This is a genomic window from Streptomyces guryensis (assembly GCF_021261325.1).
Classification (GTDB): domain Bacteria; phylum Actinomycetota; class Actinomycetes; order Streptomycetales; family Streptomycetaceae; genus Streptomyces; species Streptomyces guryensis.
Window position 1 is genome coordinate 399,692 of record NZ_JAJSBI010000005.1, and the last position, 50,237, is coordinate 449,928.

37 protein-coding genes and 3 pseudogenes are annotated in these 50,237 nt (G+C 68.6%); 24 read left to right on the plus strand and 16 right to left on the minus strand.

Annotation, left to right across the window (positions count from 1 at the left end; genetic code table 11):
* Positions 1 to 134 precede the first annotated feature (134 nt).
* From LJ657_RS13675 to LJ657_RS13685, 3 genes are all read right to left on the minus strand, one after another.
* Positions 135 to 1,781 (minus strand): allantoin permease, encoded by a 1,647-nt coding sequence (locus tag LJ657_RS13675; protein WP_232648830.1) that lies wholly within the window; start codon positions 1,779 to 1,781, stop codon positions 135 to 137.
* 456 nt (positions 1,782 to 2,237) lie between these two features.
* On the minus strand, positions 2,238 to 3,143 hold the full coding sequence (locus LJ657_RS13680; protein ID WP_232648885.1) for an aminoglycoside phosphotransferase family protein: 906 nt from the start codon (positions 3,141 to 3,143) through the stop codon (positions 2,238 to 2,240).
* A gap of 206 nt (positions 3,144 to 3,349) precedes the next feature.
* Positions 3,350 to 4,801, minus strand: coding sequence for an amidase (locus LJ657_RS13685; protein ID WP_232648831.1), 1,452 nt, complete (start codon positions 4,799 to 4,801; stop codon positions 3,350 to 3,352).
* A gap of 497 nt (positions 4,802 to 5,298) precedes the next feature.
* Between LJ657_RS13685 and LJ657_RS13690 the strand changes: the two genes are divergently transcribed.
* Entirely contained in the window at positions 5,299 to 8,625 is a 3,327-nt protein-coding gene (locus LJ657_RS13690) for a lectin (RefSeq protein WP_232648832.1), read from the plus strand.
* A 79-nt stretch (positions 8,626 to 8,704) separates the two neighbouring features.
* Here LJ657_RS13690 and LJ657_RS13695 read toward each other — a convergent pair whose 3' ends face one another.
* Positions 8,705 to 12,775, minus strand: coding sequence for a beta-galactosidase (locus LJ657_RS13695; protein ID WP_232648833.1), 4,071 nt, complete (start codon positions 12,773 to 12,775; stop codon positions 8,705 to 8,707).
* Between the two features lie 402 nt (positions 12,776 to 13,177).
* On the minus strand, positions 13,178 to 13,549 hold the full coding sequence (locus LJ657_RS13700; protein WP_232648834.1) for a VOC family protein: 372 nt from the start codon (positions 13,547 to 13,549) through the stop codon (positions 13,178 to 13,180).
* A gap of 180 nt (positions 13,550 to 13,729) precedes the next feature.
* On the opposite strand from LJ657_RS13700, the gene LJ657_RS13705 reads away from it, so the two are divergent.
* Together LJ657_RS13705 and LJ657_RS13710 are read left to right on the plus strand one after the other, a co-directional pair.
* Positions 13,730 to 14,788, plus strand: a complete 1,059-nt coding sequence (locus LJ657_RS13705; protein ID WP_232648835.1) for a vWA domain-containing protein — start codon at positions 13,730 to 13,732, stop codon at positions 14,786 to 14,788.
* 313 nt (positions 14,789 to 15,101) lie between these two features.
* Positions 15,102 to 15,425 (plus strand): hypothetical protein, encoded by a 324-nt coding sequence (locus tag LJ657_RS13710; protein ID WP_232648836.1) that lies wholly within the window; start codon positions 15,102 to 15,104, stop codon positions 15,423 to 15,425.
* A gap of 447 nt (positions 15,426 to 15,872) precedes the next feature.
* Here the strand turns inward: LJ657_RS13710 and LJ657_RS13715 are convergent, their stop codons facing one another.
* On the minus strand, positions 15,873 to 16,778 hold the full coding sequence (locus tag LJ657_RS13715; protein WP_232648837.1) for a LysR family transcriptional regulator: 906 nt from the start codon (positions 16,776 to 16,778) through the stop codon (positions 15,873 to 15,875).
* 146 nt (positions 16,779 to 16,924) lie between these two features.
* Between LJ657_RS13715 and LJ657_RS13720 the strand changes: the two genes are divergently transcribed.
* From LJ657_RS13720 to LJ657_RS13740, 5 genes are all read left to right on the plus strand, one after another.
* The gene (locus tag LJ657_RS13720; protein WP_232648838.1) at positions 16,925 to 18,043 is read left to right on the plus strand and encodes a PrpF domain-containing protein; all 1,119 of its coding nucleotides are present in this window, start codon (positions 16,925 to 16,927) and stop codon (positions 18,041 to 18,043) included.
* Complete coding sequence (dctA, locus tag LJ657_RS13725; RefSeq protein ID WP_232648839.1) at positions 18,040 to 19,437, plus strand: C4-dicarboxylate transporter DctA; 1,398 nt, start codon at positions 18,040 to 18,042, stop codon at positions 19,435 to 19,437. Before LJ657_RS13720 ends, dctA begins: the two co-directional genes overlap by 4 nt.
* 308 nt (positions 19,438 to 19,745) lie before the next feature.
* Positions 19,746 to 20,852: an alpha/beta fold hydrolase gene (locus LJ657_RS13730; protein ID WP_232648840.1), complete on the plus strand. Its 1,107-nt coding sequence runs from the start codon at positions 19,746 to 19,748 to the stop codon at positions 20,850 to 20,852.
* Between the two features lie 393 nt (positions 20,853 to 21,245).
* Positions 21,246 to 21,395, plus strand: a complete 150-nt coding sequence (locus LJ657_RS13735) for a hypothetical protein (RefSeq protein WP_232648841.1) — start codon at positions 21,246 to 21,248, stop codon at positions 21,393 to 21,395.
* 179 nt (positions 21,396 to 21,574) lie between these two features.
* The gene (locus tag LJ657_RS13740) at positions 21,575 to 22,216 is read left to right on the plus strand and encodes a carbonic anhydrase (RefSeq protein ID WP_232648842.1); all 642 of its coding nucleotides are present in this window, start codon (positions 21,575 to 21,577) and stop codon (positions 22,214 to 22,216) included.
* Between the two features lie 123 nt (positions 22,217 to 22,339).
* Here the strand turns inward: LJ657_RS13740 and LJ657_RS13745 are convergent, their stop codons facing one another.
* Positions 22,340 to 23,317 carry an L-threonylcarbamoyladenylate synthase gene (locus LJ657_RS13745; protein WP_232648843.1) on the minus strand — a complete coding sequence of 326 codons (978 nt, stop codon included), beginning with the start codon at positions 23,315 to 23,317 and terminating at the stop codon, positions 22,340 to 22,342.
* A 479-nt stretch (positions 23,318 to 23,796) separates the two neighbouring features.
* Here LJ657_RS13745 and LJ657_RS13750 point away from each other — a divergent pair, with 479 nt between their 5' ends.
* The 3 genes from LJ657_RS13750 (at position 23,797) to LJ657_RS13760 (ending at position 27,336) form a co-directional block, all read left to right on the plus strand.
* On the plus strand, positions 23,797 to 24,576 hold the full coding sequence (locus LJ657_RS13750; protein ID WP_232648844.1) for a class I SAM-dependent methyltransferase: 780 nt from the start codon (positions 23,797 to 23,799) through the stop codon (positions 24,574 to 24,576).
* 1,050 nt (positions 24,577 to 25,626) lie between these two features.
* On the plus strand, positions 25,627 to 26,619 hold the full coding sequence (locus LJ657_RS13755; protein ID WP_505016517.1) for an AI-2E family transporter: 993 nt from the start codon (positions 25,627 to 25,629) through the stop codon (positions 26,617 to 26,619).
* A gap of 276 nt (positions 26,620 to 26,895) precedes the next feature.
* Positions 26,896 to 27,336 (plus strand): VOC family protein, encoded by a 441-nt coding sequence (locus LJ657_RS13760; protein WP_232648846.1) that lies wholly within the window; start codon positions 26,896 to 26,898, stop codon positions 27,334 to 27,336.
* Here LJ657_RS13760 and LJ657_RS13765 read toward each other — a convergent pair.
* Together LJ657_RS13765 and LJ657_RS13770 are read right to left on the minus strand one after the other, a co-directional pair.
* Positions 27,305 to 27,661, minus strand: coding sequence for a hypothetical protein (locus LJ657_RS13765; RefSeq protein ID WP_232648847.1), 357 nt, complete (start codon positions 27,659 to 27,661; stop codon positions 27,305 to 27,307). The genes LJ657_RS13760 and LJ657_RS13765 overlap by 32 nt on opposite strands.
* A 268-nt stretch (positions 27,662 to 27,929) precedes the next feature.
* Positions 27,930 to 30,380 (minus strand): SpoIIE family protein phosphatase, encoded by a 2,451-nt coding sequence (locus LJ657_RS13770; protein ID WP_232648848.1) that lies wholly within the window; start codon positions 30,378 to 30,380, stop codon positions 27,930 to 27,932.
* A 925-nt stretch (positions 30,381 to 31,305) separates the two neighbouring features.
* On the opposite strand from LJ657_RS13770, the gene LJ657_RS13775 reads away from it, so the two are divergent.
* Complete coding sequence (locus LJ657_RS13775; protein ID WP_232648849.1) at positions 31,306 to 32,730, plus strand: non-reducing end alpha-L-arabinofuranosidase family hydrolase; 1,425 nt, start codon at positions 31,306 to 31,308, stop codon at positions 32,728 to 32,730.
* Positions 32,731 to 33,247: 517 nt separating this feature from the next.
* Here the strand turns inward: LJ657_RS13775 and LJ657_RS13785 are convergent.
* The 3 genes from LJ657_RS13785 to LJ657_RS13795 all read right to left on the minus strand — a co-directional run bounded on the left by LJ657_RS13785 (position 33,248) and on the right by LJ657_RS13795 (position 36,564).
* Positions 33,248 to 33,814: a dihydrofolate reductase family protein gene (locus LJ657_RS13785; protein ID WP_232648850.1), complete on the minus strand. Its 567-nt coding sequence runs from the start codon at positions 33,812 to 33,814 to the stop codon at positions 33,248 to 33,250.
* A gap of 463 nt (positions 33,815 to 34,277) precedes the next feature.
* On the minus strand, positions 34,278 to 35,384 hold the full coding sequence (locus LJ657_RS13790) for a ricin-type beta-trefoil lectin domain protein (RefSeq protein WP_269786394.1): 1,107 nt from the start codon (positions 35,382 to 35,384) through the stop codon (positions 34,278 to 34,280).
* Between the two features lie 118 nt (positions 35,385 to 35,502).
* Positions 35,503 to 36,564, minus strand: a complete 1,062-nt coding sequence (locus LJ657_RS13795; protein ID WP_232648852.1) for a LacI family DNA-binding transcriptional regulator — start codon at positions 36,562 to 36,564, stop codon at positions 35,503 to 35,505.
* 177 nt (positions 36,565 to 36,741) lie between these two features.
* Between LJ657_RS13795 and LJ657_RS13800 the strand changes: the two genes are divergently transcribed.
* The 5 genes and pseudogenes from LJ657_RS13800 to LJ657_RS13825 all read left to right on the plus strand — a co-directional run.
* Positions 36,742 to 38,058 (plus strand): ferredoxin reductase family protein, encoded by a 1,317-nt coding sequence (locus LJ657_RS13800; protein ID WP_232648853.1) that lies wholly within the window; start codon positions 36,742 to 36,744, stop codon positions 38,056 to 38,058.
* A gap of 280 nt (positions 38,059 to 38,338) precedes the next feature.
* Entirely contained in the window at positions 38,339 to 39,124 is a 786-nt protein-coding gene (trpC, locus tag LJ657_RS13805) for an indole-3-glycerol phosphate synthase TrpC (protein ID WP_232648854.1), read from the plus strand.
* Positions 39,125 to 40,377: 1,253 nt separating this feature from the next.
* Entirely contained in the window at positions 40,378 to 40,836 is a 459-nt protein-coding gene (locus LJ657_RS13810) for an SRPBCC domain-containing protein (protein WP_232648855.1), read from the plus strand.
* Positions 40,833 to 41,177 carry an ArsR/SmtB family transcription factor gene (locus tag LJ657_RS13815; protein ID WP_232648856.1) on the plus strand — a complete coding sequence of 115 codons (345 nt, stop codon included), beginning with the start codon at positions 40,833 to 40,835 and terminating at the stop codon, positions 41,175 to 41,177. The genes LJ657_RS13810 and LJ657_RS13815 overlap by 4 nt, the downstream gene beginning before the upstream one ends.
* Before the next feature lie 183 nt (positions 41,178 to 41,360).
* A pseudogene (locus LJ657_RS13825) lies at positions 41,361 to 41,605 on the plus strand (IS5/IS1182 family transposase); the annotation flags it as partial.
* A gap of 17 nt (positions 41,606 to 41,622) precedes the next feature.
* Here LJ657_RS13825 and LJ657_RS13830 read toward each other — a convergent pair.
* Positions 41,623 to 42,033: a VOC family protein gene (locus LJ657_RS13830; RefSeq protein WP_232648857.1), complete on the minus strand. Its 411-nt coding sequence runs from the start codon at positions 42,031 to 42,033 to the stop codon at positions 41,623 to 41,625.
* Positions 42,034 to 42,466: 433 nt separating this feature from the next.
* A complete protein-coding gene (locus tag LJ657_RS13835) occupies positions 42,467 to 43,171 on the minus strand; it encodes a hypothetical protein (RefSeq protein ID WP_232648858.1) in 705 nt (234 codons plus the stop codon).
* Between the two features lie 83 nt (positions 43,172 to 43,254).
* Between LJ657_RS13835 and LJ657_RS13840 the strand changes: the two genes are divergently transcribed.
* On the plus strand, positions 43,255 to 43,776 hold the full coding sequence (locus LJ657_RS13840) for a hypothetical protein (protein WP_232648859.1): 522 nt from the start codon (positions 43,255 to 43,257) through the stop codon (positions 43,774 to 43,776).
* 215 nt (positions 43,777 to 43,991) lie between these two features.
* Here LJ657_RS13840 and LJ657_RS13845 read toward each other — a convergent pair whose 3' ends face one another.
* Complete coding sequence (locus tag LJ657_RS13845; protein WP_232648860.1) at positions 43,992 to 44,528, minus strand: hypothetical protein; 537 nt, start codon at positions 44,526 to 44,528, stop codon at positions 43,992 to 43,994.
* Positions 44,529 to 44,621: 93 nt separating this feature from the next.
* Positions 44,622 to 46,046, minus strand: coding sequence for a transposase (locus tag LJ657_RS13850; RefSeq protein WP_232648861.1), 1,425 nt, complete (start codon positions 46,044 to 46,046; stop codon positions 44,622 to 44,624).
* A 333-nt stretch (positions 46,047 to 46,379) separates the two neighbouring features.
* Here LJ657_RS13850 and LJ657_RS13855 point away from each other — a divergent pair, with 333 nt between their 5' ends.
* From LJ657_RS13855 to LJ657_RS13875, 6 genes and pseudogenes are all read left to right on the plus strand, one after another.
* Positions 46,380 to 47,333: an aminoglycoside phosphotransferase family protein gene (locus LJ657_RS13855; RefSeq protein ID WP_232648862.1), complete on the plus strand. Its 954-nt coding sequence runs from the start codon at positions 46,380 to 46,382 to the stop codon at positions 47,331 to 47,333.
* A 584-nt stretch (positions 47,334 to 47,917) separates the two neighbouring features.
* Positions 47,918 to 48,043, plus strand: a pseudogene (locus tag LJ657_RS13860) (SDR family oxidoreductase); the annotation flags it as partial.
* Positions 48,044 to 48,228: 185 nt separating this feature from the next.
* Positions 48,229 to 48,891, plus strand: coding sequence for a ScbR family autoregulator-binding transcription factor (locus LJ657_RS13865; protein WP_232648863.1), 663 nt, complete (start codon positions 48,229 to 48,231; stop codon positions 48,889 to 48,891).
* Positions 48,892 to 49,375: 484 nt separating this feature from the next.
* Positions 49,376 to 49,753 (plus strand): hypothetical protein, encoded by a 378-nt coding sequence (locus tag LJ657_RS13870; protein WP_232648864.1) that lies wholly within the window; start codon positions 49,376 to 49,378, stop codon positions 49,751 to 49,753.
* 217 nt (positions 49,754 to 49,970) lie between these two features.
* Positions 49,971 to 50,114: pseudogene (locus LJ657_RS49490) on the plus strand (AfsR/SARP family transcriptional regulator); the annotation flags it as partial.
* 37 nt (positions 50,115 to 50,151) lie between these two features.
* On the plus strand, positions 50,152 to 50,237 hold an 86-nt coding region (locus LJ657_RS13875), incomplete at its 3' end, for a hypothetical protein (protein WP_232648886.1).

Consider the following 50,237-nt stretch of genomic DNA (forward strand, 5'->3'; position numbering starts at 1 on the left):
GGGTCCCTTACCGCCGCGGTCGTGCATCGGTGGACCGAGGCGGTCTCCTCGCCGGACGTCTCGGAGACGGGTGGCGGCTTGGGCCCGACGGAGCCTTGAGCCACCACCTGTCGCACTTTGAGGAAGGACCTCCCTCAGGCGGTCGCCGGCAGCACGTGATCGCCGACCTTGTCCGTGCTCAGGCACAGAGAGCAGACGACCGCGTCGTGGGTGACGCAGGCGGTGAGGTCGGGGCGCTCGTAGGGCTGGTGGCAGACGTGGCAGTCGAGGGTGACCGCGCTCGGGTTGCCGTCGGTGTCCAGCAGCGGCTCGCTGATGCCGTCGTCGGTGCGGCGCAGGTAGCACCGGCCCTTGGTGACGACGGCCATGAGCGGGGTGAGGACGAGGGCGATGACGGCCGCGGCGACGGGGGAGTACGGCTGGAGGGTGTCGCCGAGGGCGTGGAAGTACATGGCGATGGAGAGACCGGAAGCCGCGACGAAGGCGACGACGCCGACCGGATTGAACGCGTGGAGCATGCCGCGACGGAACTCCGGCTGGAGCGGCGAGAGCTTCAGCAGGTACTTGTTGATGCCGATGTCGGTGGCCACGGTGACGACCCAGGCGATCGCGCAGTTGGAGTAGAAGCCCAGGATGCTGTTGAGGAAGCTGAACATGTCGGCTTCCATCAGGGCGAGCGCGAAACCGAGGTTGACCAGTACGAAGACCAGGCGGCCGGGGTAGTGCCCGGTGACGCGGGTGAAGGAGTTGGTCCAGGCGAGCGACCCGGAGTAGGCGTTGGTCACGTTGATCTTGATCTGGCTGATGACGACCAGGACGACGGCGAGTGGGACCACCATCCAGGACGGCATCATCGCGTCGAAGGCACCACGGAACTGCTGGATCGGCTCGGTTGCGGCGGCCGGTCCGACCCTGGCGAGGATGTACACGGCGAGGAAGACGCCGATGGCCTGCTTCAGCGCGCCCAGCACCACCCAGCCGGGGCCGGCCATGACGACCGCCGTCCACCAAGTGCGCTTGTTGGCCTCGGTCTTGGGCGGCATGAAGCGCAGGTAGTCGATCTGCTCACCGATCTGCGCGATGAGCGAGAGACACACGCCCGCGCCCAGCAGCACGGAGGCTGTGTTGACGCCGCCGTCGCCGTCGGTGCCCGCGTAGGCGAGGAAGCGGTCGACCGTGCCGGGGTCGGCGGCGATCAGGTACACCAGTGGGCCGACCATGAGCAGCAGCCAGATCGGCGTCGTCCACACCTGGAGCTTGCTCAGCGCCTTCATGCCGTAGATCACCAGCGGGATCACCATGAAGGTGGAGACCAAGTAGCCCAGCCACAAAGGCAGTCCGAGCCCGAGCTTCAGCCCCTGGGCCATGATCGAGCCTTCGAGGGCGAAGAAGATGAAGGTGAAGCTGGCGAAGATGACGCTGGTGAGAACCGAGCCGTAGCAGCCGAAGCCGGAGCCGCGCGTGATCAGGTCGAGGTCGATGTTGTAGCGCGCGCCGTAGTACGCCAGCGGGAAGCCGGTGATGAAGATGACGACGGCGGCGACCGCGATCGCTACGAGCGCGTTTCCGGTGCCGTGCGCCAGGCCGATGCCGGCGCCGATGGAGAAGTCGGCCATGTAGGCGATGCCGCCGAGTGCCGTGGTGGCCACGACCATGGGGGTCCAGCGCCGGTAACTGCGAGGCGCGAAGCGGAGGGTGTAGTCCTCCAGCGTCTCCTTCACGGCCTGGTCGGGGGCCTTCGCTGTTTCTGGCGTTGTCTGGTGTGACTCGGTGGTACTCATGCCACGTCTCCCGGTGGGGCTGGGTGCGGGTGCTGCGATGCCGTGGATGGCCCCCCATGGCGCTATCGGCAGAGCGGGCCGGGCGAGCCGTCATGAGTCGTCTCCGGCGGTCTGTATACGACTCTGATCCCACGGCCAGTCAGGCCAGAAAGCGGTTGTTACCGGCAATTCCCGTTGACGTGAACACGACGTTTCCGCAGGTGCGGTGGCCAGAGAGACGGGACGGCGCATGCGTACGCCGGTTGGCCGGTCCGCCCCTGCCGGCGGTGGAAGCCGACGACGCGCGGGCACCCCGACTCCGATTTCGACAACGCCCCGGAGACGGATGCCCGGGTTCCCGGACTGGCCGGCCTCTTCCTGGACCACGGAAGCGACTGACTTCGCGGAACCTGCGCACCGCCAAGTCCATGTTCGAGACCGGAGATTTCCTCACCCGCGACCATCAGCTTCTTCACGTCACGATCGCGACTTGTCCGCCAGGATACGTTCCAGACATCGTCGACCCGTCCGGCTCATGGTCGGGTTGCTTTTGACGTAGTACCAGACCAGCCCCATCGCTTGAACGAAAGCCCACGCCTTGCCTCGCTCCCATTCGAGGTCGCCGCCGGCCAGGCGATCACGGAGCACCTGCCGCGGCCCGGCCTCGAGCAAATGCCACGCACTCACAAGATCCAGCGAAGGGTCGGCCGGCCCGAAGCCGCCGACGTCGAGAATCCCCGTAAGCCGACCGGCGGACACGAGCACATTGCCGGGAATCAGATCGCAATGGGCCATGGCGTCCTCAGCTGCACCTCGCGGCAGATCACGCAAGGTTTCCCAGATACGGCGCAGCCGAGGCACATCCAGGAGCTGCTCACTGTGTCTGAAACAGGTCTCCATCCATGCGTCATGGGACTGCAGGTCGCCCCCTCGGCCTGTGCCGCTGAAGGTGCGGCCATGCGTGTCGATCGCGCGCAGGTCGCCTATGAGATCGGCCAAGTCACAGGCAAACGCGGATGATTCGCCAGGGTCCTCGTCGGCGGCCACGACGCCCGGCAGCCACGTCTGCACCGACCACGGAAGCGGGTAACCTGCCCCAGGTTCACCGAGCGCCACCGGCTCGGGCGTGGGGAAACGCGTGTGACCTGCCAGTTCGCGAGCCGCTTCCGCCTCGGCCTCCAGCCGGCGCCGCGTCGACTCGACGTCTGCGGACTCAAGAGGGAACCGGGCTGTGAACCGATCGCCAATACGGAAGACGGCGTTGACCGTACCCTGCGCCGCGATGCTCCTGACCGGCAGGCTCCGCCAGTCAGGAAACTGCTGCTCTACCAACACGCGCACCGTCTCAAGTGACACCGTCAGTTGGTTGGCGTGCATCTTCATGGTGGAAGCATCCGCAGCACGATCTTCGACTTCAACCCATTTCTGTCGCGCAACTGCCTGCTGCAGGTACGGCACGTGGTGCGGTGCCCCTGACGGCCACAGCTGGTCCTGCCATGGCGGTCACCGAGACCGGACGGACGGCCCCGCAGCGGTGGATCCAGTCGGGAATCCAACCTCGGCCTCAACAGATTCTGTCGGAGTAGGCCCTACTTCGGTGCCTGGAAACCGCCGAGTTCCTCCTCGAGCAGTTCGGCCAGCCGCAGCGGGGTGCGATCCTCGAACATCGGACCGATGAGCTGTACTCCCACCGGCAGACCCTCGGGGGACCGGCCCGTGGGTACGGCAGTGGCGGGCAGACCGGGCATGGTGGCCACACCGGCCCAGACGAGCTGGTCCCAGTACGGGTACTCGACGCCGTCGATGTCGATCCGACGTTCCATCGAATCGGGGTTGTGGTCGTGCGGAAAGGCGGGAGTGGGCGTGATGGGGCACACCACGGCGTCGAATTCGGCGAAGACCTTCCGCCAGCCGTGACGATGGAGCTCGCGACCGCCGTTCGCCTCGATCCACTCGCGGTGGCTGGACACCGTGCCGCGCAGCCGCGCCGCGTCGAGACTCTTGTCGTCCGCGCCCAGTCCGGCGGCGTGACTCCGCAGCTGCTCGTACACTTCGACGGGAAGACGTGCAGCGGCGCTCGAAAAGTGCAACTGCGTGTACAGCATGGCGCCTTCGGTGAGATCGGGCACCAGCGGACTGTGCCGTTCGACGCGGGCGCCGCCCTCGACAAGCACGTCGGCCACCCGGTTCAGGGCCGCCCGCACGGCGGACCCGGTCGCAATGAGCGGATGCTCCTCCAGGATCAGGACCCGGAAGTCGCGGAGCCGCTCATGGCGCGCGGGCGGCAGCGTCACGCGGTGCGCCACACCGAGCGTCAGCGGGTCCGGTCCGGCCATGACGTCGAGCAGGAGCGTGAGGTCGCGCGCACTGCGCGCCATCGGACCGACGACGGCGAGGTCGGGTTCGGCCGGCAGTGGCGGTGCGAGCGGCGGGACCATACCGCGGGGCGCCGCCAGCCCGAGTGTCGGCTTGTGCGCGAAGACACCGCAGAAATGTGCCGGGGTCCGCAACGAGCCCGCGATGTCCGAGCCGATGGACAGCGCGCCGAATCCGGACGCCAGAGCCGCCGCCGATCCGCCGGAGGAGCCACCCGGCGTGCGGCTGTGATCCCACGGGTTGTTGGTGGTGCCGTAGATCTCGTTGAAGCTCTGCACATCCTGCAGCCGCAAGGGCACATTGGTCTTGCCGAGCACGACCGCGCCCGCGGCCTTGAGCCGCGACACCTGTACGGCGTCCTCGGCAGGTATGTAGTTCCGGTGCGGCGGTATGCCCCAGGTCGTGGGCAGCCCGGCGATGTTGTAGGACTCCTTGACCGTCACCGGAATGCCGAGCAGCGGCCGGTCCTCCCCGCGGGCGCGGGCCTGGTCGGCACCGCGTGCGGCGGCCCGTGCACGGTCGAAGTCCGGCACGCAGATCGCGTTGATCGCCTCGTCCTCCCGCTCGATACGGGCGATCGCCTCGTCGGTCAGTTCCACCGAGGTCACTTCTCCGGCACGCAGGGCAGCCGCGAGTATTTCGGCTGTCGCAAGATTCCACTCCATGCGGGGGACCGTACCGGCCTCTGGGAGAGGCCATGAAATGCCGTTGCGCGCAACGAGGTTGATGTTCCGACACCACTCCTCCCACGGCCTCGTCGGCGAGGGGTTGCGCGCAGGCACCGGGCACTGCCATCGACCACCGCCGGCGCCTCCACCGCCGCACCCCGCAGGCGAAAGCACAGGTCCGGGTGTACTCCGGTCCCGGCCGTCTGTCCCCCTGTGGACTCCTCCCTCAGAAAGTCGTGTTGGCCTCGTTGACATCCCATCAGCGCAGGCGTTTCACTCGACACTCGTGGATGGCAACGTTGTCAGGCCGCGCCGCGAGGAGCGACCGGCAGCGTCGCCTGTCGTCGGCGTCGCCCGGTTACCGGAGCGCCGACACCTGATGTGCGAAGCACGAACTGCTGCGGAGGCAACCGATGGTGAGACCCCGACGTTCAGCTGCGCCACGTGACCGAAAGAGAACCCGTCAACGCCTGGCGGCAGTCTGCGTGTTGGGCATGGCAGCCCTGCCGCTCACGGCCCTGGGCAGCGCCAATGCCGCGAGCACCGCGACGCCGACCCTCGTGAAGGATCCCGCGTCCCTGGTCAACCCCTTCATCGGCACGTCCGGTGCCGTGGACACCTTCCCCGGTCCCGACATGCCGGCCGGCATGGTTCAGTGGGGTCCCGACACGACGCCCCACCGTCCCGACGGCGGCGGCTACGAATACAACGACAACAAGATCTCCGGCTTCAGCGTCACCCACGTCTCGGGCCCCGGCTGCCCCGTCGCGGGCGACCTGCCCATCCTGCCGGTGACCGGCGCGCTCTCAGGCAGCCTGGGCGCTTCGTCCGTCGGCTTCAGCCACGACGACGAGCAGGCGGGCATCGGCCGCTACCAGGTCACCGACGCGAACGGCGTCAAGACCGAGTTGACCGACACCACCCGCGCCGGTCTGGGCCGCTTCACCTTCCCGGCGGGCCCGCAGGCGAACTTGCTGTTCAAGCTCAGTGGCGGTGCCACGCAGGTGGACTCGACCCGGGTTCAGGTCGTGAATGATCACGAGATCAGCGGCGCGATCGACAGCGGTCACTTCTGTGGCGCGAGCAACAGGTACACGCTGCACTTCGACGTCAAGTTCGACCAGCCGTTCACCGCGAGCGGTACCTGGGTCGGCAGCACCATCAACCCGGACGCGAGGTCGCTGAAGGCGGGCAAGGTCCGGCAGACCCCGCAGGCGCCCAAGTCGGCGCCGTTGAAGGAGAAGCACTTCACCGTCCCGGTGAGGCCTGCCCCGACGATCCACGGCAGGGGTGACAAGTCCTCCGGCACGCCGTCACCTGCCGCGAGCGCCGGTGCCGCACCCCAGTCGTCCGCCGCGACCCGGACCGCCCAGCCGCCCACGACGGGCGCCAACGGCATGTATCTGACCTTCGACACCTCCTCCAACCCCACGGTGAGCGCGAAGGTCGGCATCTCGTACACCAATGACGCAGGCGCGGCCGCCAACCTCGCCGCCGAGATCCAGACGTGGAACCTCGACACCGTCGAGCGGGCCAACCACCGGGCTTGGAACGCGGTGCTGAACAGGCTTCAGGTCGGCGGTGGCACCTCGGACCAGCAGGTGCAGTTCTACACCGCGCTCTATCACGCACTGCTGCACCCGAACGTCTTCTCCGACGGCGACGGCCAGTACATGGGTATGGACAACCAGGTCCACAGGCTGGCCAAGGGGCAGCGGGCCCAGTACGCCAACTACTCCGGCTGGGACACCTACCGCTCCCAGACCCAGCTGATGGCGATGGTCGAGCCCAAGGTCGCCAGTGACGTCGTCACCTCGATGCTCAACGGCTACGACCAGACGGGCCTGCTGCCCAAGTGGGCCTCGAACAACGGCGAGAGCTACGTGATGGTCGGTGATCCGGCCGCCGGCATCATCGCGGACGCGTACGCCTTCGGCGCGACGAACTTCGACACGACCAAAGCGCTCGCCGCTCTGCAGCACGAGGGCACCGCCCCCAACAACGACCGCCCGGGGGAGGCGGTACGGGACGCGAAGGGCTATCTCCCGCTGGACGAGAACGACTACGGCTGCTGCAATTTCTACGGCCCGGTCTCCACGCAACTGGAGTACGACTCCGCGGACTACGCGCTGGCCGCCCTCGCGAAGTCACTGGGCAGTACGGACGTCTACGAGAAGTTCGCCACCCGAGCCCAGGACTGGATGAACGTCTTCAACCCGCAGACCGGCTACCTGCAGGCCAAGAACAAGGACGGCCAGTTCGCGGGCGGCTTCACCCCCGGCACGTCAAACGGCTTCGTGGAGGGCACCTCCGCCCAGTACACGCCGATGGTCCCCTTCAACCTGCGGCAGCTCATCCAGGCACGCGGCGGCGCCAGGGCGTACTCCTCCTTCCTGGACAGCCTCCTCGACAACATCACCAGCCCCGGCAACACCAACGCCGACCTCAGCAACGAGCCGAGCGTGGAGATCCCCTGGGAGTACGACTACACGGGGCAGCCGTGGAAGACCCAGGCGGCCGTCCGCCAGGCACAGCAGGACCTGTACTTCAACGCTCCCGTCGGCTCCTTCGGCAACGATGACCTCGGCGCCATGAGCTCCTGGTACGTCTGGTCCGAACTCGGCATGTACCCCGAGACCCCCGGCACGGACACTCTGGCGCTCGGCAGCCCGGCCTTCCCGGTCGCCCAGGCGACCCTCCCCGGCGGCAGGACGGTACGGATCAACGCACCGCAGGCCGCCCCGAACGCCCCCTACGTGCAGTCGCTCAACGTCAAGGGCAAGGAATGGGACACCTCCTGGCTGACGTACGGGCAGTTCAAGGGCGCGGGCAGCATCGACTTCACGCTCGGCACCCAGCCCAACACCTCCTGGGCGTCCGGCCCGTCGGCGGCACCGCCGTCGGACACCACGGGCGGCAGCCGGGTGCTGGCCGCGACCGGCCCCTCCAGCGACGGCCTGGTGCTCCAGCCGGGCGCGTCCGGTGACGGCACCCTCGACCTGACCAACCTCGGCAGCAGTGACGTCGCGGTCGACTGGAATGCCACGGCGCCCTCCGGTGTCACTCTGGATGCGTCGTCCGGCTCGCTCACCGTGCCCGCCGCGGGCAGCGCCGAGGCGAGGATCCACGTGACGGCAGGCACGAGCGAGGGAACCTACCCGGTCACCTTCGCGCTGACCGACCACAGCACAGGTGCGGCGCTGAGCGGGGCGACCCTGCGCGTCGCCGTGGCCAAGGCCGGTGCGCTGTGGCCGTACAACACCAACGAGGGCATCTACCCCGACGGCGCCACCTTCTCGGGCGGCTTCGACAACGACGGCTGGGCGTTCTCGCAGAACGCGCTGTCGGCGGCGGGCGCCACGAGCGGCTCGAGAGTCACCGTCGACGGCATCTTGTACACCTGGCCGGCGGTGACGTCCGGTCAGCTGGACAACCTGGAGATGGCCGGCCAGACCATCCCGATGCCGGCGGGCACCTCGGGCGCGTCGCTGGGCCTGCTGGGCGCGGCGACCAACGCGCCGACCGACGGCGTCTCGGGTGCGGTGACCGTCACGTACACCGACGGCACCACCTCGAAGGGGACGGTCGGCTTCTCGGACTGGACACTGAACGGTGGGTCGAGCAAGCCGATCGCGGGGGACGCGACGGCCGTCGCAACGGCCTACCGCAACACCGGCAGCGGAGGCCGGGACAACGTCAAGACCTACGTCTTCGCCACCAAGGTCCCGCTGGATGCATCCAAGCAGGTGGCGTCGATCACGCTGCCGGTGACGGGTTCGACGGGATCCGTCCACCTGTTCGCCTACGGCTTCGGACAGTAAGGCTCGGACAGTAAAGCGCTGGGCGGCACTGATGCTGCCGGGCCGCTTCCCGGGCAACCGCCCGGGAAGCGGCCCGAGGCTAGTCGCACGTCAGTGTGGGCATCGCCCAGTCGCCGTGGTCGCTGCCGTTTCCGTCACCGGCGTCACCGACCCTGAGGTCGATCACTTGGGCGCCGCTGACGTCGACGTCGATCGGCACCGCGGCCTGTTTGCCGTGGATCGTCGGCGTGGTGACCAAGGTCTTGCCGTCGGCGATCACGGAGAACGTGACCGTACCCGCACCTCCTGTCTCGTCGTCGACGCCGACATCCGCCGTCAACCGGGAGCAGTTGCCGGCCAGGTAGAGCTCGACGTCGCTGACCGAGTTGGTCCCCAGGCCCTTGGTATAGCCGATCCCGTTGACAGTGATCGCACGGCCGTCCCCGGCCGCCTGCTCGCCGACACTGCTGTCGCGCTCCACGGGGCCCCAGCCGTTGGTGGACGACAAGAACGTCAGGTCGCTCACCGCGCTCTTCCCGGACGGAGGCGCGGGCGGGATTCCACCGACGATGCGCGCGTCATCGCCTACGGCCTCTCGTCCGTCCTGCCGGTAGTGCACCGTCGCGGTGATCGCAGTGGCGGACGGCAGCGTCCCGGTCGGCGGCTGGACCTTCCAGGCGAAGGTGGCCGATCCGCCGGGTTGTACGCGCTTGACCGAGGTGGGGCTCGTGGCGCTGACGCTCCAGCCGTCGGGCGCGGAGAGCGCGGCCGTCAGCCGGGAGGCCGACGTTCGGTCCTTCGGTACCCGTACCGTGGCCTGTGCGGTGAAGGCCTGGCCCGGCTGAGCGGTGTCGGGCACGTCCAGGGCGACATCCGCTCCCGGACGCTTCGGCATCGCGTACCTGCGGTGGTCGTAGCGGGGGCTGTCGTTCTGCGCGACGCGCAGGGACGAGGCGTAGCTGCCGTAATCGGTGAGCGAGACCTTGCCCAGACCGCCGGTGCTGCCGTCCAGGTTCCACACGGCGATGGCGATGCTGTTGCGGCCGTTCGGCTTGAGGATCCCGTTGGGCACAGGGAAGGTGTGCTGCGGGCCGAGGTAGTTGACGTAGTTGCCGACCTGCCAGCCGTTCACGAAGATCGTGGCACGGTATTTGCGGGACGGGTCGTCGGTGAACGTCAGCCCGAGCGAGGTGTCCTGGCCGTGCGGCAGGTCCAGGGCGGCGTCGGTCCGGTACCAGGAGACCCCGGGCCGGGTGTCGGTCGCCGGCAGGGAGACCTGGTTCCATTTGCCGTCCGGGTAGCCCGGCAGTGACCAGCCGGCGCGCTCGCCGTACAGGCCGCCCGTCGAGAGCGGGCCGCGCACCGTGTCCTGCAGGTCCTCGCCGCCCCGTACGCCCTGCAGCCGCCAGGTGACCGAGGTCAGCGGCGCCCCGACGAGGGAGGCACTGGTCAGGCCGCGTGCCGTCTTGTTGCCGTTGGTGGAGTTGTAGTCCTCCTCGTGCCCCATGTTCACGGTGAGTACGGAGATGACGTTGTCACCCTTGGCCTTCACCGAACCGGCCGGGAAGGTGAAGTCGGCGCTCCCTGTGGTGGAACTGCCCAGGAAGGTGCCGTTGAGCCAGGCGGAGAAGGCCTGCGCGTCTCCGCCGGAGTCCGACACCAGGTGGATGCCGGTCTCCTTGCCGGTGGCGTGGAAGCGGCCGCGGTACCAGGTGTTGCCGGTGTGGAAGCCGTAGTCGTCCGCGTAGAGGACGGGGAGTGAGTTGACGCCGGAGACGCTGTTGGTGGTGGTCTTGTCGGCCACCTGCCAGCTGGTGTCGTCGAAGGCGGGGGCCGCCTCGGGGGACTCCTCGGCGTGCTTCCAGTTCGTCAGGGCCGGCAGGTGTACCGGGGCGGCCACGGGGATCGTCCCGGTGAGGCTGTCGGTGTCGGTGGCCTGGGTCTTGAGTGTCCTGCCGTTCCAGGTGACGTGGCCGGCGGAGGTGAACACCTCGATGTTCTTGTCGTCGGCGTTGTCGCCGGTGAGCGCCACGGTGCGGCCGCCGTCCAGGCTGGTCGCCGTCCGCAGCAGGTGGGTGCCGCGTACGAGTACCGGGCCGGTCGAGGTGTCCTGGCGCCAGAAGGTCTTGGCCGTGGCCTTGTCGCCGACGAGCAGGAGCAGCGGGGGCTTTCCGCCGCCGCTGACGCTGATGCGGATCAGGCCCTTGTGGGTGTAGTTCAGCCGCAGGTCACCGGTGGCCTCGTCCCAGGTGGTCGTGGCCGTGCCGCCGCTGGTGGTGATGGTGGGCTTGGAGGCGTAGCGCAGCACGGTCTCTCCGTCGCTGCCCGGATCGCCGTACAGCACGGCGACCTCCCGGTTCCCGATGGCCGCACTGGTCATGATCTCGGAGGTCGAGTACTGCAACTGCGCCTCACCGAGGCGGTAGTCGGCCGTGATCACGTGCGAGTCGCGTCCGTCGAGGGTGATCGCGGTGCCCGGCTGCTGAGGCACGACGGGGTAGGTCGGCTCCGAGGCGGCGGTCCCGGTCGGCACGTCGATGGCGTCGATGGACACGTAGTTGTCCGTGGATCCCGAGCTGTGGTTCCCGGCGACGACGATCTTCAAGGTGTGTGCGCCAGACGTCAGTCCGGTCTTCTGGAAGACCACCGCCTGGTTCTCGCCGCCGGAGTCGTCGACCGTCGCCACCTTGGTGCCGTCGAGGTAGACGTCGGCGTTGCCGTGGTTGTTGGTCTTCGACCCGATCCAGCGGATCGCGGTGCCGTCGAAGGGGACGGTGAGCGAGTCGCCGGCCTTGTTGGAGAACGACTCGGTGTGCTTGTAGTCGCCTCCGGTGTAGCTCTGGTCGGCCACGTGCGACCACGAACCGGTGTACTGCAGCGCGGAGTCGGGGTCGTCCCAGGTGTAGGTCGTGTCCGCGGACGGCTGGGCGTTGAAGTCCAGCGAGATGTGGGTCTTGTCGACCGCCGTGGACGTGGAGTTGCCGTGCCGCAGGACGTGGAACTGCGTCCTGGTGTCCGGGTTCATCCGGGCGGTGTCGACGACCGCGGAGTCGTCCGGCGGTGTGGCCCTGATCGACTCGGTCTTGGTCAGCGGGGCGACCGACTGCGTGAAGTACCCGATGAGCTTGTCCTCGTCGTACTTCGGATCGAGCTGGCGGGTCTCGCGGATCGCGGCTCCGTAGTCGTACGACGTGTAGTTCTGGGGCATGCCCAGCCAGCCCCAGTTGGTGCCGCCGTAGGTCATGTAGAAGCTCTGCGCGGTCGCACCGACGGCTATGTTCTGCTTGTAGAACACGTTGGCGAACTGGTCGTTGATCAGCTGGGCACACTTGTCGTAGCCCGGGCCGCCCCAGGGGTCGAAGGCGCCGCCCTGGAACTCCGGCGAATACAGCGGCTTGCCGTCCGGGTGGTCGTAGCTGATGTCGGGGACGCCGTTCCACCTGGACGGGTTCGAGCAGTTGAAGCCCTGCGGGTACGAGTCCGGGCCGTCGACGTCCAGGGCGCCGGTGCCGGCGTTGAAGGTGCCGTTGTTGTTGCCGGTCAGCGGGACGGTGATGCCGTCGGCGCGGGCCTTGTCCTCCAGGTGCTTCATATAGGAGCGGCCGGCGGCCGAGCCGTTGTAGTACTCGTTCTCGACCTGGTAGGCGATGACCGAGCCGGTGCCGTTGGTCAGTTGGTGACGGGCGATGATGCGGTCGATCTGCGTCAGCCACTCGTCGGCGTACTTCAGGAACTTCGGGTCGTCACTGCGGTTGTTCCCGGCCTTGGTGGTCAGCCAGCCGGGCAGACCACCGCTGTCGACCTCCGCGTTGATGTACGGCGCCGGCCGGGCGATGACGTAGAGCCCGGCCTCCTGGGCCATGTCGAGCAGCTTGTCGACGTCACGTACGCCACTGAAGTCGTACACACCCGGTTTCGGCGAGTGGTAGCCCCAGTCGAAGTACAGCGAGGTGGAGTTGAATCCGGCGGCCTTCATCTTCTGGAAGATGTCGCGCCACAGGTCCGGACTCGGGAGCCGGAAGTAGTGGAACTCGCCGGACCAGAGGTAGGTGCGCTTGCCGTCGACGAGGAACGAATAGCCGTCGAGCTTCACCGTGTGCGTCGGCGGACTTGCGGCAGACGCGGCGGGGGCCTGCCCGCCACTGTCCTGCGCCGCAGCGGGCGCGGTCATGCCCGCGGCCAGGGCGATGGTCGCGGCTGTCGCAAGGACCGCCCTCCACCACCGACCGCGGCCGGGTCTCGCAGCCTCTGAACCGAACCGATCACTTAGCACTGCGGCCTCCATACCGCCTGAGTAATCAGCATCAAACAGACTCAGGCAAAGTCGAACAGTAAGGCCACGCAAGACGCAACACAATGGGGCGGGAGTACACGGTTGCGGTAGCAGTGCCGACGGGAAATCCGTAGCCGTGCCCGCTGCTGACGGCTCGTCAGGGGAGGGGGTCATGGAACGGTCGGGACGGGCGCGAAGGGCACGTCACCCGTGCTGACCGCAAGGCTGACGGCCCATGAACTCACGGAGAAGCAGGAGTTGACGCATGCCCGGGAGAGAGGCGGGCGCAGGGGCCGGTCGTCACGCCTCCTGGTAGAGGTTGACGATGTTGCCGTCCGGATCGCGCAGCCACACCGAGCGGCGTCCCCACGGTTGGGTCGTCGGCGGCTTGAGGACCTCGACGCCCTGAGCCAGCAGTCGTTCGTGGCGTGCATCCACGTCGGCGACCTGGAACTCCAGAGTGAAGCCCCCGTTCCCATCGCCGGCCATCGATCCGGGCACCATCGACTCCATGCCCTGTGCGGAGAAGAACGACAGGACGGCGCCGGAGACCGTCACGCGAGCGAAGGGGCCGCTCCCCTCGACATCCGCGTCGAGTACCGCGGCGTAGAAGGCGGCGAGGGCCGGCACATCGTCGGTGATGAGCGCGGTGCCGGTGAACTGTGGCTGCATCCGGGCATCGTAGGCCGACGTCGGGTTGCTGACGTCGTGCGTGTCGCAGCCGCCGTCGACGCGACCACGGTTCCCGGGAACGGCGGCTGCCGGGGCCCCGGCCTGCGTGAAACACCGTTGTCAGTGCCTCCCCATAGAGTGAAAACATCATTCGGGGCAGCTCGGAGGGGGAGCAGAAGCATGTCCGCAAAAAGGATCCAGCACAAGGTGAACCACGTCGCGCTGGTGGTGGACTGTTCGGGTTCCATGCGTCCGCACGAGAGTCAACTCATCCGCGTCGTGGACGAGTTCGTGGCGGGGCTGAAAGCCGAATCGGACAGCCTCGGCCACGAGACCCGGATCAGCCTCTACTCCTTCGACCACCAGGTGGAGAACCTGGTGTGGGACATGGACGTGAAGCATCTGCCGTCCATGCGGGGCCTGTACCAGGTCAACAATGGCGCTACGGCCCTCATTGAGGCTTCGCTCAAATCCCTGGACGACCTGGGTCATATCTGGGAGGAATACGGCGAACACAGCTTCCTCCAGATCGTGGTGACGGACGGCGAGGAGAACGCCTCCGGGGGCGACAGGCGCCACGATGGCGACATGACCATCCTTGGCCCCTGGCTCGACAAAATCACGGCCAAGATGGGCGGGCTCCCGGGCCACTGGACGTCCGCGATCCTCGTTCCGAACTCCCTGGCCAAGCGGACCGCCCAGAACTACGGTTTCCCGGCGGGGAACATCGCCATCTGGGACGCGGATTCCCAGAAGGGAGTCGAGGAGGCGATCGGCACCGTGCGCGCTGCCGCCACCAGCTTCCTCCGCGGGCGAGAGCAAGGGGTGCGCGGCACGAAGAACCTGTTCGCCGTGGGTCAGGACATATCACTTGACGAGATTCGGGCGAACCTCGAACCGATTCCGGCGAACAAATACCGGCTCCTGAAGGTCGACCAAGAAGTCGAGATCCGTCCCTTCGTCAACTCGCATCCAGGCGTGACATACGAACGCGGTTCGTGTTACTACCAGCTGGGCGCCCGGGCTCAAGTCCAGCTGAACAAGGAAGTCATCGTGGTCGAGAAGGACACCGACCGCGCCTATACGGGCGACGCTGCGCGCAGCCTGTTGTTCGGCACGGATATCCAGGGAACCGTCTCCGTGAAGGCGGGGAACAACCCCAAGCTGGAGGTATACGTACAGAGCCGATCGGTGAACAGGAAGCTCAAGCCGAAGACACGTCTGCTCATCATGCTCTGAAGCCACGCGGGTAAGAAGGCTGGGTCCGAGGGCGAGTTCGCCTTCGGACCCAGATTCTTGGACGGAGTGCGGCTGACACCGATGCCGGTAGTGCTTTGGGGAATGGGCAGAGACGACACCCTCATACATGAGCTCAGTGAAATGACCGGCATGAGGCAGTGGCCTCATCGACGGTCGCCGGTGCAACCTGCCGTGGGTGCGTTGCGGCATCAGCGCCGGATGTTCGGATGATTGCGGTGTGTTTGACGGAATTAGTGACTACTGGCTGTAAAAATTCCCGTGTCGAGTGTGCGAGTTAAGAAGAGGAGGAGTTATGTCTGTGATCATGACTTTGGCGGTCGCCGGCGATCCAAAGGGGGCGGAGCAGTACGCCTCGGCCAACGCGGAGAAAATGCGGGCTGTCCTCGAAGTGGCGAAGCGGCATGGCCTCATTGCGCATCGCTTCTACGGCTCCGATGACGGCGGCAGCTTGATGGTGCTCGACGAGTGGCCCGACCGGCAGAGCTTCGAGTCGTTTTTCCAGAAGCAGGGGGCCGAGATCAGGCCGATGTTCGAAGCCGCAGGGGTATCAGCGCAAATCGAGCCGACGTTCTGGCGGGAGCTCACGACACACGACGCCTACGGTTGGGGCGTCTGATCTCGACAGCACCACGCAGGGGAGGCTCGTCGACAGCACCTGTACGCGATCGTCGACGGCGAGGCAATACCTGAGGAAGGCGAGCTTGAAGCCGTCTCATGCCTCGATGAGTTCGCCCCGCTCGGTCTCCGGCCCCATCCAGGTCGGCAATGGGCCGAGTGGGGGAAGCACAGGGACTCTGACCGAGAGCGGGCTCTGCGGTCACATCAAACCGAAGAAGAACCGGTTCGGCCGGGCCCGTCCCGGAGCATGCAGGGGCAGCCGGACCGCGGCTCCGGACGCCTGGCGCCGTATCCCAGCAGTCATGAGTTCCCGCCGGGTGCGGTCGTGGCCGGCTGACGGCGAGAGCCCTGCCCGCCACGGCTCCGGCACCCTGCGCTACCTCGACCCCGGCGCCGAACCCGTCGGGGCCGGATTGACGCCATGGCTGGTGGGCGCTGTTCGGGGTCAGAGAGTTCGGGCCGCAGCGGCGTCGCGGAGGAGTTGGGCGAAGGTCTGGGCGGCGGGGGTGGGCGAGTGGTCGGCCATGCGCACCAGGAGGATGCGGCGGATGGGGGCCGGCCGCTGGAGGGGAAGGACGCTGACGCCGGGTCGGATGCCCTCCAGGGCCAGGGTGGGGGCGAGGGCTACGCCGATGCCGGCGGCGACCATGGCCTGGGCTTCCTGGTAGTCGTGGGCCTCGTAGGCGATGTGGGGCTCGAAGCCGACGGCGCGGCAGCCGCGGACGAGGGCTTCGGCCACCGGGTGATGGTCGGCGCGGGTGATCCAGGGGTCGTCTGCGAAGTCGGCGAGCGAGGCTGCGTCGCGGCCGGCGAGCGGATGCTGGTCGCTGACGAGGAGGGCCGGCGGGTCGTCGAGGAGCGGGGTGACGACGATGTCCTCCCGGTCGATTCGGCTCCAGTCGTAGTCCCACATCAGCGACATTTCGATCTCCCGGTTCTCCAGCATCGTCCAGAGCCCGGCGATGCGGGCGCTTCGGACGGTCAGCCGCACGTCGGGATGGGCGTCCCGGAAGGCGATCACGGCCTGCGGGAGGAGCGAGGCTCCCACGGTGGGGAAGGTGCCGATGCGCAGTGTGCCCGCGCGCAGGCCGGCGTGGTCGGCGAGTTCGTTCTCCGCGGCCCGCAGTTCCCTTTCGATGCGGTGCCCTCGTTCGGCCAGTGCCCGTCCGGCGTCGGTGAGGGTGACTCCGCGGGCGTGCCGTTCCAGCAGTGGCTGTCCCGCCTCCGATTCCAGACGGCTGATCTGCTGCGACACCGCTGACGGGGTGTAGTTGAGGGCGCGGGCTGTCGCGGTCACCGAGCCGCGCCGGGCGACCTCCGTGAACAGCAGGATGCGCCGGACGTCGAGCATGTCGTCACCTTCAGCGTTCACTTCAGCTTAATGGCCATGCAGATTTCCGAGATTGTACTTCACGCTGCCGTAACCCACCGTGGAGGACACCACGCACGGCGAGGCCGTCGGTGGACTTCCCTTTCCACGTCTGTGAGGAGTCGGTTGTGCTGTGTCTGCAGGGCGAGATGATCCGCGGAGGAACCAGCAAGTGCTGGATCTTCGCCCACCGCGATGTGGCCGCCACGGGCGTGGACGTCGATGCCCTGCTGCTCGCCGCCTTCAACGCCGCCGACCCCCGCCAGATCGACGGCGTCGGCGGCGCTTCCTCCACCACCTCCAAGGCCGCCGTCGTACAGGCGTCAGCCCGACCCGGCGTGGACGTCGAGTACGCCTTCGCACAGATCGGCATCGGCGACGAGCGCGTGGAATGGGCCAGCAACTGCGGCAATTGCGCAACCGCCGTGGCCCTGTACGCCGTCCACCACCATCTCGTGCCGATCGCGCCGGACACCACCACCGTCCGCATGCTCAACGTCAACACCGGGGCCCGTCTCACAGGCACGATCCCCACCCCCGCCGGCGTGGCCCCGGACGAGGGCGCGGCCGTGGTGGCGGGTACCTCGGCACGCGGCGTACCGGTCCTGCTCGGGTTCCTCGACCCGGCGGGCTCGACGACCGGACGCTCTCTGCCGACCGGCCGGACACTGGACGAACTGACAGGACCGGCCGGCCCCGTCGAGGCATCCCTGGTGGACGCCGGTGCGCCGGCCGCGCTGTTCGAGGCCAAGGCGGTCGGCCTCGACGGCACCGAATCCCTCACCGCGTTCGCCACCGCAGTGCCCGCACTGACACTGCTGCGCCGCCAGGCAGCGCTGGCCATGGGCCTGGCCCGTGAGGGCGACCCGGTCAGCCATGCGGTGCCGAAGGTGGGCATCGTCGCCCGACCCGCCGCATATCGCACCACACAGGGAATACCCGTCAACCAGGACGAGTACGACCTGGCCGTGCGCATGGTCTCCATGCACGCGCCACACCCGGCGATCGGCCTGACCTCCGCCGTCGCCCTGGCCACGGCAGCCGCCACCCCCGGCACCCTCGCACACCGCGTCGCCCGGCAGACCGCCGACGGCACGCTGCGCCTGGGCACTCCCGCCGGCGTGGTCACCACCCGAGCCGTCCCCGCACCGGACGGCGCGTCCCCCACGGTGCTGCTGCACCGCGCCGCCCGGCGTATCGCCCGAGCCGAACTCCTCGTTCCCGTCCTGGAAGGACGCCCCGCATGAGCCGCAACGACGCCGCCCCGGGTACCGTCACCGCACCACCTGGCCGCACCCGCCGCATGCTGTCCCACCTCTACATCCAGTGCCTGACAGCCGTCTTCCTCGGCGCCGCCGTGGGCTGGCTGTGGCCGTCCGTCGGTGCTGACCTCAAGCCGCTCGGCGACGGCTTCATCGCGCTGGTGAAGATGTTCATCGCGCCGATCATCTTCTGTACGGTCGTCCACGGCATCGCCTCAATGGGCAACGCCCGCGCGGTCGGCCGCGTGAGCCTGAAGGCCCTGGTCTACTTCGAGGTGCTGACCACCGTGGCCATGGTGATCGGCCTGGTCGTCGTCAACGTCGTCAAGCCGGGCAGCGGTCTGCACGTCGATGTCTCGACCCTGTCCGCCAAGGGCCTGCCACCCGAGGCGACCACGGCCCACGAGGGCTTCGCCGAGTTCGTCCTCGCCATCGTCCCGGCCACCCTGGTCAGCGCGCTGACCGGCAACGAGATCCTGCCGGTGCTGCTGGTGTCGGTGCTGTTCGGCTTCGGCCTGCACGCCGCCGGAGAGGCGGGCCTGGGCATCGCCCGGGGCATCGAGAAGTTCTCCACGGTTCTGTTCACGCTCATCCGCTGGATCATGCGGCTGGCCCCCATCGGCGCGTTCGGCTCCATGGCCTTCACCATCGGGAACTACGGACTGGGCACCCTGCGCCATCTGGCCCTGCTCGTCGGTTCGTTCTGGCTGACCGCCCTCTTCTTCGTCCTGGTCGTCCTCGGGACCGTGATGCGCCTCAACGGACTGCGGCTGCTGCCCTTCCTGCACTACATCAAGGAAGAGCTGCTGATCGTCCTGGGCACCTCCTCCACCGAGCCCGTTCTGCCGCGCATGATGGCCAAGCTCCAGCATGTGGGCGCCTCGAAACCGGTCGTCGGCATCACGCTGCCCGCCGGGTACTCCTTCAATCTCGACGGCACCGCCATCTACCTGACCATGGGCTCGGTCTTCCTCGCCCAGGCCCTCGGCATCGACCTCAGCCTCACCCAGCAGCTGACCATGCTCGCCGTCATGCTGCTCACCTCGAAGGGCGCCGCAGGCGTCACGGGCTCCGGCTTCATCGCCCTGGCGGCCACACTCAGCGCCGTCCCGCACGTCCCCGTCGCCGCCCTGGCTCTGATCTTCGGCATCGACCGGTTCATGTCCGAAGCCCGCGCCCTGACCAGCCTGGTCGGCAACGGCGTCGCCACCCTGGCCGTCGCCCGCTGGGAGGGCGAGCTCGACCAGGACCGCGCCAAGGCCGTCCTGCGCGGCGAGATCCCGTATGCCCCTGTCCCCGCTCCTGCCGCGGTGACGGCCGAGCCCGGTACGAAGGAGACGCCCGCCCCGACCCGCGACCCCGTCCCAGCCGCAAGCTGACGTCGCGTGAGAGGGCCGGCCCGGACAGAAGTCCCGGGCCGGCCCTCCTCAAGGGCGCCCGGTCCTGCGTGGCACCAGTGACACGCGACCTTGGAGGTGCCCCAGGGCTGGGGCACTCGGCTTCGCCCGGGAGGGCACTTACGCCCACGGGAGTACGCGCGATGACGACTCTCGGTGGATGATCCCGGTTCTGGACAGGGAGATGCTGTGGGGCAGGGCGATGGGCGTTTGCCTGCTCTGCGTGTCCGCATCGCCTGTGACCGTGTCGGCCGTCGGGGCTGCCGGCCTGAAACAGAATGGGAACTCGCGTGGATGCCGACTCTCTGGCCGGACGGACCGAACTCCCGCGGTCGGATTCCGACGCGGCGCAGCGCACGCCCGCGCAGCGCACGCCCGCGCAGCGCCGTTCGCGGCTCAGGCGGTGGTCGAGACGCGTGGCGCTCGCCTGCGCCGTTCTGCTCGCAGTCGTCACCACGGCCTCTTTGGCCTACAACGCCTTCACTGCGGGACGTGCCGCGCCTCCGAGAGGGCTGCGATACGTTCAGGCGGCCGACGTCCGTACCCGCTACCAGACGTGGGGCACGACCGGTTCGCCTGTCGTCCTCGTCCACGGGGCCTTCGAGCAGGTCGACACCTGGTCGCGATTGGCACCGCTCCTCGCCCGCGATCACCGGGTCTACGCACTGGACCTGACCGGAGACGGCTACAGCGAACGCCGCGGCCCGTACACCGTCAACCACTTCACTCGGCAGCTGCTCGGCTTCCTCAGCGCCATGCACCTCGGTGGGCCGGGGGAGCACCCCCTGCTGGTGGGCCACTCCAGCGGAGCCGCAGTCGTCGCGGAGGCGGCACTGCGCGCACCGGGGCGGATCGGGAGCGTGATGCTGCTCGACGGTGATGCGCTGGACACCGGTGCCGGTCCACCGCCAGCCCTCAAATACGTGCTGATCGATCCCTACCGCACCAGCCTCTTGCGCCTTGGTCTGAGCGCCGATTGGCTGATCCGCTCCTTCTACGACGCCCAGTGCGGGCCGGCCTGCCCGCCTCTCAACGCCGTCGGACTGGAACAGTGGCGTCGGCCGCTGCGGGTCCGGGGCGCCGAAGCCGCACTGTGGAGCATGCTCCGCGAGGGCGTGCCCGGCCTCCCCGCCGGCCAGGTGGCGCGACTCGCGGCCGTCGGCATCCCCAAGTCGGTCGTGTTCGGTGCCGAGGACGACGTATTCAGCAGGCAGAGCCCGCAGCAGACCGCCCGGCGCATCGGTGCACCGCACCCCACCCTCATTCCCGGAGCCCGCCACCTGACCATGATCTCCAGTCCCCGTGAGGTCGCGGCAGCCGTGGAAGCCCTGGCCGGCGCGCACCCCGCTGTGCCACGGCGAAGTGCCGGTACGGAGCAAGGCGGAAGTCCCCAGTGACACGCGGTGCTTGGGCACCACACCACCTCCGTGGTCATCCGCTCTCGGTCGCCTGGGGTGACTCCCGGGAAGGTGTGGAGACGGGGCGCCGCCTGGTGGTCCGCAACGGCTGTCACCGGCCCGGTGGGGCATCGGCGCGGTCGGCGTGGTCGATGCTTCGAACGCGGTCGGCACGTCAGCGGTAGCGACGTGAGTGCCCTCGCGGTCCATGCCATCGGCACCAGGCTCCTGAACCCGCCGCCGCTGCACGTTGCGCATGTCGAGGAGATGGTCGCGGTGCTGTCCGGCCGGGCCATGAGGAGTCCATGAGGTCGTCAGTCGGCCTCCGGTCCTCCGATCAGTACATCGAGCGCCGTGCCACAGAAAGGCTTCGCGGGCCGTCACCCTGGCCCGGTGCTGTTCAAGCTGACCGGATCCAGGGGCGCGGGCAGGACCACGCTCGCCTCCGCCGTCACCGCCCGGCTGGACACGGTGGCGGTGCACGACTTCGACGAAGTCGGCGTCCCGACCCGCCGATCCCTCCCCACTGACGCAATCGCATGACCGAGGTGGGAGTGCGACGCGCACTGGAGTACCACCATCGCGGCATGGACCTGCTGCCGACCGGGACCTCGCGCCTGGGCGAAGTACTGGCCGTCCCTCGGCCCCGTCGCCGAACGGGATCTCAGTCTGGGCGAAGACCGCGCGCCGCGGTGAGTGGTGTCGCCTCGTAGGCTGCGGTCATGAACGAGATCAAGACTCCGACGCCTCGTGATGCTTTCGAGCTGCTGTTGGCCGGTAACCTGCGTTTCGTCGCCGGTGCTCCCGAGCACCCGAACCAGGACGCCACCCGCCGAGCCGAGATTGCTCCGTCCCAGCAGCCCTTCGCCGTGCTGTTCGGGTGTTCCGACTCCCGGCTTGCCGCTGAAATCATCTTCGACCGCGGCCTGGGCGACCTGTTCGTGGTGCGGACCGCGGGCCACGTCGTGGGTGCGGAGGTGCTGGGCAGCATCGAATACGGGGTGGACCTCCTGGACTGCCCGCTGGTGGTGGTGCTTGGTCACGACTCGTGCGGCGCGGTGGGCGCGGCGTGCGCCGCGCTGGAGGACGGCATGACACCGGCCGGGTACGTCCGTGACGTCGTCGAGCGGGTGACCTCCAGCGTGCTGGCGGCGCGGGCCGCCGGAAGGGTGGAGCCGGAGGAGATCCTCGCGGAGCACATAAGGCACACCGTCGATCTGCTGCTGGACCGTTCCCGGGTGCTGGCTGAGAAGGTCGCCGCCGGCCAGGCCGCCGTGGTGGGCCTGTGCTACCGGCTGGCTGACGGCAGCGCGCAGCTCGTCGCGGCCCGCGGATTGGATGTTGCGGTCCCCGCCGCGTCCTGAGCCCCTGCAAGCTCCAATGATCACTGTCGGGCCTGGTCAGGACCGTTCACTCAGGGCGGGGCGCGACCAGGCCCGATCGGCGTCGACGCCGGTGCTGGGCACGGGCGTCGACGCCGGTGCTGGTCACGCCGTGGTCCGGGGCCCTGCGGCGCGGCGGAGCCGGTTGGCGATCGCCAGGCCCAGCCCCTCCTCCACCGGCAAGGACGCGACGATGAGGTCGCATCCCCGCTGGTCGAGTTCGCGTAGGAACCCGTACAGGCCGCGTGCGTAGGCGACCATCGAGCCGGGGACCGGCGCCACGGCGTGTGCCTTCACCGGAGTGTCGGTGAAGGAGGGGGGAAGGAGGACGCCCACGCGGTGCCCCAGCTCCTGCGCGAGTTCCGCCTCCGCGACGACCTTCTCGGGCTCCACGAGGACGACCCGGGCCCGCGGCGCGTAGTGGGACGGATGCTGGCCCGGCACCCGGACGACGCTCGTCGACTGCACCGCCGGCGGGCGCCCCAGCACCGCTTCGAGGTCCTCTCGGGTCACCCCGCCGGGCCGCAGGATACTCGGCGTCTCGCCGGTGACGTCCACGATGGTCGACTCGACGCCGACCTCGCAGGGGCCGCCGTCCAGCACGAAGTCGACGGCATCACCGAGCTCCATATGGACGTCGTGCGCAGTGGTGGGGCTGACCTGGCCGAAGCGGTTCGCGGACGGGGCCGTGACACCGCCGCCGAAGGCCGACAGCAGTGCGAGTGCGACGGGGTGGTCGGGCACGCGCACGGCCACCGTTTCCAGGCCACCGGTCGCTTCAAGGGGCACTCTGGGACCGCGCCGCAGGACCAGCGTGAGGGGCCCCGGCCAGAAGTGTTCGGCCAGCAGGCGCCCCGTCTCGGGCACGTCCTGGACCCAGTCGGCCAGGTGCTCCGCGCTGCCGAGGTGGACGATCAGCGGGTGAGAGGGCGGGCGCCCCTTGGCCTGGAAGATGCGCGCGACGGCGGCGGAGTCCTCGGCGTTGGCGCCCAGACCGTAGACGGTCTCGGTCGGGAAGGCCACGAGCCCTCCGGCGCGCAGCACACCGGCCGCCTTCTCGATGTCACGGGGTTTGGCCGTCACCGCGGCAATCCTTTCATTGTTCGGATCTCCCACACCGCACGGTCGCCTCGGCGTACGACGATGTCCTCGGCTGACGGCATCGCATGAGCCGGTGCGCACCAAGGCCGTCACGGCGGTACTGGGGAAGACCACCAGGACGGCCCGGTTCCAACGTAGAACCGACGAGGCCCTACGCGGCCATCGGGGCTGCGCCGGGCGTCGCGAGACAGGAGCAGACCGGGAACCGTGCAACGTATCCAACGACTCGGCATCGTCAACGTTCCGAGCAACCGGATCTCCGACTCTTCTGGTGCCGCACCCGAGAACTGCGCCCGGCATACCGACCGGCCCAACTCCTGTCGTTCTGGTGTGGGTTGCTGCTGGGTTGCTGCCGCGCGGCTGTGGGTAATGCGGTGGCGTCGTGAAGGGCGGGCATCGTAGGTTGTGCACTCGTGACTGAGGACCCGAAGACGCGCCCGGATCCCTACGGCCTCGGCCGGGTGTTCAACGAGGTGGCGGAGCTCTACGACCGGGTCCGGCCGGGGTATCCGGACGAATTGTTCGCAGACCTGGTCGCCATCACCGGCATGGGCGAAAGGTCGTCGGTGCTGGAGGTGGGCTGCGGCAGTGGTCAGGCCACGCCATCGCTGGCAGCGCTGGGATGCTCGGTGACCGCCGTCGAGGCGGGCGCGGACATGGCAGCACTCGCTCGACGCCGGGTCGCCTCTTTTCCCAATGTCGAGGTCGAGACATCGCGGTTTGAGGAGTGGGACGACCGTGGCCGACGCTTCGACGCCCTGGTCGCTGCGTCGTCGTGGCACTGGGTCGACCCATCGGTTGGCTGGCGGCGGGCGCACGAGGTGGTCTCGCCCGGAGGCTGGATGGCGCTGCTGGGCCACGTGGTGGTCCGCCGGCCGGGAGAGCCCGAGGTGTATGCCGAGAGCGCCGATCTGCACGAGCGGTTCTCTCCGGGGAACCCCGGCTGGGGCCATCCGCCGCTGGAGGACGAGGTGCGCACCACCGACGAAGGGTGGGGGCTGGTCGAGGATCCCGGAGGACTGTTCGGCCCGACGATGGTGCGCTGGTACCCAACCGTTCAGTGGTTCACCGGGGACGGATTCGCGGACCTCCTTCGCTCGACGTCGCTGTATCGCAGGCTCGACCGGGAGGTCCGTGAGCCCCTGCTGGACGCTGTCGCCGAGCGCATCCGCACTCGGATGGGGGATCGGGCACCACGCCGTTATCTGAGCGTCCTGCGGGTGGGACGGCGCGTCGGGTGAGCCAAGGGACCGATGTCTGAACCACACGACCAGCCGTCGCGGGAGAGGCATGGCCGCGGCGGCCCTCCAAGTCGACTTCGGCGCAGTGATCCCATCAGACGGCTGGGGGACGGCGTTCGGCATGTCAGCAGGCGCGTTTCGGCGTGCAGGCGTGGCCGGACTTGCCGCGGCCGCCCGGGTGCCTGACCGGCGACGCGCTGGAGCACACCGGGACGACAGGCTGCCGGACATGCTCGCGCGGGCACGGTTGTCGTGTGTGCCGCTCGGACGCCGCTCGGGCGACGAGTGGGCGTAGAGGGGAGTTGCGCCCTCGTCCTTGATCCGACCGGAAGGCGGCGATGGCCCTCTCCGTCGGCGAGAAGACCGGGATCGCCGTCGTGCACGTCGACCGACTACGGGCGTCACGGCCCGGTCGCCCGCGTCGCCGCTCTCGACGTGCATGCCGGCGAGGTCTTCGCTGAGGTGATCGCGTGCAACAACATGGCGAATTTCAGCGCCTTCCTGGACCAGCTCGACGGGGAGATCGGTGCCGGCCAGGAGCGCCCCGTTGTGCGACACGACAAGACCACCGAGCGGCCCGGGGCGGGACCGTTGCTGCGGTCGGCGGTGTCAGCTCCCACTCCCGGCGCCTCACCCATGACCGCCCGGTCAGTGTTCTGTGCTGGATTTGGCGGAATGAGCGGCGGCATCCCCTCCCCGCGGTGGTGGTTTACAACCTGCGCGGGCTGGTCCGTGAGAGCACCGGCGATTTAGAAGGCGGCCTCAGGGGGGACACATGGCTGCGTGGTTTTGGCGAGGTGAGGTGGTGATGTTCGGGTGGGTGGTGCCGTGCGCTGGTTGCGTCGGTATCCGGGTGGCGGTGGTGGCGCCCGTCGTAACGGGGGGCGGTTGCGGTTTGTGGTGCTGGGCAGTCGGCCGGCGCGGGGGGTGGGGTCGGTTGCGCGTGCGCGCAGGGCGGGGGCGGCAGAGCGGAGGGCGGGGCAGGGCGTGGTGGTGGCCCGAGGATTGAGGGTCGGGGCTGCGTATGGATGGCGACTGTTGGTGTTGGGAGTGGTCGCCTATGCGGTTTTTGTGATGTTGGGGCGTTTGCAGCTGGTTGCCGTGGCGCTGTTTCTTGCTCTGGTGGTGACGTCGGTCCTGCGTCCGCTTGTGGATCTACTGGCGCGATGGCTGCCAAGGGCGCTGGCGGTGGTGGTGGGTGTCGCGGGAAGCTTGCTGGCGGTCCTTGGACTGCTGGCGCTGGTGGGCGAGCTGGTGGCGAGTGAGTGGGGTCGGCTGGGGCGGGAGTTCGGCGGGGGAGTGGGGCGCATCGAGCGGTGGCTGCAGGGGCCTCCTTTCCATGTGAGTCCCACCGTCATGTCGGATCTTCAGGGCAAGGTGGGCTCTTTTGTGTCCGCGCACCGCTCGGCTTTCGTCAGCGGTGCGGTGAGCGGAGCCGGGCGGCTGGTCGAGGCGCTGACGGTGTTGGTGCTTGCGCTGTTCTGTTCGATTTTCTTCATTCATTCCGGTGACCGGTTGTGGTCCTGGTTTCAGGAGGGGCTGCCACGGCGGGCCCGGGACGCGTTCGGCCGTGCGGGCGGTGCGGCGTGGCGGACCTTCGCCGGGTACACGCGGGGCATCGTGATCGTGGCGGCCACCAATGCGGTGCTGGTCGGTACCGCCCTGTTCGTGCTGGGGGTTCCGTTGGCCCTGCCGCTGACGTTGCTGGAGTTCTTCGCCGCGTTCGTCCCGCTGTTGGGGTCACCGATTGCGCTGGGGGTGGCCACGGTGGTGGCCCTGGCGTCGCGCGGCCCGGTCATCGCGATCGTGGTGCTGGCGCTGATCGTCGTCGTGGGCCAGATCGAGGGCCATGTGCTGCATCCGCTGGTGATGAGCTGGGCAGTGCGGCTGCACCCAGTGGTGGTGGCCGTTTCGGTGATTTCCGGCGGCGTCCTGGCGGGGGTGGTCGGTGCGGTCGTGGCGGTGCCGATGGTGTCGGTGGCGTGGGCGGTGGGCAGTGAACTGCGCGGCCCCTGGGCGGGGCGAAGAGGGATGGGTGCCTGAGGGGCTCGCAGAGAATCAGCAGTGTGACCTGAGCGTCTCCGACGAGGCCCGTGGTCAACTCGCGCCGAAGTCTGAGGTGTTGTTCGCGGGAGCGGCCAGGACGACGCACCTCCCCCGTGGCCGCGCCTGACTCGCGGCTCTGCTGCCGCGGTGCTGAGGCGTGATCCAGATTCTTCGGAGTTCAGCGGTCAGCGGATGTCGAGAGCGTGTCACCGGCTTCGTCCCAGGGATATCAGCACACATCACCGGCCGTACGAGGAAGAGGGAGGCCACACCATGGCGATTCAGCGGATGGACAACGTCGGCATCGTCGTCGAGGACCTGGACGCCGCCATCGCGTTCTTCGTGGAACTCGGTATGGAGCTGGAGGGCAGGGCGCAGGTCGAGGGCCCCTTCGCCGACCAGTGCACCGGACTCGACGGCGTCCGCTGCGACATCGCGATGGTGCGGACCCCGGACGGTCACAGCCGGCTCGAACTGGCGAAGTACCGCAGCCCCGCAGTGATCAGCGCCGGGCCCCGCAACCCACCGCACAACACCCTGGGCACGCATCGCGTCATGTTCGCCGTCGACGACATCGAGGACACCGTTGCGCGCCTGCGCCCTCACGGCGCTGAACTCGTCGGCGAGATCGCCCGGTTCGAGGACAGCCATCTGCTCTGCTACCTCCGCGGTCCGGAGGGCATCATCGTCGGAATCGCCGAGCAACTGCGCTGAGCAGGGGAAACCGAACCATGCCGGCGATAAGGATCATCGAGGTTCTGAACCGCCCGATCGGCGAGGAGCTGCCGGCCCGTGACCGGTCCAGCGAGACGTCGAAGGCGCGCTCGGCGCTCTCCTGGCCGTAGTCCTGGATCCACAGCATGGCTCGCTCGTCGCGAACGGCCTGCGCACAGGTGTCCCCGGACAGCATCGCGCACGTCTCCTCCGCCGGAACTACGGCGTCGGCGGCGACCTGGAACAGCATGTCCATGTCGAACGCGTTGACCTGGCCGGCGAAGGAGCCGCGCCGCAGTGTGCTACACGCCAGGGGTACCGGCATCGCTTGTTCCAGCATGCCGCTCAGCCGCCCAACGACCGTGGCGGGCAGGGCGGTCGCGCAGACGTACAGGAGATGGCTTTCCGGTCATTGTCGAACCCGGAAGCAATCCCGGCACCGCGCTCCGGACCTATTCAGCGGAGCGGTCGCGGAGGTCACCGGCACACGGGCTGTGGGGCAGCCCTCGCGAAGCGGCGGGCTCCCGCACCCGACATGCGGTGCCGTCGTTGTACCGGGTCGCGCGGGCGGCGGCGGTCCGTGTGCTCGGGTCTCAGTGCGGTTCGGGACAGGGGAGGGTCTGTGCGCACCAGATGGTCTTGCCGTTGGTGGTGTGCCGGGTGCCCCACCCCTGGGTGAGCTGGGCGACGAGCAACAGACCACGGCCCCCCTCGTCGAAGGCGCGGGCCCGGCGCAGGTGCGGAGCGGTGTTGCTGGCGTCGGAGACCTCGCAGATCAGGGAGGTATCGCGAATCAGCCGCAGCTTGATCGGTGGCTCGCCGTATCTGATGGCGTTGGTGACCAGCTCGCTGACGACCAGTTCGGTGACGAAGGCCGCCTCTTCCAGGCCCCAGGCGTCCACCTGGGCGACGGCGAACTTCCTGGCGCGCGGCACCTGTGCGGGGTCGGGCTCGACGTCCCAGTCGGCGACGTGCTGGGGATCCAGCGCCCGCGTGCGAGCGAGGAGCAGGGCGGCGTCGTCGGTGCGGTGCGCGGGGAGCATGGCGTCGATCACCGTGTCGCACAGGGACTCCAGAGAGGTGGCCGAGTGGTCCAGGACCCCATGCAGCTCGGCGATCCGCTGGTCGACAGCGCGCTGGCGGCTTTCCAGTAGTCCGTCGGTGTAGAGGGTCAGCAGGCTGCCTTCGGGCAGCTCGAGTTCGGTGGCCTCGAACGGCAGCCCGCCGATGCCGAGCGGCGGTCCGGGAAGGGCGGGTACCGGGGTCCCGGTGCCGTCCGGGGAGATGACCAGCGGCAGGGGATGGCCGGCGCTGGCCAGCGTGAGGCGCCGGGAGACTGGGTCGTAGACGGTGTACAGGCAGGTGGCCCCCGACTCGCCGATCGGCTGGAAACGGCCGGTGGCCTGGAGGTCGCTGGCGAGGTGGAGGACCAGGTCGTCCAGATGGGTCAGCAGCTCGTCCGGCGGCAGGTCGACGTCGGCGAGAGTGCGGACCGCCGTGCGCAGCCGCCCCATGCTGGCCGAGGCGTGCAGTCCATGACCGACGACATCGCCCACGACCAGGGCTACCCGCGCGCCGGACAGCGGAATGACGTCGAACCAGTCACCTCCCACTTCCGCGCCGGTCCCGGCAGGCAGGTAGCGGGATGCCACCTCGACCGCCTCCTGGTTGGGCAGCCCCTGCGGCAGGAGGCTGCGCTGCAGGGTCAGCGCCGTCGTGCGCTCGCGGTGGTACCGGCGGGCGTTGTCGATGGCGACGGCTGCCTTGGCGGTCAGTTCTTCGGCGAGGATCAGGTCGTCGGCGGTGAAGGCCTCGGGCCGGTCGAGGCGGGAGAAGGCGACGACGCCGAGCAGCGCGCCGCGGGCCCGGAGCGGCACGGTGATCCGGCCGGTCAGCCCATCCGCGGCAAGGGACTTGTCGATCAACGGGTTGCCCGGCGGCCAGTGGGCCGGATCTGCGGCGAGTCCGGGCCCGAAGGCCCATTCGCCGCCCTCACCGGGCTCAGCGGCGAGCTCGACCCTGGACCTGCCGGTGGCCATGCAGCGGGCGGCGACGGAATCGGCAGTGTGGCTCACGGGTGTCGTGGGCCCGGGGGCGCCGTCCGAGCCCTTCGCGCTGTGCTGGGCGGCACGGCTGAGCAGGATCGTCTGGCCGGGGGGCAACGTGGGCGCGGAGGGTGGTTCCTCTCCACGCAGCACCTCGTCGAAGAGATCCACGGTGACGAGGTCGGCGAATCCCGGCACGGGGGTGCCGGCCAGTTCCTGGGCGGTGCCGATCACGTCGAGTGTCCGGCCGATGCCGCCGCTGGCCTTGTTGAGGATGAGCAGGCGTTGCCGAGCCCAGTACTCGGCGCTCATGTCGAATCCCCAGTTGGCGACCGCGCGGACCCGGCCCTCGGCGTCCCGGACGGGCCAGATGCTGGTGGCCCAGGCGTTGGCGTAGTTACTGCCGAGCGGACGGAAGACGGTGATGAGACGGGTGGGCTCGCCCGTCCTCGCCACTTCGGCGAGCGCGTCGGTATAGGGCTTGTCGTCCCGTTCGGGAAACAGCGTGCGGTCGAACTCGGGAAACAGATCGCGGTACTTCTTGCCGAGTACTTGCTCCTCCGAGTGCGCGATCACCCGGCCCGAGGATGCGTTGATCCACAGGAACCGCAGCTCAGTGTCGTAAACACCCAGAGCGAAGGGAGACTGCTCGAAGGCCCGGTCCGCGATCACCGGACGGCGTCCCCAGCGCTGGATGGTCACCACGTAACCCTGTGCCTGACTGTCCAGCCCGGACAGCGGGTGTACGACCAGCATGGCGTCCACCGTGGAACCGTCCCGGTGGCGCAGGGGGATGAACCCTGTGGAGTCGGGTCCGGCGCCATACCCCTCGGGGAAGCCGGGTGGCGGGGAATCGACCAGCAGATCGGTCACGGGGCGGCCGACGGTGTCCTCCGCAGTCCAGCCCAGCAGCAGCCGGGCCCCCTCGCTCCAGCCGCTCACCACGCCGTCCGGGCTCACCACGGCAACGGCCGTGGGGGCGTCCTGCTTGCCGGCCATCTCCACGCGCCATGCCTCCGTCCGGACATCCGTGCACGTCAGGGCTGGTTTCCAGCGGCTGGTTCCAGACTAGGTCGTCCCCCGCTCCACGGCGCTTCGGCCAGTGCGTTGGGGGCGACGCACCACGAAGGAGAGGCACGGCTCGTCCGCGGGCGGATGTCGCACGGCTCGACGAGGCTCAGCCCACCCGGCGGCTCCCAGAGCAAGCTCCGCTGTTCGTCGTCCCTCGTGCGGGCCCGAGGCCCCAGGAGGCGTCGTTGGTGTACCACGTCGAGGCGTTGCCGCCGGTCGTGTGGAGGCTGGGGCGGGTTTGCGACAGATCGCATGCCATGACGTTCGTGAGTTGCTGCCCTCGACCGTGTTCTGACCATCGCCGGAGACTCGCACGCGGCGGTGGTTGCCGGCACCGGACGGCACCTCGGTCAGCCGGGTGTCGACGACCGGCGTGGTGCCGGGCGGGTCGATGTGGACCTGCGGGTGGTGATGGCGCGGAAGTTCGTGGAGCGGGCGTAGTCGGCGCGGTACTTGAACAGGCCTGCGGGGAAGGCTCGGCCGGCCGGGGCGTGGTCGTGAACGATGTTCAGCTGGCCTGAGCTCGTACTCGCACCCCACGCGCTACTTCTGTGACATCCAATGTTTGGCAGAGCTGCTGAGGCGTCAGTCGGACGCTAATCCAAACGTAGTAAAGGAACTTGTGTCACGAGGCTAGACACAGGCAACGTTCATATCCGTTAATCCATCCCATGTCCCAGTGGAGGCGACGGATGGGGCCGAGCTCTCTATGGATCCCGGAACTCTTTGTCGAGCCGCGCTGCGTCCTTGCCCAAGTCGCCGAGTCCGCCGTTCTCCGCTCTCCAGCTTGCCCGACACTTCGACCGATGTTCGGTATAGCGAACCGAATCTACTCAAGGATGAAGAGGTACTCATGCGCACAATGCGTTTCAGCCGCAGACATCTGTCTGTGGTGCTCGCGGCCGCCGTTGCGGTCCTGGTCTCGTTGGCGGCGATGCTCGTCGCCGGCCCGGCTCAGGCGGCCACCAGCGGCGCCTTACGCGGCGTCGGTTCCGGCCGGTGTCTCGATGTGCCGGGCGCCAGCCAGGCCGATGGCGCCCTCCTGCAGATCTGGGACTGCACGGGCGGGACCAACCAGCAGTGGACGCTGACGGACAGCAACCAGCTGACCGTGTACGGGAACAAGTGCCTGGACGTCCCGGGCCATGCCACCGCGGCCGGGACCAAGGTGGAGATCTGGGCCTGTAACGGCGGCACGAACCAGCAGTGGCGGGTGAACCCCGACGGTACCGTCGTCGGCGTGGAGTCCGGGCTGTGCCTGGACGTCAGCGGCGGCGCCACGGCCAACAGCACGGGGGTGCAGCTCTGGTCGTGCAGCGGCGCCGACAACCAGAAGTGGACCGGTCTTTCCGGGACGGGCAGCACGTGTTCTCTTCCGTCGACGTACCGGTGGAGCTCGACCGGTCCGTTGGCGCAGCCGTCGAACGGGTGGGCCTCGCTGAAGGACTTCACCACCGTGACGTACAACGGCAAGCACCTGGTCTACGCGACCTACTCAGACGGAACGTCGTGGAATTCGATGGGGTTCGCTCCCTTCACGAACTGGTCGGACATGGCCTCGGCCACCCAGATCGGCATGCCCTCGTCCGCGGTGGCGCCCACCCTTTTCTACTTCGCGCCCAAGAACATCTGGGTTCTGACCTCAAACGGGTGGGGTACCGCCTGGCCCTTCGTCTACCGCACCTCCAGCGACCCCACCAACCCCAACAGCTGGTCCGCGCCGCAGCCACTGTTCACCGGCAGTGTCCCCAATGGCAGCGCGATCGACCCGACCCTGATCGCGGACGACCAGAACATGTACTTGTTCTTCGCCGGTGACAACGGTGAGATCTACAAGTCGACCATGCCGATCGGGAACTTCCCGGGCAACTTCGGCTCGTCGTACACGACGGTCATGAGCGACACGGTGAAGAACCTGTTCGAGGCGCCGCAGGTCTACAAGGTTCAAGGCCAGAACCAGTACCTCATGATCGTCGAGGCGCGGGGGGCGACTGAGCAACGCTACTTCCGCTCGTTCACGGCCTCCAGCCTGAACGGTCCCTGGACCCCGCAGGCCGCCACCGAGTCCAACCCCTTCGCGGGCAAGGCCAACAGCGGTGCCACCTGGACCAACGACATCAGCCACGGTGACCTGGTCCGCAACAACCCCGACCAGACCATGACCATCGACCCCTGCAACCTGCAGCTCCTCTACCAGGGCCTGTCCCCCAACACGCCGTCGGGCACCCCCTACCAGCAACTGCCGTACCGGCCGGGTCTTCTCACCCTGCAGCGCTGACTCGCCCGATCCACGGTGATCGCGGTGCCGTGCGGACCGCCGACGCGTAGACGACGGTTCACGCCGTGGGTGACTGGCTCAACATCGCCACCGTGCAGGGTGAGGCCGGCGGTTCCGTCGACGACGTGGCGAAACTGATCTTGCTACGTCGTCGACTGGACTGCCGACAACTTGTCCCCGCTCCTGGAAGGCATCTGCCGGGCGGCCGCGAAACGGGGGGTCACTCCGGTGCCGTCGAAAGCCATCGTGGTCCCAGACCGTGGTCAGCGACAGGTGGGCCGTTGACGGCATCCGCGCGGCGTGGGCCCCAAGGCAGCTGAGTGCCGTAGCCGGCCGCTACGGCACTCAGGCGTCGGCCATCGGCGGTTTGGGGGCGTGGCCGAGCACCTGGGGCGCGGGAACCGCTCGGCCAGCCGCGTCGCCTGGTCGGGACGGGGATGCGGACGAGTACGTCCTGGCAGGGTCCGCGGTCGCGCCCGGCCTCAACCCCTCTTCAGCGTCGGGGCGTTGTCGCCGCTCAGCGCCTTGTCTCGTATCTGGTCAGGGCCACGCCGCCGGGAAACGTCCGCGTCTCCACCAGGTTCAGGTTCACCCAGCTGTCCAGCGCGGTGAAGAACGGGGTGCCGCCGCCCACCAGGACCGGATGGGTGGCGATCGCGTACTCGTCGATCAGCCCGGCGCGCATGGCCGCCCCGGCGAGCGTTGCGCCACCGATGTCCATCGGGCCGCCGTCCTCGGCCTTGAGCCGGGTGATCTCGGCGATCGCGTCGCCGGTGACCAGGCGGGTGTTCCAGTCGACCTTCTCGATCGTCGAGGAGAACACCACCTTCGGCGTGTCCCGCCAGTTCCGCGCGAACTCGATCTCCGCCGGGGTGGCACCCGGCTGCTGGTCGCCGGTCGGCCAGTAGGAACTCATCGTCTCCCACAGCTTGCGCCCGTACAGCGACAGGCCACTGGCCTGCTCGTGGTCGAGCCACCACTGGAACAGCTCGGGGCTCGGCGGTCCGCTCCAGCCGATGTCGTCGCCGGCCGCCGCGACGTAGCCGTCCAGGGTCAGGTTCATGCCGTAGATCAGTTTCCGCATGGCCCAGCCTTCCGTCCGTGGGTGTCCGGCGTATGGACCAGCGCGGCGCGGGAAACTCATCGGTGCGCGATCAGGCCTCGCCGGCATTCCTCGTGCTCGGAGCTCAGCGTGGTGTACTCGGCCGACACTGGCAAGCCGCCTGATCTCTCCCTCGCCCTCGCCCTCGCCCTCGCGAAGAAATGCCACGGGCTTGAGACTGATCATGGGTGACACGGGCTGCGGGACAGCCAAGGATGCCCAGGTCACGCACGATGGACATGTCACGAGTGGCGAGACCGCACAACTACCGGGTTGCGGACCCGTGCGGGTTCGCCAGCGTGTTCACGCCCCTCCGTGAGGGTGTGATTGCAGGCGACCGGAGGGACTGGCCACAGCCACGGCGGCCCACGCACCCGGCGGTGGCCGCCACCGATGGTCTCCCGGGACCTGACCTCGGAGAGGGGCCAGCCCCCGGGAGAGGACGTCATCCGGCGGTCAGAGTGGTCCACTTCTGGTTGGAGCCGCCGTTGCAGTCCCACAGCTGGAGCTGGGTGCCGTCGGTCGTGGAGAAGCCCGGAACGTCGAGGCACCGGCCGGAGGCGGGGTTACGGTAGCCGCCGTTGTACGGCTGCCACACCTGGTTGGCGCCGCTGTGGCAGGCCCAAAGCTGCACTTTGGTGCCGTTGTCGGTGGCCCCGCCTGCGGCGTCGAGGCACTTGCCCATGGAACGCAGGGTGCCGTCGGTGTAGGCGGACCAGAGCTGGTTTGCACTGTCACCGCAGCTCCAGATCTGGATGGCGGTCCCATCGGCGGTGTTGGCGCCGTTGACGTCCAGGCACTTGCCGGCGATGCCGGACTGCACACGCGCCGGGGCAGGAGCGGGGTTCCTCAGCCAACCGGCGCCGTCCGCGGCCTGGATGCCGCGGTGGAAGGCGTCGGCCATCTTCTGGTAGCCCGAGTCGTTGGGGTGCAGGGGGTCGGACAGGTCGGCCGTGGTCAGACTGCTCATGTCGACGAACGCGACGTGCTTGCCCGCGGCCTGGGCGTCGCTGACGATTTGCCGGGTGGCCTGGTTGTATGCGCCCCGGAACTGCTCCTCAGAGCTGCTGGTGGACACGACCAGGGAGGCGACGAGGACGGTTGCGTCGGGGACGTCGGCGGTGATCTGGTTGACCAGCGACTTCAGCCGGGCGATGGCGGTGTTGACCTCGGAAGCCCCTTGGAGGTCGTTGGTGCCGATATGCAACGTCACGACATTGGGCCGGTAGCGGGTCAGCGTGGCGTCGGCGAGTGCGGCGATCTGGTCGATGCGGTATCCGGAGTGGCCTTCGTTGTCGGGGTCGGACATCGAACCGTTCCGCCCCGTGCCCACGAAGTCGAGCGGATGGCCGTCCGCCGTGAGCTCGTTCCACAACGGTCCGCGGTAGCCGTTGCCCGTACTGCTTCCCACGCCCCAGGTTATCGAGTCGCCCAACGGCATGACCCGTAAAGGCGTGTTGGTTGCGGCGGAGGCGGGGGCCGCGCCTGCCGACGTCACCCCGAGTGCGACGGCGACAAGCGCGATCAGCGGTAGTAACCAAGGTCTTCTCATGCAGCGTCCCCTTCTGCGAGTGCGAAGCGCACCCGTATGGATACCACGACCCCGGCTGTTACATCCCATGAATAGTCAGAAATCTGGGACCCATGGCGAGGAGAGGCCGCATTCTGTCTTATTCTCCCCGTTTACATCCCATGTCTTGCCGCGTGGGGCGCCGGGTGGAGCGGCGAGGGGTCAGTATCGGCTGGACGAGTCTGCGCCGGTCCACGTCGGTGCGGGCGTTGATGACAGCGATCAGCAGGTCGACTGCTTCGGCGCCCACCTGGTCCGGGCAGAGGCTGACGGTGGTGAGGGGTGGGGTGGTCGTCGCGTAGTCGGGATCCTCGCTGACGCACGCCACCAGCAGGTCCCGCGGCACCCGCAACCCGTGGTGCCGGGCGGCGGCGAGGATGTTGTGGCCGGAGTCGGAGTAGACGCCGATGACGGCGTCGGGTCGTGGATCGTGACGGAGCAGGCGGCTGACCGCCTTCTGTTCGGTGGTGAAGTAGTCGGGAAGTGAGGCGTATTCCTCGACGAGGACGGGCATGCGGTGTTCGTCGCACCAGGACCGGTAGGCGTCCGAGATCAGGTGCGGATACGCGTCGTCGTGAATGGGCAGGGAGAGGCCGATCCGCCGGGCGCCGGAGTGCGCGAGGTGGTCGAGCAGCAGGCGCAGGCCCGCTCCGTGGTCGGCGTCCACCCATGCGTCGCGCCAGCTGGATTCGGGCGGGCGGCCTTCGCTGATCATCGGTATGCCGCGTTCGCGCAGGATGGCACGCACCGGGTCCTCGGCACGTGGTCCGACGTGGATGATGCCGTCCATCGGCGTGTTGAGCCACATCCACGGGGACATCGAACTCGGCATCACCGTGAGCAGGTAGCCGCGTTCGTGGGCCGCCGCCATGGCGCCCAGGGCCAGCTGTGCGTAGTACGGGATCTCGGTGTACGGGACGGGCAGGTCTCCGTACGTCGTCATGGTCAGGCCGAGCACTCCGGTGCTGCCGCGGGCCAGAGCACGAGCCGTACTGGCCGGGGCGTAACCGAGTTCACGGGCCGCCACGAGCACGCGCTGCCTGGTCTGCTCGGACAGGCGCCCGGTGCCGTTGAGCGCGTTCGACACCGTGGCGGTGGAGACCCCGGCTCGTGCGGCCACGGCGCCGAGCGTGGGACGCCGCCAGACACGCGAGCCCGTCATGTGTACCTCAACAGCCCTGTGACGGCTTGTGGTTAAGCCCTTAATCACTCAGCGTACCGAGCGACGGCGGCCGGGACGGCCGCCGGGTGAGGACGCTGGGGTCCTCGAGACCTGCGTGCCCGGCGCGAGTGCGCCACACGGACAAGAGGGGAAGCGGTGGAGGCGACGATTTCACAGGTGCGGCAAGGCACCATACCTCCGGTCGTTGCGGCGCGGTGGGCGCTGCGGACGTTCGTCATCGTCAACTTGCTGATCGTCGAGGTCTTGTTCCTCACCGCCGGCACCGGCCAGAACGGGGTGCTCACCGTTGCCAAGTTCTTCGGCCTGCACGCCGCCGTACTGTTGTTGTTCCAACTGCTGCTGCTGGCCCGGCTGCCGTGGTTCGACCGCCGTATCGGCATGGACCGGTTGACCGTGTGGCACCGATGGCTCGGCTTCACCCTGCTCTGGACCATCCTCGCCCACGCCGCGCTGATCGTGCTGGGCTTCGCGAGGCTCGGTGACACGTCGATGACGAAGACGTTCCTCTCGCTGGCCGGAGTGCCGGCCTCCCTGCTCGGGATGGGGGCCGCGGCGATCGTCGTCGTGGTCGCCGCGGTCTCCGCCCGGTATGTGAGGCAACGGCTGAGGTACGAGGTCTGGCACGGCCTGCACCTGCTGCTGTACGTGGCGTTGGGTCTGGCGTTCGTCCACCAGCTGCAGGAGACCACGACCTTCACCTCTTCCGCGTTCGCGAAGATCTACTGGTGGGCCCTGTGGCTGTTCGCGCTGGGTGCCCTGGTTGCGGGGCGGATCGTCATGCCTGTGTGGCGCAACGCCTATCACCGTTTCGAGGTCGCGGCGGTGGTGCCGGAGTCGGACAACGTCGTGTCGGTGCATGTCACCGGCCGCCACCTCGACCAGCTGCCGGCCCGGGCCGGCCAGTTCTGCATCTGGCGGTTCCCCGGGCACAACCACTGGTGGCTGGCGAACCCGTTCTCGCTCTCCGCGGCACCCGACGGCCGTACGTTGCGACTGACCGCCAAGGCGGTCGGCAGCACCAGCGCCGGTCTGCGGCACCTCGCCGTCGGGAGCCGCGCGTTCGTCGAGGGGCCGTACGGGGCATTCACCTCGCTGCACCGAACACGGCCCGGCGCACTGCTGATCGCCGGAGGGGTGGGGATCACGCCGGTTCGGGCCCTGCTGGAGGAGGAATCGTCCGGCGATGTCGTTGTGCTCTACCGGGTGCGCAGCGAGAACGACGCGGTGCTGGTCGATGAGGTACGAGGCCTGGTCGCCGACGGGGGTGGGCAGTTGCACGTGCTCACCGGCCGCACGGGGGAGGGGAGTTCGCCGTTCGAGCCGGACGGTCTCCGTTCCCTGGTTCCGGACATAGCCGAACGCGATGTGTACGTCTGCGGTCCGCCCGCGATGACCACGGCCGTGCTCAGCGCCCTGCGCACGCTGAACGTTCCCCGTCAGCAAGTGCACGCCGAGCGGTTCGGTCTGGGCTGAGTCGTCTGCGGCGGTTGTCCGGCTGAACACACCGAAGGCTGCGTGCAGGCGCCGAGCGCTTGCATGCAGCCTTGAGGTCGCCAGTTCCGGGATCATGGCACTTCATGGATCACCCGCGAGAAGTTCAACTTCCGCACCCCGCGGCCGGCCGGTGCGCACACCATGATCGATCGAATGAGACCTTCTTCTGAGCACGACTTGGACGTGGGTGACGCACGACCTCGCGTCGGCCGGGGGACGACGTCCACAGCGGCAGACGATTCGATACAGGGAGAAAATGATGAGCGTTCTTGATGGCATCCTCGCGGGAGTTCGCGAAGACCTGGAGGAGCGTAAGCGTGCGACGCCGCTGGCGGAGCTGCGCTCCCGGGTGGCGGACGCGGCACCCGCGCTGGACCCGCTGCCCGCTTTCCGCGCGCCTGGGGTGTCCATCATCGCCGAGGTGAAGCGGAAGAGCCCCAGCAAGGGTGCGCTTGCAGACATCCCCGACCCTGCGTCCCTCGCGGCCCAGTACGCGGCCGGTGGTGCCGCCGCGATCAGCGTGCTGACCGAGCGCAGGCGTTTCGGCGGCTCTCTCGCCGATCTCGACGCCGTACGCGCCCGGGTCGACGTACCGGTGCTGCGCAAGGACTTCATCGTCGACCCCTACCAGCTGTGGGAGGCCCGCGCCCACGGCGCCGACCTTGCGCTTCTCATGGTCGTGTCGCTGGAGGACAGCCAACTGGCCGATCTGATGGGGCTGTGCAGGGAGTTGGGTCTTACGCCGCTCGTGGAGGCGCACACGGCCGAGGAAGTACGGCGTGCAGTTGCCGCCGGGGCCGAGCTCCTCGGCATCAACGCGCGGGATCTGACGACCCTGGACGTGGACCGCAAGGTGTTCGCCGACCTCGTGACAGGCATCCCCGAAGGGACGGTCAGGGTCGCGGAATCGGGAGTGACGGGCCCGGAGGACGTCGCGGAGTACCGCGGTTGGGGAGCCGACGTGGTCCTGGTCGGCGAGGCACTGGTCCGCTCGGGGAACCCGGGCACCGCCGTACGCGAGTTCATCGAGACGGCCGGGGCGTAACGGCGACCGGCTCGGTCAGCCCACGGCCGCGAATGCCGAGCCGAGGCACCGAACTGATCCGGCTCCTGCTCCTGTTCCCACTCGGGCTGCGGCTCTGCGGCTGCGGGAGCCGGTGGCTGTCTTCAGCCAGTTTCGCGGGGAGAGGTCATCGGGGGAGGGACCGGCCACGGAGCATCTCGCCCGGCACACTCGTCCGAGTCGGCGGACGGCCGACTGCCTCCCTTGCGCATCCGAGAGTCGGTGGAGTATCTCTCCTCTCCAGCGGCATCGGTCGCCGACGATCACCGATCACCGATCACCGATCAACGGCCGGTCGGTGGACTGTCCGTACAAGGCCTGACTAGGCGATGCTCTCGCCGACCCCGCCCGTGCGGAAATGGCCGGCGTCCGACTGGGCTCGGGTCATGCTGGATCGGCGCAAGTACCGACGGGCAAAGCTTGGTCGCAAAAGGCTGCGAGCTGTCACATCAGCGCAAAAGCCCCGGCTGGACGGGGGGAGGCCAGCCGGGGCCGTAGTGCGGTGACGTGCGGAAGGCGGTCGCCTCTCGGCGGAGGGCTCCATGGGGCTTCAGCCGGACGATCGTCCCCATGGGCTGTGGGTGAGGCCCGGGGACACTGTCCCCTCCGCAAGCCACGTATAGGTGAACGGTCAACTGTCTCGGGTTGTTCCCGCACGGTCTCAACTGCCGGTGTGAGCCAAGGGCTGTCCCGTAACCCCTGGTCAGGACCCGCGAGGTACCGCTTAGTTCTGGATCGGCGTTGGGTGGGAGGCGGAGGAACGGCGCACCGAGGAGGCTTCGCTCACTCGGCGCCGGTCTCGTGGCTGCGCCTGCCCCAGACCTCTACGATCTGGACTCCCCGTCCGTTTCCGCCGACATCCCGCTCACGCTGGACCCGCGCAGCAGCACCGTCCTCCACTTCCGGCTCTCCGATTCACGGCCGACGCCCGGGGGCCGCTTCGAGGATGTCGTCGGCTACACCGTCGAGGTCAACCTGCTGGCCACCAAGGACATCCGAGGCCACCAGCTCCACTTCGACCACCCCGGACTCGGCAACCGGCCCGACTTCGAGCTCCGCATCCCCCTCCTGAGACGGGACAGCCCTTGGAATTCCTATCGGAATGAGTACGTAGACGGTGCTCGAAGCTTGGCGGGACCCAAGCGGCCACCTACTCCACGTGCAACCAGTAGGTTGCGCATGGAGTCCTGGATGTGTAACCGTTGGGTAGCGCATCCGGATGAGACGAGGTTGCAGTGATCCCCAACACGATCGAACGCGCCATCCTGATCAATGCCTCCAGAGAACGGGTCTGGTCCGTGCTGAGCGAGCCCGCTTTCCTCGGCCGCTGGTTCGGCAATGGAGAGCCGGTGAAGATCGACCTACGCCCCGATGGCCTCTTGGTGTTCGACCACGGCGTCCACGGCGTCATTCCCGCTCGTATCCAGACAGTCGAGCCTCCGCGCCTCCTTTCCTGGCGGTGGTCTCAAGGCGCCGCAGGCGAGGAACCGGACGACTCCAACGCCACTCGGGTCGAGTTCACCCTGACCGAGGACGACTCCACAGGAGGCACCTGGCTCACTATGGTCGAAAGCGGCTTCGCGCACCTCGGGCTGCCCACCGAGGATGCCACCGACCGGCACCGCGCCAACAGCCAGAACTGGCCCGGCAAGCTCGACCAACTGCGCGCGGACTGCGAACAGACCGCGGCGTGACCCGCACTGACGAGGGTGAACAGACTCCCGAGGACGTCCTGGTGGCCCTGGCCGACCCGATCCGCCGAGAGGTCCTGACCATCCTTGCCCGCGAAGGCGGCGCGACCTCGACATCCCTGGCGGCAAGCCTCCCCATCACCCGCCAGGCGGTGGCCAAACACCTGGCCGTCCTCGACCGCGCCGGACTGGTACGCGCCCACCGGGCCGGACGCGAGGTCCGCTACGAAGCCGACCTGCAACCACTGAGGCGGACAACGCGATGGATGGACACCCTCGCCGCTCAGTGGGAGCACCGCCTCAACGCGATCAAGGATCTGGCGGAGGAGGCCACTGAGCCCTGAACTCCCGCAGCGCCACCTCAAAGGCCCATCGCAGCGCGGAGTCTTCTCCAGCAGATCAGCGGGCGTCCCAGGGTGAGGAAGGCTTCGTGGATGTCGTCGCGGATCTCCCAGCGGATCCGCATGCGGCGGGACCAGCGCAAATGGGCGAACACCCGCTCAGCGACCCGACGTTGGTTCCAAGTCTCCGTCATCCCGGAGAAGGTGGACCAGGCCGCCAACCGGAAGAAGAGCTCCCGGGGCTGCCGGCCCGTCGGCCACGACGCCGAGCTCAACAAGGAGAGGAACACCGTCGAGCGCCTGATCAACAAGCTCAAGGCCTGGCGAGGCATCGCCACCAGATACGACAAGACCCCGGACAGCTACCCCGCCGGCTCCACCTACGCGCCTCGATGATCTGGATCAAAGACCTCACCCGAGGCGCCCTTTGATCACACCCTGTCAAGCTCTATGGGCGGACATAAGGCCGAGTCATGACCTCCATGTTGTGACCGTCCGGGTCGTCGAAGTAGGCGCCGCGACCACCGAACAGATCGTTGACCCGGCCGGGGTCGGTGTGGCCAGGGTCCGCGTAGTAGGTGACCCCGACCACCTCCAGACGGGCGATCACAGCGTCGAACTGCCCGTCAGGCACGAGGAATGCGTAGTGCTGCGACTGGATCGCCTCATCCCTCTTCTCGCAGTAGTCGAGCGTCACGCCGTTGCCGAGGTCAACGGGCAGGAACGGCCCAAACGGTGCGCCGACTTCCAGGCCCAGGATCGCGGCGATGAACTCGGCGGACAGGTAGGCGTCGCTCGCGTAGACAGCCGTGTGGTTCAGCTGGATGCCGGCATGTGGGTACGGCTGGTCGTAGGACATCAGTGGTGTGTCTCCGGTCTTGGGATCCGTTGGAAAGGCGCCGTACGCGGGCGCCGGGAGCAAAGACGCGGAGAAGGGGGCGGGCCTCTGGCCCGCCTCGGGCTCACGCCGAGGCCGGGAAACTCACTCGTGCATGGCCCAAGGCCGACCCGGCAGTCACGCGACCGACCTTAGTGATCAGCGCAGGCGAGGGCAACACTGTTCCTCGGCCGTGCTCCGGCCGCAGATCGAGCCGTTGTCTCTGGTGATCACGACTCGATACGCGCCCCAGGTGGGAAGCCGGAGTACGCACAAACAGGCAACAGAGAGCAGCGGCCAACGGACGTGCTGGCCTTGCCGGGTGGAAAAGCCGGACTGGACGCAGCCGTGCCGGTGTCGTAACCGGGGTGCCGTCCGCCCGCGTCGCTCAGCCACCCGTGCGTCCCGCCCCCACTCATCCCGTCGGACGCGACAGCAACTCGGCGAAACGAGTGCCCGCGATGGCGTCCGGTGCCGCGGTGACTGACGACCCGTCGTGGAAGACCAGAGCAACGTGCGGCTCCTCCCGACCCTTCGCACTGCGCTCGGTGGGGACAATCCGCACGGACGCGATCTCACCGGGGGCGTACTGGAGCAGGGGATACAGCGGATCACGACCGTTGTACGCAGCGCCCAGGACCAGGAGCCTGCGGTCCGTCGCCGCTACGACGAAGCCGCTGCTGTAGCCGTCCAGTTGCCGCACCGCGTGAGTCAGCAGAACCAGCCGCGCGGCCGTGGTCGACCAGTCGGCGCGCCGGTCGACGGCCAGGTGGTCGATGACCTTGTCGGGCACGTACCACAGGGCATCGGAGAGCGAGTCCGTGAGGACCTCTCCCGCGGCCTGGAAAGGGTGCGCGGCCACGTACGCCCAGCCCGCGGCGCGGGCGAGGCCCGATGTCCTGTCCTGCTCTGTCGGCGCGAGTGCGGGTGGCGGCAGCTGGGGGACGAGCCGGTCCGGGGGAGTGGGCGCGGCGACCAGGTGGGCCTGGGCGGTGCCGACGAGGGTTTCGCCGGGTGCGAGGAACGCCGAGACGAGGGCTGCATGCTCGGCGAGACGCCGCCCACGCAGCCGTTCGATGTCGTCGGTCGTTACGCCCAGCAGCCTGCGGATCATGCCCATGACCGCCAAGCCTATCCGTCGAGGCCGCTACCGAAGTGCGGGCACGTGCCTGACTCCCACCGCCGTTGGCCTAGCCTTCCGCGGTGACCTTCTTCACCCGCCGCCGCAAGGTGCACCTGTCGAACCACCGTACGGCGCACAGCCCGCTGGGCTTGATACGGATCACCTACAGCAACTGGCCCGGCGTGATCGTGGCCGTGCAGTCGCCGCAGATGCCGCCCGTCATGGTCCTGCCCGACCGCGATGTCGGCGCCATGAGCATCAACAAGCAGGTGATCCCCTGCAGGAGCGCCGACCGCGGCGGCTGGTACCCGCGCCGCAAAGCCCGGACCCGTACCGCTCTGGTGGGCGACCGAGCCTACGAACTCATGCCCACCGGTCTGCGCAGGGCGCAGCTGCGCCGGAACGGGGAACTCCTCGCGGAGGCGTGTGGCACCTGGCGCTCGTACAACCCCTTCCGTTCAGTCCCGGGTCTGGACGCCAGGCTCACCTGGGCCGGCTGGGCCGACCCGACGGACGTGGCGATCGGCCAGTCCATGGTGATCGCCTACGGCGCCGGCGCGCCGGGCGCGATTGCGGGGATTCTCGGCAGCTTGCTGGACTGAACCGGCCGACGTCCCAGCCCGCGCCCGACCTCATCGTCCCTGCCCCAGCGCTCGAGCGAGGCGTTGCCCGGTCTCGGCCATCCGCCCCCAGCCCGGCGCTTGCGCGCTGTGCGGCGACGGCTGCACCGCGGTCCCATGGCAGGTGCGCAGTTCGTGGATCTGGCGGTCAACGAGTACGTCGCCAGCGGCTGGTGCCCGGAATCACGAACGCCGGCTCAGGTATTGGTTCCCAATGCCCGTCGTGCGGCGATCTGGAAGGCGACTTCCAGGGGCTTCTTGGCCTCGAACCCCGCCATGAATTGCCGGTCGTGCTCCGGGAGATCCCCAATACCCTGCTGGATCGCGGCTCGAATCCAGATGCCAGTTACCAGCTCCCACCGCCTCAGAGCTTCGCGCAGATCCTCAGCGGCCGCCGCCACAGTGTGCGGGCCAGCCATCGTGACCGCCGCCGACGCAGCACTGAACTGGGCCCAGGCGTCGTGCACGCTGCGGCGGGCGCTCTCCCATTCTTCGACACCGCCTTCGCCGTGCAGCAGATCGGAAGCCTTCCAGACGGCATTGGAAAGTTGCTTCGCGCAGGTGACGAACGCTGTATAGGTCTCGCGGCGCAGATCCGCGAGCCAACGCTTCTCCTCTGCGCGAAGCTGAGCATCGAGACTCCGAAGCTGCGTGCTGAGTGTGAGCAGTCCGCCGCCTACGCCGCCCACAGCACCGATCGCTGCACCGAGTATCGCGGCAACGCTGGCGTCCACTCGGCGCGCCCCTCTCGTGGTTTCCAGACGTTCTACCCCCTCGCATACTCGCCTAGCTTGACTCTGTCGGGGATCTTGGAGTTGCCGAGGAGGTCAACTGCCCAGGGTTCGCCAGGACTTTGGCCGGGGTATCTCGCGCTGGTCGAGGTAGTTCTGGAAGGCAGTCGGTTGGCGGGGCGTTTGGGCTTCTTCGGCTGGTGGAAGTCCGCTGAGTCGCTCGATGTTGACGGCGATGGCCGTCAGGACGTGCTGGATGTGGGCCTTGCCCTGTCCGCGGTAGCGGCAGCGTCGCATGCCGTGTCCGTGGGCGAACTCGTTGACTGTGCCCTCCACTCCGGAGCGGACTGCATAGCGTGTCTTCCACTCGGGTGTCTGTTGCTCGGTGCGGACGCGGAGTTGCAGGTCGCGGAGCTCTCGCGGGGGAAAGCCCACGGTGCGGGTGCTGTCGGCGGTGCTGGTGCACTGGGTGCGGGCCGGGCAGGGGCGGCACTGGCTCTTGGTGAACCTTGCCACGATCAGCGGGGCCGCGGTGGGTGAGGAGGTCGGGTAGGGGCCGTGCCAGCCCTGGCTGACCTGTCCCTGGGGGCAGGTGACCTGGCGGCGGTCGTAGTCGATGTGGAAGTCGTCCCGGGCGAAGCCCTCGTTTTGGCGGTGCTGGCGGGTGGGGTTGCTCTTCAGCGGCCCGGAGACGGTGACCTTGTGTGCCGAGGTGTCGTAGGGGGAGACGATTGCCCGGGACGAGGGCGGCAGTCCGGGCCCGCTTTCCGTTTCGGCGGTGCGCCAGCGCAGGTGTCCTGCGGCGTCACGGTGGTAGTTCTGCACCGTGATCTGGCGCAGGGCCTGGACATGAGGGCCGGACGTGCGGTCTGTTCCGTGCTGGTAGAGGTGTTCCAGGAGCCGGACGGCGTCGTTTCCGGTGGCGAGGAATCTGGTCTTGGGCTTGGTGGGGTTCTTGCCCAGGCGGACCGGCCGACCGTAGCGGAGCCCCCAGTCCTCTTCGACCAGCTCGTCGAGCAGGTGAGGGGAGATGCCGGCGACTTCTTCGAGTGCGGCGCGGACCGCCTCGGTGATCAGCTCCAGGCGGGTCAGGTCGCGCACCGCGGCCAGGACGTGGGTGGAATCGGTGCGCTGGGTGGTGCGCTCGCGGACGAGACCGGCCTCCTTCAGGCGCGCGAGCGCGAGGTCGAGAAGACGGTCGGCCCGGCCGTCCCCGGCGAGGCGGTCGCGGAAGTCTGCCAGCACGCTGTGATGGAAGCCGGGATCGTCCAGCTCCATGGCCATCGCGTACTTGAAGTCGATGCGGCAGCGGACCGCCTCGGCCGCCTGCCGATCCGACAGGCCGAGCAGGAACTGCAGCACACAGACGGTGGCCAGTTGAGCAGGCGACAGACCCGGCCGCCCGTCCCGCGGGTACCAGTCGGCAAAGTCCTCGTCGCACCACAGCCCGTCCAGCCGGTCACGCACCCATATCGCCGTCGTACCACCCGGGTTGCTCGCCCGCGCGACCTGCGCGGTCAACGGCGGGACTTGCTCACCGGAACGGGGGCGCAGGGACAACGGGCACCTCAACAGCTGCATCGGTCGGCGGAACCACCCGAGCATGCCCGTTGACCATGCTGCCGCACCGGGAGAATCCAAGATCCCCGACAGAGCCAAGCTGAGGTCGGATCGACCTCGCTTCTGGTCCAGTAGAGGTAATTTTGATCTTGAAGCCGACACCGACTTGTGCGACGTGAGGGCGTGTTTTCGGAAGCCTGTCTGCTGGATTCCAGCACGCTCTCTCGGGTTTCGGCGAGGCGCGGCACGAAAAACGCCCGGTGAGGTCGGTGCGTCTACTGGTCTACTGCGTGGATGGAGAACATCCCGAACGCGGAAGCCTCACTCTCTGACCCATGGCTTGCGTACTTCGCCGACCGCGGGCACACAGGCGTCCGTCATATCGGTGCTGGTGTCGAGGGCGTCGTATACGGGCTGGGCGACGGCCGGGTCGCCAAGGTGTGGAGCGGGCGGCCGCCCGCCGATCTCGATCTGATCCGCCAGGTATACGCGGACATTGCACGGCACCCGCTGCCGTTCGCCACCCCGGAGATCCTCGACGTCGAGGACCACGACCGCGTCCTGGTGACGTACGAGCGTGAGCTGCCCGGAAACTCGGTGCGGGTCGATTCGGCACACACGGCCTATGAGCGTGAGCTGCCCACACGGCACAACGACGCACTCCTTGCCGTTCTGCGTGGTCTTGCCTCCGTGCCCGGCACCGACGCCATGCGACAGTTGACTGTCCAGGGTGACGACCGTCCGCTGTGGCGGGATCACGACTGCTTCCGCAACGCACTCGCAGCCCTGGTAGCCCGGGCCGCAGCCCGGCACGGTGCCGCCCTGGCCGCCTGCGTGTCGGACTTCGACGCAGGAGTTGAACGCACGCAGAAGGCATTGCGCTCGCTGCCCGATGCCCCGGTGACAGCGATCCATGGTGACCTCGTCCCGCCCAACATTCACATCGACCCGGCCGGCCGGCCCGTCGCCGTGCTCGACTTCGGCTTTTACACGACCGCAGGAGACCCCGCCTTCGAGGCCGCCGTCACCGCTGCCATCTGGGACATGTACGGGCCGCACGCCGAGGAACACGCCACGGAACTCACCGGGCTCTTCGCTCGTGAGCTCGGGTATGCATCAGCGACCCTCACCACCTACCAGGCCGCATACGCTCTCACCACCTACGACCTCTTCGGCCTGGGCGACGGCGACGGGCACTTCCGGTGGTGCGCACAACAACTCCGCCGCAACCCCGTGTTCAGCGCCTGAAGTGGGCATGTGTCACAACCACTCGTTGATGGCAGCAACGAGGACGGTCGCCTCATAGTGGACCGCCAACTGGTCGTACCTGGTGGCGACGGCGCGGTGCCTCTTGAGGCGGTTGATCCCGCACTCGACCGCGTGGCGCTCTCGGTAACGCGAAACGGTCCGCCGACTCCGTCGTTCTCGACCGCGAACTGACGACCGGCGCCCACCTGTTGCGCAAGAGCTACCGCGCCCGGCAGCACAGTGACCAGCTCGTGCTGCTCGGCCCGGGCGTCGGCACGGAGGCCGGCACCGCGATCGCCTACCGGCTGCGCCTGGCCTTCACCGCCGCCACGCCCGTCGACCCGGTCGCGATCCTCGGGATGCTGCACCTTGGCACGGGCGGCGCCGGCCAGATCATGCGCGCGGTGGGCAAGGAACTGCCCGACCGGCTCAAGGAGACCGTTCTGGGCCTGGAACTCGACAACCACGATCTGCCCATGGACCGCGGCCAGGACGAAAAAGAGGCCCTGGCCCCCCTGCTGATCGCCGGGGCCCGGTACCAGGTCAACTACCGCACCCCGATCGGGTTCGCATACCTGCGTTCGGCGCCGCAGCGGCGCGCGGCCGATCCCGGGGAGGTCGCCGAGGCGGCCGCATGGCTGTGCAGCGACCGGGCGTCCTTCATCACCGGCGCGACCCTGGCCGTGGACGGAGGCCGTACCGCCTGGTGACCCGGCCGCGGCGGCGCCTTCGCCGCGCCACAGGGGGAGGGGCAGCCGGTCACCGCTGTCCCTCCCCCCTCTTGCCCACCGCGCGCTCCGTGCCCCCGCACCAAACGGACCGCGCTGCTTCTTTTCCCGGCAGCATGCGGTAAGGTACAAGCTGTTTGGTTTGATTTTAAGCTTGAGGAGGGTCCATGGCGCAGCAGGAACGAGCTGTCCGGACCCGGCGCGCTGTTCTGGAGGCTGCCGCCGCGGTCTTCGCGGAGAGGGGGTACGCGGCAGCCACGATCGGCGAGATCCTCCACCGCGCCGGGGTCACCAAAGGCGCCCTGTACTTCCACTTCGGCTCCAAAGTGGCCCTCGCCCAGGGGGTGCTGCAGGCGCAGACCGGCAACGACTACCACGTGCCCAGGGGGCTGAAGCTGCAGGAGTGGGTGGACGCGGGCATGACCCTGGCCTGGCGCCTGCCGCAGGAGCCGATGCTGCTCGCGGGCGTGCGGCTGTCCGCCGATCTGCACAGCCGCGACGTCGTCGGCAGCGCGTGGCCCGCCTGGGCCGAGGTCACCACGTCCTTCCTGGCCGAGGCCAAGGAGCGCGGCGAGGTCCTCCCGCACGTGGTGCCCGCGGAGACCGCGCAGGTCTTCCTGGGCGCCTGGATCGGCGTGCAGTACGTCTCCCAGGCCATGGCCGGCTGGGCGGACCTGGAGATGCGCATGTCGGCACTGTTCAACCACATGCTGCCCGCCATCACCGCACCGGCCGTCCTGGTCCGCCTCGACACGGCCCCCGACCGGGGAGCCCGGGTCATGGCCGAGGTGCGTGCGCAGTCCCCGGCGCTGGCCGGCGCGGGCCAGTGACCCCCCCGCCGGCGTCGGCACGGAAGGCGGCGCACACCCCGCGGCGCGGGCAGCCTGCACGCCCCCTGTCCACCCCGGCAGAGCACCGTCCAAGGCAAGATACAAACCATCTATGCGGTTTGCTATGGGGGTGCCCTAACGCGCGGCACCCGGGGCGCGAAGAGGCGAGCAGGCGGTCACACGGCCGGCTCCCCGACCGGCCGAGGGAGGACCGGATGGTCAGGCAGGAGCGTGCCACCCGGACCCGCCGGGCGCTGATCCAGGCGGCGACGGAGACCTTCACCGGCGAGGAGTATGCGCCCGCGTCCCTCCCGGTGATCAGTGAGCGCGCCGGCGTGAGCAAAGGGGGCCCTGCACTTCCACTTCGGGAGCAAGGACGCCCTGGCCCGCGCGGTGGAGGACGAGGCGGCCCGCGCGGTGGAGCACCTCATCGACGCCGCGCAGCGGCGGCCAGGGCCTGACGCGGCTGGAGCTGCCGGCCGACGTGGTGCGCGCCCTGATGGCCCGCATCGCGGGCGACGCGGTCGTGCGGGCCGGGTTCCAGATGGACGCTGATGTCACGCGCAAATCGGGCCGCGCCTTCTCCCGGCGCTGGCAGGCCCGGGTCGGCGAGGTGCTCCGACAGGCCGAGCGGGAAGGGGGGCTGGCCGAGGGGGTCTCCTGGTGCGCGGTGGCCGCGAGCGTCGTCGCGGCCACCGCCGGGCTGCGGGTGCTGGCCGCTTCGGACGAGACCTGGTGCTGCGCGTTGAGGGTGGACCAGGTGCGCAGCGTGCTGCTGTCCGCGCCGGAGGCCCGGCAGGCGCCCCGGCGCGTGGCCCCGACCGGCACCGGGGAGCAGGACGGGTGTCCCCGCCCCTGCTGAAAACAGCCCGGCATCCCTGGTTTTCCGTCCCGGCATCGCCCCCGCGCCCCCGTAAAGCGGATAAAGAGGAGCTGTGGGCCGATAGCGTAGCCAGCACCGGAAAATAAACAGTCCAAATGGTTTGATATTGACAAACCGTCTGGATTGTTTCAACCGGTGGCCTACCCGCTTTTCAGGCGAGAGCCGCTGAAGAGGCGGCGATGACAGGGGGATGGGCGTGGACATTCAGGTACTGGGCGCTCTCGGGGGGAGGGAAGGCCGGGTCTCCATCACTCCCACGGCACCGAAGGCGCGGCAGGTGCTCGCTCTGCTGGCGCTCCACGCCGACCAGGTCGAGCCCGTGGCCGCGCTGGTCGAGGAGCCTGCTGCGGGCGCGGGCCGAAAAACTCGGCGCCGACCTGCGGTTCGGCACCGAGCTGGTCTCCTTCGCGCAGGACGACGACGGCGTCAGTGCCGTCCTGAGGGACGCGGACGGCGCCGAGAG

Excerpts from the sequence above, each read along its gene's own strand:
- LJ657_RS13865 (WP_232648863.1), top strand. The coding sequence starts at position 48,229 with ATGGCGCAGCAGGAACGAGCTGTCCGGACCCGGCGCGCTGTTCTGGAG.
- LJ657_RS13695 (WP_232648833.1), bottom strand. The coding sequence starts at position 12,775 with ATGACCGCGCCCGCTGCGGCGCAGGACAGTGGCGGGCAGGCCCCCGCC.
- LJ657_RS13790 (WP_269786394.1), bottom strand. The coding sequence starts at position 35,384 with ATGAGAAGACCTTGGTTACTACCGCTGATCGCGCTTGTCGCCGTCGCA.
- LJ657_RS13705 (WP_232648835.1), top strand. The coding sequence starts at position 13,730 with ATGTCCGCAAAAAGGATCCAGCACAAGGTGAACCACGTCGCGCTGGTG.
- LJ657_RS13690 (WP_232648832.1), top strand. The coding sequence starts at position 5,299 with ATGGCAGCCCTGCCGCTCACGGCCCTGGGCAGCGCCAATGCCGCGAGC.
- LJ657_RS13770 (WP_232648848.1), bottom strand. The coding sequence starts at position 30,380 with ATGGCCGGCAAGCAGGACGCCCCCACGGCCGTTGCCGTGGTGAGCCCG.
- LJ657_RS13685 (WP_232648831.1), bottom strand. The coding sequence starts at position 4,801 with ATGGAGTGGAATCTTGCGACAGCCGAAATACTCGCGGCTGCCCTGCGT.
- dctA (WP_232648839.1), top strand. The coding sequence starts at position 18,040 with ATGAGCCGCAACGACGCCGCCCCGGGTACCGTCACCGCACCACCTGGC.
- LJ657_RS13675 (WP_232648830.1), bottom strand. The coding sequence starts at position 1,781 with ATGAGTACCACCGAGTCACACCAGACAACGCCAGAAACAGCGAAGGCC.
- LJ657_RS13765 (WP_232648847.1), bottom strand. The coding sequence starts at position 27,661 with ATGCCGGTACCCCTGGCGTGTAGCACACTGCGGCGCGGCTCCTTCGCC.
- LJ657_RS13785 (WP_232648850.1), bottom strand. The coding sequence starts at position 33,814 with ATGCGGAAACTGATCTACGGCATGAACCTGACCCTGGACGGCTACGTC.
- LJ657_RS13855 (WP_232648862.1), top strand. The coding sequence starts at position 46,380 with ATGGAGAACATCCCGAACGCGGAAGCCTCACTCTCTGACCCATGGCTT.
- LJ657_RS13830 (WP_232648857.1), bottom strand. The coding sequence starts at position 42,033 with ATGTCCTACGACCAGCCGTACCCACATGCCGGCATCCAGCTGAACCAC.
- LJ657_RS13680 (WP_232648885.1), bottom strand. The coding sequence starts at position 3,143 with ATGAAGATGCACGCCAACCAACTGACGGTGTCACTTGAGACGGTGCGC.
- LJ657_RS13710 (WP_232648836.1), top strand. The coding sequence starts at position 15,102 with ATGTCTGTGATCATGACTTTGGCGGTCGCCGGCGATCCAAAGGGGGCG.
- LJ657_RS13715 (WP_232648837.1), bottom strand. The coding sequence starts at position 16,778 with ATGCTCGACGTCCGGCGCATCCTGCTGTTCACGGAGGTCGCCCGGCGC.
- LJ657_RS13740 (WP_232648842.1), top strand. The coding sequence starts at position 21,575 with ATGAACGAGATCAAGACTCCGACGCCTCGTGATGCTTTCGAGCTGCTG.
- trpC (WP_232648854.1), top strand. The coding sequence starts at position 38,339 with ATGAGCGTTCTTGATGGCATCCTCGCGGGAGTTCGCGAAGACCTGGAG.
- LJ657_RS13760 (WP_232648846.1), top strand. The coding sequence starts at position 26,896 with ATGGCGATTCAGCGGATGGACAACGTCGGCATCGTCGTCGAGGACCTG.
- LJ657_RS13775 (WP_232648849.1), top strand. The coding sequence starts at position 31,306 with ATGCGCACAATGCGTTTCAGCCGCAGACATCTGTCTGTGGTGCTCGCG.
- LJ657_RS13700 (WP_232648834.1), bottom strand. The coding sequence starts at position 13,549 with ATGCAGCCACAGTTCACCGGCACCGCGCTCATCACCGACGATGTGCCG.
- LJ657_RS13835 (WP_232648858.1), bottom strand. The coding sequence starts at position 43,171 with ATGGGCATGATCCGCAGGCTGCTGGGCGTAACGACCGACGACATCGAA.
- LJ657_RS13795 (WP_232648852.1), bottom strand. The coding sequence starts at position 36,564 with ATGACGGGCTCGCGTGTCTGGCGGCGTCCCACGCTCGGCGCCGTGGCC.